Here is a 57671-nt window from a genome sequence, read left to right as displayed (position 1 = left end):
CGTCGTAGGCGAACACCACCGGCGTGGTGGCCGCCTTGGCCGCCGCCACCGCCTGGGCGATCTTGGCCTGCGCCCCGGCCGGGGTGATCCAGTGCAGGTTCACCTTCAGCGGGTTGACGAAGTCCGCGAACCCGTACAGCAGCAGCGTGTGCGGCCCGGCGGTCAGGTGCACGGTGATGCCGGTGTAGCCGCCCGCGATGGAGTCGCCGAACAGGCCGCTCGCCGTCCCGTCCACCTGGAAGAACCCGCCGCCCCCGGTCGACTGCAGCTGGATGCTGTAGTCCCCTTCGCCCGGCGCGGTGACCGTGCCGTTGTAGAACACGCCTTCCGCGCCCGCCGGCAGGCCGCCGCCCTGGGTGAACGCCGGCGACAGCGCGTCGGCCGGCACGACGTCACCCGCCGGGTCGTAGCCCGGGGTGTACGTCGTTGTGCTGCCGGCGCGCTGCCTGATCAGGTCCACCGGCGCGGCCGGGGTGGCGGACGGCAGCACGTGCGAACTGCCGCCGCCGTTGAGCTTCGGCGTCTTCGCGTTGTAGCCGATCACCGCGACCTTGCCCGACCGCGCGGTGCTCAGCGGCAGTGCGGACTTTTCGTTGCGCAGCAGGACCGCACCCGCCTGGGCGACGTCCTGCGCGGTCGCCGTCAGCCCGGCGAGGTCACGGGCCGGGCGGGCCGGGTTGTCGAGCAGGTGGAAGCGGTCCAGCTGGCCGAGGATGCGCCCGACGGCGGTGTCCAAAGCGGACTGCGGGATGGTGCCCGCGGTGATCGCCGCCTTGAGCTGGTCGCCGAAGTAGGTCCCGTCCGGCATCTCCTGGTCGAGGCCCTGCGGCAGGCTGCCGGGCGTCAGCGACATCCGCCAGTCCGACATCACCCAGCCCTGGAACGCCAGCTGCTCGCGCAGGATCCCGGTCAGCAGGTCGGGGTTCGCGCAGGCCGACGGCCCGTTGAGGTTGTTATAGGAGCACATCACCGCGCCCGCGCCGGCCTTGACGGCGGCCTCGAAACCGGGCAGCTCGACCTCGTGCAGCGTCTGGTCGTCCATCAGGACGTTGATCGTCTGCCGGTCGTTCTCCTGGTTGTTGCCGGCCAGGTGCTTGACGACCGGGATGGTGCCCTGGCCGGCGATGCCGCGCACCTCGGCGCCGGCCAGCCGCGACGTCAGCAGCGGGTCCTCGCTGAAGGTCTCGAAGTTCCGGCCGCCGTAGGGGATCCGGATCGTGTTGACCATCGGGGACAGCAGCACGTCGGTGCCCAGCGCGCGGGCTTCGCGGCCGACGCCGGCGCCGTAGCGGGTGGCGAGGGATTCGTCGAAAGTGGACGCGAGCGAGACCGGCGCCGGCATGACGACCGACGGCTTGTCCACCCGCACCCCGGCGGACCCGTCGGTCAGCCGCAACGACGGGATCCCGAGCCGCGGCACGCCGGGCACGTACCCGGCTTCGCCGACGCTGTTCGGGTCGTTTCCGCCGTGCACCAGGGAAAGCTTCTCGTCGAGGGTCAGCTCGCCGACGAGGCTCCGCACCTTCGGCGAGAACTTCGCGGCCGGGTCGGCCGCGGCGTCGGACGCCGCCAGACCGGACGTCAGCAGCACGCCGGCGAGGACGACCGCCGCCGCGCGCGGCCGCGCCCGCAGAAGATCATTACGCATAGTCACCCCAGAAACCCGCGAAAGGGTCGCCCCCGCCGCATGTTGGTCCGATCGACGACCAACCTAGGTGACTACTGCACGGACCGTAACCCCTGTCTTGACCAGCGCGGACAAGCGCTCCCGGTGCACTCCGGCTAATTGCGCGTGACGTCCAAACTGGCCTCGCCGCCGCGGATCTCCCCGAGGTGCAGGTGGTACCCCAGGAAATCGAGATCGACGCCCTGGAACAGCGAGACGCTGAGGCCGTCCGACAGGAGGGTCACGGAATTGTTGTCCATTTTCTGCACCTTCAGCTCCTGGCCGCCGAGGTCCACTTTTCCGCCGCTGACGAGGTTGAAATGACAGGACCGTTCCGCGCACCCGAGGTCCACGAAATGGTCACATCCGGCCACCGAAAGAAAGGTGACCACCGCAAACAGGCACACTGCAATTCCGCGACGCATGCTGATCCCCCCTGGTTACCCGGCATACGGAATGACGATCGTGATTTCGGTCGGCCCGCCCGGCGGGCTGGAGATCTCCACGACACCGTCGAACGCCGCGACCCGCCGCTGGACGCCGGTCAGCCCGCTGCCGCGGCCGAAGCCGGCGCCGCCCTTGCCGTCGTCGGCGACGACCACCCGCAGCGCGCCCGGCCGGTGCGTGACGTTCACCCGCACGCGCTTGGCCGCCGCGTGCTTGGCCGCGTTGGCCAGCAGTTCGGCCACCGAGAAGTAGACGGCCGACTCCAGGGCCGCGTCCGGACGGCCGATCAGCCCGACCTCGACGTCGGTGGGCACCGGGGCGTCCATCGCGAGGTCGTCCAGGGCGGCGCCGAGGCCGCGGTCGGCCAGCATCGGCGGCTGGATGCCGTGCACCAGCCCGCGCAGCTCCCGCAGCGCGGCGGCGGACAGCTCCCGCGCGCCGGCCAGCTGCCGGCGCACCTCGTCGGGGTCGGTGTCGAGCAGCATCTCGGCGGTGCCGAGCGAGATGCCGATCGCGATCAGCCGGGCCTGGGCGCCGTCGTGCAGGTCACGCTCGATCCGCCGCAGCTCCGCGGCCTGCGCGTCGATCGCCGCCGCCCGGGTGGCGAACAGCCGCTCCACCCGGCGCGCCAGCAGCGCCCGCTCGTCGGGCGCGAGCAGCCACCGCGTCCACGTCTCGTGCAGGCCGACCGCGCCCGGCGCGGCCACCAGCCCCAGCACGAGCAGCGCCAGCCCCGCGACGACCGTCGCGGCGATCCCGGACGGGGTGTCCACCGGCAGCGGGAAGTACCACGCCCCGGCCGGGAGGTGTGGCGCGGTCAGCGGCGCGACCAGCAGGAACGCCCCGAACCCGGCGAGGGCGACCGGGACGGCCGCCAGCAGGCCGCCGGTCAGCGGGTTGACCACCAGCCAGCACAGGTCCCGCCAGGTGGCCGGGTCGGTGAAGAACCAGCGGCCGCGCCGCTGGGCCAGCGAGACCCAGCGGAACTTGTGGAAGTCGTAGCCGTTCCAGTACCAGCCGTTCTCGGTGCGTTCCAGGGCCGGCAGCGGCAGGTACGGCGATTCGATGGCCCGGCCGTAGAGGGCAGGCGCGCATTTGCGGGAAAGCACCGGCAGCAGCCGGCACGCCGGAATGGCGACCAGCACGGTGAGTCCCGCGGTGGCGACGTATTCCGGCAGCCAGAACAGCGCGGGCAGCGTGAGAACGCCGGCCGGCACCGCCGCGAACAGCACCAGAACGACCAGCCGCGCCATTCCGGCGAGCCCCCGCCGGACGGCCGAGGCGCTGCGCCGGGGAATCGTCGACATCGCCGGATCATACTCTCCACGGGAGAGTGTTCCCGGTCGGCTCATCGCGTCCCCCATCGTCTCCAGGGGGCCGGACCGGCCCGCTCGCACTCGAGGTCAGTCCAGTCTGGGGGCACCCCGGGGGCGGCACAATCGGCCAAGCCCACTCATAGGGGTATAGGTAGCCATACCCCTATGTTCGGCCTAACAGGCTCACGCCCACCGGTATCGCGACACTACCGTTGTCCCCGGAGCAGCGCCACGACGCAAGCGAATGGCGTTGGCGAATGAACCCACTCGCGAACCACCAGGAGCAGGCAATGAACGAAACCGGCATCCAACGCACCCAGGCCGCCGCGCCGTCGCACGGGGAACCGCGCAACCCGCGGCTGGCGCTGTTCGCTTCCGCGGCCTTCGACCTGATCGTCCCGCTCGCCGTCTACTACATCCTGCGCCAGAACGGCGTCCCGCTGTTGACCGCCGCGATCATCGGTGGCATCGTCCCGGTGGTCCGGACCGTGTACGTCTTCGCCCGCTACCGCAAGATCGACGGGCTCGGCCTCTTCATGGTGACGATGATGGTCATCGGCACCGCGGTTTCGCTGATTTCGGGCGACGCGCGGTTCTTCTTCGCCAAGGACGGCTGGCTCACCGCGATGTTCGGCATCTGGATGCTGATCACGCTGTTCTTCGAGAAGCCGTTCTTCCTGCACGCCGGGGTCAGCATCGCACGCACCAAGCGCGGCGGCGCCGGCGCCGAGGTGTGGGAGCGCCGCTGGGACACCGAACCGCAGATGCGCCACGGCCTGCGCCTGCTCACCGTCGTCTTCGGCATCGGCATGATCGTGGACGCCGTCGTCCGCGTGGCGCTCGCCTACACCCTGCCGCTCGACGACATCAACCTGGTGACGACCGTGCAGTGGATCGTGGTCCTCGGCGGGCTCATCGGCTTCATGGCCTACTACACCCGCAAGCACGACCTGCGTGCCTGAGGGCCCCCGGCCGTCCCCCGCACTCCGAGGAGCTTTCCCATGGCACACATCGCGCTGCTGAACATCCCCGCGTACGGCCACGTCATGCCGACGCTGGACGTCGCCGCCGAGCTGGTCCGCCGCGGGCACCGCGTCACCTTCGCCACGACGGACCAGTTCGCGGACCTGGTGACGGCGACCGGGGCGCAGGTCCTGCGCTACGAGTCGTCCCTGACGCCGAAGCCGCGCACCGAGGACCCGCCCGCCGACTTCGCCGCCTGGCTGCCGCTGGTGCTGGTCATGGAAAGCACCGCGACCATCCCGGTGTTCGAAGCGGCTTTCGCCGACGACGTCCCGGATCTGGTCCTCTACGACCGCACGGTGTACGCGACCGGGCGGGTGCTCGCCGCGAAGTGGGGCGTGCCCGCGGTGGAGCTGTTCCCGTCCTTCGCCTACAACGACCACTGGTCGCTGGCGAAGTTCCTCGGCGAGGAGAACGGGTTCAGCGAGGAACACCCCGCCCGCGTCGCCTTCCGCGAGAAGATCGCCGAGCTGACGGCGGCGCACGGCGTCCCGGCGATCTCGCCGGCGGACTTCGCCATCGGCCGCGAAGAGTTCGCGCTCGCCTTCGTGGCCAAGGAATTCCAGTACCACGGCGAGACTTTCGACGACCGGTTCGCGTTCGTCGGCCCGTGCCTGGGCGACCGGGCCTACCAGGGTGCGTGGCAGCCGCCATCGGACGGGCGGCCGGTGCTGCTGGTCTCGCTCGGCACGGCGTTCAACGACCGGCCGGAGTTCTTCCGCGCGGTCGTGACGGCGTTCACGGGCGAGGACTGGCACGTCGTGCTCTCGATCGGCACGCTCGACCCGGCTTCGCTCGGCGAGCTGCCGCCGAACATCGAGGCGCACGCCCAGGTGCCGCAGCTCGCGGTGCTGGCGCACGCGTCGGCCTTCCTCACGCACTCGGGCATGGGCGGGACGATGGAGGCGCTCTACTTCGACACGCCGATGGTGACCCTGCCGCAGAGCGTCGAGCAGGCCGCCGTGGCCAACCGGGTCGCCGAACTCGGCCTCGGCACGAACCTCGCCGGCCAGGAACCGACGCCCGAGCTGCTGCGCGGCGCCGTGCGGTCGACGGCGGCCGACGGCCGGATCCGGGCCGCGGTCGCGGCGATCGGCGCGCAGGTCCGCGCCGCCGGGGGTGCGGCCCGCGCGGCCGACGAGCTCGAGCGGCACCTCAAGCACGCTTCCTGACCCGCTGGTTCGGCAGAACCAGCCGCCTGTGGGGAAGGGCCGAGGTTGTCCCCCAGCACCGCGGCCCTTCCTCACCTCTTTCTGCCCCTTTGATTCCCTGGAGGACCAGCGTGCAGGACGCTGTGGTGGTGCGGGACCTCGTGAAGAGGTACCCGAAAGCAGAACGGCCTGCGGTCGACGGCCTCGGTTTCACCATCGCCGCCGGCGAGGTGTTCGGCCTGCTGGGCCCCAACGGCGCGGGCAAGACGACGACGGTCAGCATGCTGACCACCCGCGCGCTGCCGACGTCCGGCCGGGCCGAGGTGGCCGGCATCGACGTCGTCAAGCACGCGACGGCGGCCCGGCAGGCGCTGGCCGTCGTCCCGCAGCGCAACAACCTCGACCAGTCGCTGACCGTGCGGCAGAACCTGCTGTTCCACGCCGCCTACCACGGCATGGGGCGCGCGCAGCGGCACCGCCGGGCCGACGAGCTCATCGAGTGGATGGGTCTGGGCCCGCGCGCGAAGGCCCGGGTCGACGAGATGTCCGGCGGCCAGGCCCAGCGCGTGATGATCGCCCGCGCGCTGATGCACCGGCCGAAGGTGATGTTCCTCGACGAGCCGGCGACCGGGCTGGACCCGCAGTCGCGGCTGTTCGTGCACGAGCGCGTCGCCGAGCTGACGGCCGAGGGCGTCACGGTCGTGGTCACCACGCACGACATGGAAGAGGCGGCCAAGCTCTGCGACCGGGTCGGCATCGTCGACCGCGGGAAGCTGCTGGCCCTGGACACCACGGACGCGCTGACCCGGTCGCTGCCCGGCAACACGACGCTCACCGTCGGCGTGGGCCTGGCGGACACGCCGGCCGAAAACGTCGCCAAGGAGCTGGAGCAGGTGCCGTCGGTGGAGCGGGTCGAGCGGCTCGCCGCGGCCGGCCGCGCCGCCGCCGACGAGAAGGCCGTCCAGTTCCGCCTCTACACCGAAGCCGAACCGGCGTCGCTGCTGCCGGGCGTGCTGGCCGTGCTGGGCCGCGAGCGGTGCGAGGTCACCGGCATCTCGTTCGGCAAGCCCACCCTCGAAGACGTGTTCATCTCCATCACCGGACGGGACCTCCGATGACCGCCGCCACTGTCGCCCAGCCGCAGCCGCAAGCACAGCCCGGCCAGGCCCGCGCGTTCTTCGCCGTGCTCGGCCGCGACTTCTTCGTCACCGGCCGCGAGCTGCTGCCGTTCCTGGCCCAGATGCTGATCCAGCCGCTGTTCCTGCTGTTCATCTTCGGCAAGGTGCTGTCCCAGATCGGCTACGCGGGCGCGGGGTACGCGCAGATCCTGCTGCCCGGCATGGTCGCGATGAACGCGTTCACCGGGGCCCTGCAGAACACCGCCCTGCCGCTGGTGCTGGACTTCTCGGTGACGCGCGAGATCGAGGACCGGCTGCTGGCCCCGCTGTCGATCCGCCTGGTGGCGGTGGAGAAGATGCTGTTCGGCGCGATCCGCGGCATCATCGCCGGCCTGGTGATGATCCCGATCGGCCTGCTCATCCTCGACGGCGTCCGCTGGAGCCCGGCAGCGCTGCCGGGCGTGGCGGGTGTCGTGGCGCTGGGCTCGCTGGCGGGCGCGGCGGTCGGCATGGTGCTGGGCACCATCGTCCCGCCGCGCCACATCAACCTGGTGTTCACCATCCTGCTGGTCCCCCTGATCTTCACCGGCTCGGGCCAGTTCCCGTGGCTGAGCCTGTCCGGTTTGCGCTGGTTCCAGGTGATCTGCGCGGCCAACCCGCTGACGTACGTGTCGGAGGCACTGCGCAGGCTGGTGATGCCGGACCAGGTGCCGTCGATCCCGCTGTGGATCTCCCTGCTGGTGATGGTGGCGGCGACGGCGATCTTCGGGGCGTTCGGCATCGCGGGGTTCCTCAAGCGCGCGCTGGACTGACGGCCTCCGGCGGGGACGGTACGGTTGGGACACCCCAGCCCGGCCCCGCCCGGCCCGGAACCCCAGGAGCGGTTCGTGCGCGTTGTCCTCGCGGAGGATCTCTACCTGCTTCGAGACGGCATGACGCGGCTCCTCGAGGCACACGGGTTCACGGTGGTGAGCGCGGTGGGCAACGCGACGGAGCTGCTGAAGGCGGTCGACGACGAGCAGCCGGACATCGCGGTGGTCGACGTCCGCCTCCCCCCGACGTTCAGTGACGAGGGGATCAAGGCGGCCCTGGAGGCGCGGCGCCGGCGCCCGGGGTTGCCGGTGCTGGTGTTGTCCCAGCACGTGGAGCAGACGTACGCGCGGGAGCTGCTGGCGGACGGCGCGGGCGCGATCGGCTACCTGCTGAAGGACCGGGTGCTGAACGCGGACCAGTTCGTCGACGCGCTCCGCATGGTGGCGGCGGGAGGCACGGCGATGGACCCCGAGGTCATCACGAAGCTGCTGGCGAGCCGGTCACGCCGGGACCCGCTGGACGCGTTGACGCCCCGCGAGCGGCAGGTGCTGGAGCTGATGGCGGAGGGCCGGTCGAACGCGGCGATCGCGCAGCGGCTGACGATCAGCGAGGCGGCGGTGGGCAAGCACACCGCGAGCATCTTCACGAAGCTGGACCTGGCGCAGCACGAGGACGACAACCGGCGGGTGCTGGCCGTGCTGACCTACCTGAGCAGCAAGGTGCGGCAGGGCTGAACCGGCGTACCCCGGCCGTGGTCACGGCCGGGGAACGGGTGATCAGCCGAAGAACTTGCGCACCCGCGAGACGATGTACTCCTGGTCGTCCTCGCCCAGCGACGTGTAGGTGGGCAGGTACAACCCCTCTTCGGCGAACCGGTTCGCCTTCAGGGAAGTCCACACCGGATCCAGGTACATCGGCTGCCGGCTCATCGGCTTGAAGAACACCCGCGTCTCGATGCCCTCGGCCGCCAGGAACGCCCGCAGTTCGTCGCGCCGGTCGCACAGCAGGTCGTACATCCACAACACATCGCGCCGGGGCATCAGCGTCACACCGGGAACGTCCCGCAACCCGGCGTCGTAGCGGGCCTCGATGGCGGCCCGGAGGGACAGGATCGAGTCCAGCTGGGACACCTGCGCGGTGGCCACGGCGGCCTGCAGGTTCGTCATCCGGAAGTTGTACCCGAGCTTCTTGTGCAGGAACGTGTGGTCCCGGTTGAACGCCATCCCCCGCAGGTGCTTCATCTGCTCCGCCAGGCGCGGATCGGCCGTCACGCAGATCCCGCCTTCACCCGAAGCGATGATCTTGTTGGCGAACAACGAGAAACACGCGATGTCCCCCACCGGGCGCACCCCGTGCGCCTCCGCGGAATCCTCCACCACGCGCAGGTTGTACTCGTACGCCAGCTCCATGACGGCGTCCATGTCGCACTGGCGGCCGTAGACGTGCACCGGCATGATCGCCTTCGTGTGCGGGGTGATCTTCGCTTCGACCAGCGACACGTCGATGTTCAGGTCGTCGCCGCAGTCGACGAACACCGGGGTCGCGCCGGTGTAGGTCACCGCCCAGGCGGAGGCGATCATCGTGAACTCCGGGACGATCACCTCGTCGCCCGGGCCGATGCCCAGGGCCCGCAGCGCGAGCGTCAGGGCCGTCGTGCCGGACGAACACGCCACCCCGTGCGCGACTCCGTTGTACGCCGCGAAAGCTTCCTCGAACCGGGCCACGTACGGGCCCTGCGAAGAGATCCAGCCGCTGGTCACCGCGTCGGTGACGTTGGCCAGCTCGTCGCCGTTCAGGTACGGCTGCGAAACCGGGTACTTGACGGACATGCCGTTTCCTTTCAGAGCGCGGCCAGGACGGTGTCGGCCGCCGCCGAAGCGCCGCCCGCCGAACGGAACCGGTCGGCCCACTCCTCGGCGTGCGCGGTGAAGTCCTTCTCCTCCAGCACCCGGCGCAGCTTCGCCACGATCGCGTCCGCGGACACCGTTTCCTCGTGCGAGAGCACCAGCCCGCAGCCGCTGTCGAGGACGCGCGCCGCGTGGTCGTGGCAGTCCATCCAGAACGGCTGGACCAGGCCGGGCTTGCCGAAGTAGATCCCTTCGTACGCGCTGTTGCCGCCGCCGTGGTGGTAGTACGCCCGCACGTGCGGGTGGGCCAGGACGTCGAACTGCGACGGGACCCAGTTCTCCAGCCGGACGTTCGGCGGCAGGTCGGCCGGCAGCAGCGCGCGCTGCGCCTTCGGCAGCTTCCACAGCAGGTGGTGCTCCGGCCCGATCCGGCGCGCCGCCTCGGCGATCGCCGTCACCTGCGGGGCCGTCAAGCGCATGTGGGTGCCGAACGCCAGGTACACCACCGACTCGTGCTCGTCCAGCCAGGCCGACAGCGCCGGGTCCGGCTCGACCGCCTCGGGCAGCGGGGGCACGACCGGGCCCACCATCCGCAGGTGCGACGGCGCCGCGTCGAACGGGTACTCCATGCCGAACACCGAATAGGCCAGGATCGCCTGCGCGCGGTCGGCGTAACCGGACTGGCCCGCCGTGGCGTTCAGGATCCCCGCCTCCTTGCGGGCCTTGGTGAACTGCACCGCCGGCACCTTCGTCAGCATGCCGTACAGCAACCGCAGCCGGAACCCCAGGTTCGCCAGCTTCTGCCGTCCCGAAAGGTCGCGCGGCAGGCCCGTGTTCGGGCTCGGGTAGCTCAGCGGCAGGCGCTCGGCGAAGATTTCGCTCACCGAAATCGGTACACTGTAGACATACGGGATCCCGCGGGCGATCGCCGCGTCCGCCGGGTAGACGCTGGAGGAGTCGATGACCATCAGCGCCGGCTTCACCTCGTCGACGACGGCCAGCGCGCGCTCGTACATCGTCACCATGATGTTCGCGTCGGTGACACCGCTCAGGTAGGCGACGACGTTCTGCGGCCGCGCGGTCAGGCTGCCCGGCTTCGCGGGCTGCGTCGCCGCGGCGTAGAGGTCCGGGTTCCATTCGCCCGGCGGGCGTTCGAGCCGCTCCCCGAACGAAACGAACCCGACCGGGTTGTCCGCGGAGATCGCCTCGACGTCGACGCGACGGTCCTCAGTGGACGCGAAGTACAGGTCGGGCACGCCCCGCCGGGCCAGTTCCCCGGCGATCACGAGCAGCGGGTTGATCATGCCGGCGTCGGCGATCGACGCGAAGAGGATGGGGGCCACGGCCGTCACCAGCTCCCGGCGAGCATCAGTTCGCTGTACTTGTGCTCGTTCGACGCCTTCCGCAGGTCGGCCTCGACCATCATCCGCATCAGCTCTTCGAAGTCGACCGACTGCTTCCAGCCGAGCTCGGCGCGGGCCTTTTCCGGGTTGGCGCAGAGGGTCTCGACCTCCGCGGGCCGGACCAGGGCCGGGTCGATGACGACGTGGTCGCGCCAGTTCAGGTCCACCGCGTCGAAGGCGATCTGGACGGCGTCGCGGACCGAGTGCATCTGCCCGGTGCCGACCACGTAGTCGGTCGCGGTGTCCTGCTGCAGCATCAGGTGCATCGCGCGGACGTAGTCGCCGGCGAACCCCCAGTCGCGCACCGCGTCCAGATTGCCGAGGTACAGCTTGTCGCGCATGCCCAGCTTGATCTCCGCCACCGCCATGGTGATCTTGCGGGTGACGAACTCGGCGCCGCGGCGCGGCGACTCGTGGTTGAACAGGATCCCGGACACACCGAACATGCCGAAGGATTCGCGGTAGTTCTTGGTGATGAAGTGCCCGTAGGTCTTCGCGACCCCGTAGGGGCTGCGCGGGTGGAAGATGGTCTGCTCGTTCTGCGGGGTCTCGGCGACCTTGCCGTACATCTCCGACGACGACGCCTGGTAGAACCGGATCCCGCCGCCGGTCGGCCGGGACTTGTCCAGCCCGCACACCATCCGGACCGCTTCGAGCACCCGCAGCACGCCCATGCCGTTCACCTCGGTGGTGAGTTCGGGCTGCTGCCACGACATCGGCACGAAGGAGATGGCCGCGAGGTTGTACACCTCGTCCGGCTGCACGAAGTCCACCGCGGACACGAGGCTGACCTGGTCCATCAGGTCGCCTTCCACGAAGTGGAGGTCGGAGACCAGCCTGCTGATCCGCGACTTGCGCGGGTTCGCCTGGCCGCGGACCAGGCCCCACACCTGGTAGCCCTCGGCCAGCAGGTGCTCGGCCAGGTACGATCCGTCCTGCCCGGTGATACCGGTGATCAACGCACGCTTCGCCATGAATGTGTGCCTTCCTTGCCACGTAACGAGTACGGCCCCCGCTGTGGCGTCGTCCGGCCGCCGTGCGAGCAGCTCCGGTGAACCTCGCCGCCGCGAAAAATCGCGCCGGATCCGGTGCCCGGCAACGACGTCCACGCTCGTCCGGCACCGTTTCTTTGTCAATGAATCGGGCGCCAAGTCAGTGGGCCCGCGGCGAAACCTAGGGGCGCACCTATAGGGGTCCGCGAAACGCCGGAAGCCGGGACCCGCGGGGGGTCCCGGCTCCCGATCGTCAGCGGACCGGCGGCACCGGCCTCAGTGGACGGCGCACCGGTGGCGCCGGCGCCCGGTGGTTGACCGCCACCGGCGGCCGGGGCCCGCCCGGGCCGCGCTCCTGCTGCTCCGGCACCCGCAGCTGCGGTTCCGACGCCAGGTCACGCCGCCGGCTGACGCTCAGCTTGCGGTAGACGCGCGTCAGGTGCTGTTCCACCGTGCTGACGGTGATGTACAGCTGGCTGGCGATCTCCCGGTTGGTGTGGCCCCGCGCGGCGAGCCAGCCGACGCGCTGTTCGGCGTCGGTCAGCAGCTTGACGTCGGGGGGCGCGACCGCGCCGCGCAGGGCGACCACCACGTCTTCGTCCCCGCCGTCGAGGAACGTCTTCCGCAGCAGCTCGGCGCCGCACTCCTTGGCCAGCACCCGGGCGTCCCGGGTGGCCGCGCGGACCGTGGCGGCGTCGCCGCTCGCCCGGCTCAGCTCGGCGAGCGTCCGGGCCAGCTCCAGCTTGGCGCCGGACTTCTCGAGCGCGTCCACCGCCTCCTGCATCAGCTTCGGCCGCCGCGCCGGGTCGGCCACCAGAGCCAGCGTCCGCAGCGTGATGCCGCGGGTGCGGTCACCGCAGTCCGGGCCGAGCTTCGCCGCCTGCTCCTCGGCCAGCGCCCGGGCCTTCTCCCGGTCACCCAGCTTCAGGTAGACCTCCGCGGCGCTGGAGCGCCACGGCACCAACGACGGCTGGTCCAGGTCCCAGCGGGCCATCTGCTCCCCGCAGGCGAGGAAGTCGTTCAGCGCCGTCGGCAGCCGGCCCGTCGCGAGGTAGTAGTGCCCGCGCGCGTGCAGGTAGTGCAGGCCGAACCGGGTTTCGCCGAGCGCGTCCGGCACCGGCTGGTTGAGCAGTTCCGCGGCCTCGTCGAACCGGCCCATCTCGGTCAGCGCGGCCAGCAGGGTGGCCAGCGGCGCGCCGACGCCGATGCCCCACGCCTCCGGCGTCATCTTCGTCAGCGCGAGCTTCGCGTTGCGGGCGGCGAGCGGCAGGTCGCCCTGCCGCAGCGCCACCTCGGCACGCAGCTCCGCCAGGGACGCCTGCCAGGTCGGGGCCGGGCGGCCGGCGGCCTGCGCCATCAGGTGGTCCGACCAGGTGGCGGCCTTGTCGAGCCGCTCGGCGTAGATCAGCACCGTCGCCGCGAACACCAGGTGCCGCAGCGTGATGTCGGTCATCCGGGTGCCTTCCAGCACCTGCTCGGCGTCGAGCACGGCCGCCTCGGACGGCCCCTCGCGGACCGCGCTGGTCAACGCGTCGATCGCCTTGAGCTGCGAGTTCACCGCGAGCCCGAGCTGCGGCGACGGCGTGCCGTCGGTGATCGAGGCGAGCATCGGCTCCACCAGGTGCCGCATCCCCGGCACCGAGCTGGCCAGCCACGACGACAGCGTCAGCAGCTCGCCGCGGGTGCGGCGGTCCCGGCAGTCGACCAGGTCGCCGAACGCGTTCGCGATCTCCACGGCCTCGTCGACCCGGCCGAACCAGAGCAGGAACTCGAAGATGCCGACGACCCGGATGCCGGGCAGGTGCCCGGCGCGCGTCGCGTGCACCAGCTCCGGCAGCCGGCGCATCGCCTTCGCCGGCGTGGTCCGCCATTCGATGTCGGCCAGCGACGCCTTGGCGATCGCCCGGTCGCGGTCGTCGGTGCAGCAGCGGCTGGCCAGCGCGATGCAGGCGCGGGCCAGCTCGACGTCGTCCTCGAGCAGCGCCGCCTCCGACGCCTCGGACAGCAGGTGCTCGGTCCACGGCTCGTCCACGGTGCCCGCCACCACGTGGGCGGCGATGGCGGTCGGCCGGGCGCCCTGGTCGAACAGCAGGCGGGCGGCCTGGCCGTGCAGGGCGGACCGGACACCGGGGTCGAGCTCCTCGAGCACCGCGACGCGGGCCTCGGCGTGCCGGAACCGGTGCCCGGCGAGGACACCGGCCGACTCCAGCGCCCGGCGCACCGGTTCGGTGGTGGCCGGCGCGAAGGAAACCATGCCGCCGGCCAGCGAGATCTGCGACTGCTCGTCGTCGCCGAGCACGGCGAGTGCCCGGGCGAGTTCGAGCGCGCGCGGCTCGCTGGAGTGCAGGCAGCTGAGCACCGCGTGCCGGTAGGCCGGCCCGGCGACGACCTCGCCCGTGCCGGCCGCCCGCGTGTCCTGCACCAGGGCGGTGGCCAGCAGCGGATTGCCGCCGCTGACCGCGAAGCACTCCGCGGCGAGCGCGCGGGCCTTGCCTTCGTCGAGCTTGCCGGCCAGCAGCACGCCGACGCCGTTGCGGGACAACGGTGCCAGCCGCAGCTGGCGGCAGTGCGGCCGGCGCATCAGGTCGACGTGGCGCACCGGGCGCCGCTCGCCCGGGTCGGCCCGCTCGGCCAGCAGCACGAGCACCCGGGCCGGCCGGATGCGCCGGGCCATGTGCTGCAGGAACTGCAGCGACGCGGGATCGGCGTGGTGGGCGTCGTCGACGCAGATGACCAGCGGGCTCTCGGCCGACCAGCCGATCACCGCGCTGGAGAGGCGGTGCAGGAACCGGCTGTCCAGCAGCGTCGCGTCGGCCTCGGCGTCCTCCACGTACGCCGAAACCTGCTCCGCGATGTCCGCCCGGACACCCGGCGTGTGGACCAGCTGCGACACGACACCCAGGCCGACGGCCGTTTCCGACCGGGCGCCGGACGCGGACAGCACGACCGCGCCGGTCCCGGCGGCCTGCCGGCCGAACGCCTCCAGCAGCGCGGTCTTGCCGCTGGCGACCGGGCCGAGGACCAGGCCGACACCACCGGCCCCGGAGTGGGTGTCGGCGAGCATTTGACTCAGTGTCGCCGTTTCGAAATCACGTTCGATGAGCATGGCGGGAACTTCCCCCAGGAATTCGTTGCGTGTTGGATTCGTCTGATCCACGCCCCGCGTTGCGGCCACCCCAGACGGGCCCACCGCGGATTTTGCCGTGAATCGCCAGCACAGCAGCGTGCGCAGCGAACAAATGCCGCCGCGCGCAATGCTTCACGGTCGATCAGCCCGGCAGACGCTCCCCAACGAAGTGCCCGGTGATGACAAAGTCCCGCCGGCTCGTCCGAGCCGGCGTCGAAGTTTTTTCGGGTCCCTTATGAAGGACCGCGGTAAACGTGCATCGGACAACCTTTCCCCAGACCCCAGATCCTCACGCTTCCCACTTGGACGATTACTGCCCTGATCGCCCGGTTCGCCGCGAGGAGATAACGATCAGAAGCTACCACCTGCCCCTACGTGCCGCAACGAGCCACGACGGGGGTTCACCCAGGCCCCTGCCGTCCCCTTCGTCCGGTTGGCCGAGACACTCCGCAGGTCAACGTCACACCGTTACCCGCAGGACGCTGACCAGCATTAACCGCACGGAAACACGAGGCAAGACGAAAGTCGCAGGCGACACTTCTCCACTCACGGTCGAAGCCGCCGCGGGCGCGTTCGGGCATTCGAGTGAGCGCCACGCGGCGGCCTTGCCGTCCGGTAACCTTCGCTTACCGACAGCGCCGTGCATTCCGAATCGGCGACGATCTTTCCCGTTCCGCCGAATAAGACACGGGAAACAGAATGTGAACGACAATCACACTTTTGCCGGAACGCGGCCCTGCTTCGAGAAGAACCCGCGGACGCGCTTCGTGCACAGCAGCAGGAACAGCACGAGCAGCACCACGGCCTGCGCCGCCTGACCGGCCCGCATCCAGTCCGGGAACTCGGCGGCCACGACGAGGTACACCAGGCCGGCCAGCCCCAGGACGGTGATCACCAGCAGCCGGATGTAGGTGCTGCGGCGGCCGAGCTTGAGCCGCCCGGCCAGCCGGACGTAGACGATCGCGATGACCAGCACGGACACCGGGCGGATCCACAGCACGCTTTCCAGCGAGGCGCGCGTCCCGGCCCGGTCGGCCGGGTTCGCCTGGCCGGTCGACTCCCAGTGCAGCACCTGGTAGTCGAGGATGCCGTCCTTGTGCAGGAAGGTCAGCACCGCGAAGGCGACGCTGATCAGCAGGTTCAGGTAGAGCAGGGCGACGACCGGTCGCAGCACGCGGTCGCCGGTGTTCGTGGTGGCCATGGTTTCCCCAGTTCAGTCGTGCGCGGTGGCCCGTTCGACGATGGCGACGAGCTCGGCCGCGTAGGCGTCCACATCGGTGTCGGGACGCCGGATCAGTTCGGTGTGGATGCCGTCGATGGCCTGGCGGACGGTGATCGCCATGACGCGCGGGTCGAACCGGCCGAAGTCGCCGGTGCGCTGTCCCTCGCGCAGGCAGGATTCCAGGACGTCGACGGCACCGTGGTACCAGTCGTCGTTGCCCGCGGTGGCGGCGCCGCCACCGCCGTGGCGCAGGCAGTCGAGCAGCGCGGTGAGTTCGACCGGGTGCTCGGCGACGAACGCCAGGTTCGACTCGATGTAGGCCCGCAGCTCCGCCGCCGGCCCGGACACCGCGTCGATCCGCTCCCGCATGTAGGCGAGGCTCGTGGCCAGCACGTCCCGGACGACTTCGGCGATCAGGTCCGCTTTGCCGTCGAAGTGGTAGGAGATCATGCCGGTGCTGCTCAGCCCGGCACGTTTCGCGATCTGGCCGAACGAAGCCTTCGCATACCCCAGTTCACCGATGGTCTCGATCGCCGCGCGGACGATCTGCGCCCGGCGGGCGTTCTCGGTGAACGTTTTTGCTTGCATGAGCAAAAAGTAGCACGGTCGAGCAAACAATCGCCAGAATGCCCTCTTTCCGCAACGCGGCGGTTGCGGTATGTGTCGATCACGCGCGAAAAAGGCCACCCCGGGTCCCGGGGTGACCTTCTCGGCGGCCGGAGCTACACCTGGCGTGCCGTCGCCATCGCGCGGTCGGTCTCCCAGAACGCCCGCACCGACCGGATCAGCCCGTCGTCGCCGACGCGGTAGACGAACACCCCGTCGGTGTCCACGCGGTAGCCACCCGGCAGGAACGTCGTGATCGTGCCGACGTTGGCCACCTCGTCGCCGCCCGCGTGCGAGTCGCGGATGGTGAACTCGAAGCGCTCGACTCCTGCGATGGTCTTGTCCCAGAACGCGCCGATGCCGTCGCGGCCGTGGTGGCCCTTGCCCGCCTCGTCGAAGAACGACGGCCCGACCGGGTCCTCGACCACCGCGTCCGGGGCGAACAGGGCCAGCCAGCCCTCCTTGTCCCCCGCCGCCACCGCGGTCATCGACGCGAACGCCGCCCGCCGCGCCGCCGGCTGCTCCGCCGCCGTGTCCCAGCTGACCTGCACGCCCATGGCCGTCACCCCTCGAACTTCGCGATGATCTCGGTGCCGAACCTGCGGATCGCCTCGAGCTTCGGCCCGACCGGCGCGTCGAACCCGACGCCGTCGAACACCCACGGCATGGTGATGACGTCGGTGACGCCCACTTCGGCCTGCGCGCGGTAGCCGTCCAGGCCGAAGGCGTCGATGCAGACGGCCTGGTACTCGAACGGGTCGTCGGCGCGGCCGCGCTCGGCCAGCAGCTCCTTGATCCGCGCGATGGTGTCGCGCAGCTCCTCGAGCTTCATCATCGCCGAGGACCAGCCGTCGGCGACGCGGGCCGCACGCTTCAGCGCGACCTCGGTGTGGCCGCCGATGTAGAACGGCACCCGCGTCGGCGGCGCCGGGCTCATCTGGATCTTGTCGAAGTCGTAGAAGTCGCCGTGGTACTCGACCATCCCGCCGTCGAGGATCAGCCGCAGCACGTCGATGGCCTCGTCGACGCGCTTGCCGCGCTTCTCGAACGGGACGCCGCAGTACTCGAACTCCTGCGGCAGCCAGCCGACGCCGAGCCCCAGGCCGAACCGGCCGCCGGTGAGCACCGCCGCCGAGCCGACCTGGCGCGCCAGCAGCACCGGGTTGCGCGAGCCGAGCTTCAGCACCGACGTGTAGAAGTGGATCCGGCTGGTCACCGCCCCCATCGACGCGGTGGCGACGAGCGGGTCGACCCACGGGGTCTCCCCGGTCCAGAACCGGCTGCCGTCGGGGGTGTACGGATAGTCCGTGTCCACCGTTTCGGCGTAGAAGAGCGAGTCGGGCAGGGCAATGGAGGCGAAGCCGGCCTCTTCGGCGGCCCGGGCGAGCTCGCCCAGCTGATCGAGGGGGTTCATCGCGATCGACAGGGTGAACTTCATGGCCGAACTATAACGTGTTCTATTTTCTTCGGCCAGCTCTGACGGTGTGCCGGGTCACTCGCCGGGAACCCACCGCGTAGCGTCCGCGTTGTCCGTTTCAAAGGTGACCACCGGTCACCGAGCCCCGAACTTCTGGGAGTGGTCCATGGGCACCGCGATCTTCCTGATCGTGCTCGTCGTCGTGATCGTCGGTGGCGGCCTCTATTTCTCGCGGCAGCGCGCCGCGGCCCGGCAGCGGGAGCTCGACGACGCCAAGGCCGACGCCCGGCGCCTGGTCGAGCGGCTCGGCGGCCAGGTCCTCAACCTCAACGGCACGGACACCGCGTCGCAGCAGGCGATGGCCGACGCGGCCGAGCGCTACAACGCGGCCGGCTCGCAGATGGAGCAGGCCCGCACGATCGAACAGGCCCGGCTGGTCAAGGACACCGCCGTCGAAGGCCTCTACTACGTCCGCGCCGCGCGGGTCGCGATGGGCATGGACCCCGGCCCGCAGTTGCCGGAGGAGGCCGAGCGCGAGCGCGCCGGCAAGGTCACCGAGCGCCGTGACGTCGACGTCGAGGGCCAGCACTACTCGGCCTCGCCGGAGGCGGGTCAGGACACGCCGTACTACTACCCCGGCGGCCGCGTCGCGGGCCGTCCGGTGCCGCAGGGCTGGTACAGCGAGCCGTGGTGGAAGCCCGCGCTCGTCGCCGGCGCCTGGGGTCTCGGGTCGATGTTCCTGTTCAGCGCGATGTTCTCCGGCATGAGCGGCATCGCGAGCGCCTCGGCGTGGGAGTCCGGTTACGACGCGGGCCAGCAGGACGCGCTCGATTCCGGCGACATGGGCGGCGACGGCGGCGACTTCGGTGGTGACGGCGGAGGCGACTTCGGCGGCGGAGACGGCGGCGGAGACTGGGGCGGCGGCGGTTTCGACGGCGGCGGCTTCGATGGTGGCGGCTTCGACGGCGGCGGCTTCGACTTCTGACCCCCCTCGTGAGTGAGAAACAGTGTTCTAACGCTGTTTCTCACTCACGAGTGTTTTCAGGCGGTCTGGCACTTCGGGCACCAGTAGAGATTGCGGCCCACCAGGTCCGAGTGCGCCACCGGCGTCCCGCACACCAGGCACGGCTCGCCGGCGCGGCGGTAGACGTAGACCTCGCCGCCGTGGCGGTCCACCCGGGCCGCGCGGCCCATCGCCTCCGGCAGGTGCTCCGGGCGGACGGTGTCGATGCGGCCGACGCGGACGCCGTCGCGCATCAGCGTCACCAGGTCGGCCCAGATGGCGTCCCACAGCGCACGATCGAGCGAACGGCCCGGCGTCATCGGCGCGACGCCGTGGCGGAACAGCACCTCGGCGCGGTAGACGTTCCCGACGCCCGCGAGCACCGCCTGGTCCATCAGCAAGGCCGCGATCGACGTCTTTGACCGCGAGATCTTCGCCCAGGCCAGCTCCGGTTTCGCGGCGCGGCGCAAGGGGTCGGGACCGAGCCGGGCCTTGATCGCCTCGGCCTGCTCCGGGGCCAGCAGCTCGCAGCGCGTGGGCCCGCGCAGGTCCGTCCAATGTGTCCGGCCGGCCAGCCGCAGCCGCACCTGGCCCACCGGCTCCGGCGCGGGCAGCGGTGCTTCGCCGAAGGTGCCGTAGAGACCCAGGTGGATGTGCACGACACCGTGCGGCCCGTAGTCGTGGAAGAGGTGCTTGCCGTGCGCCTCGGCACCGACGAGCACCCGACCGTCCAAACGGGACGCTTCGGCGGCGAACCGGCCCTGCGGGCTGCTCACCTCGACCGGGGCGCCGGCGTACCGGCGCTTGTGCAGCCGCGCGAGCCGGTGGAGCGTGTGCCCCTCGGGCATCAGGCCTCCGGCAACGCCGGCGGGGTCCCGGTGCGCTCGTAGTCGAGCAGCTGCTGCACGCGGCGGGCGTGCCGCTCCTCCGGCGAGACCTCGGTCGCCAGGAACGCCTCGACGATCTCGACGGCCGCCTCGGCGGTGTGCATCCGGGCGCCGACGCCGATCAGCTGGGCGTGGTTGTGCTCCCGGCACAGCTTCGCGGTCTCGACGCTCCAGGCCAGGCCGGCACGGGCACCGGGCACCTTGTTGGCGGCGATCTGCTCGCCGTTGCCCGAGCCGCCGACGACGATGCCGCGGCTGCCCTCGTCGGCCACCACGCGCAACGCCGTCTCGACGCAGAACGCCGGGTAGTCGTCGGCCGCGTCGTAGACGTGCGGACCGATGTCGGTCACCTCGTGGCCCTGCTTCTCCAGGTGAGCCACCAGGTGGTTCTTCAGCTCGAAACCGGCATGGTCGGATCCCAAGTAGACACGCACGGCTGCGAGTCTGCCACCAGGGCCGATATCGGGCATGCTCCGGGGGTGGGCATCTGGCACCAGACCGGCAGCGACGTGCGCCTCGACTGGGGCGCCGAGGGCGTGGCGGCGCTGGGCCGGGAGTGCGCGGTGCTGGTGGTGGTGGACGTGCTTTCCTTCGGCACGACCACCGACCTCGTGGTCGGCCGGGGCGGCCGGGTGCTTCCCGTGCGGTGGCGCGACGAGCGCGGGATCGCCCGGGCACGCGCGGCCGGGGCGGTCATCGCGGGCGAAGGCGCCTTCACCCTGCGGCCGTCTTCTGTGACGGAAATCCCTCCCGGAACCCTCCTGGCGCTCCCCTCGCCCAACGGCGCGACGCTGTGCGAGGCCGCCGCGGCGACCGGCGCACACGTGCTCGCGGGCTGCCTGCGCAACGCCTCCGCCGTCGCCGCGAAGGCGCGCGAGCTGGGCGGGCCGATCGGGCTCATCGCGGCCGGGGAACGCTGGGGCGTGAACATTTTCGGCCACGGCGAAACGTCCGGGCCGCTGCGGCCGTGCGTGGAGGACCAGATGGGCGCCGGGGCCATCGCCGCCGCCTTGGCCGGGCACGGGCTTTCGCTGTCCGCCGAAGCCGCACTGGCGGCCCGGTCCGTCGACGTCACCGCCCTGGCAAGCTGCGTGTCGGGGCGCGAGCTGATCGAAGCCGGCCACGGCGGCGACGTCGAGCTGGCTGCCCGATCCGACGTGAGCGGGACCGCTCCCGTCCTGAGCGAAGGAGTACTGGCATGACCGGCCGCTGGATCGAGGTCGCCGACGGCGTCCACGCCCGCCGCTACGCGGAGCTGGACCTGACCGTCGGGCTGGTCGTCGGCGCCGAACGGTGCCTGGTCGTCGACACCCGCGGCGATCTCGAGCAGGGTGCCGAGCTCGCCGCGGCGATCCGCGAGATCACCCCGCTGCCGTGGGCCGTCGTCTACACGCACGCGCACTTCGACCACGCGTGGGGCACCGAGGCGTTCCTGCCGTGCGAGATCTGGGCGCACGAGGGCTGCGCCGCCGAGGTGCGCGCGGATCCCGAGGCCCGCCGCGCCACCTGGGAGGAGCACTACCGCAAGGAGGGCAAGCCGGACATCGCGGACGCGATCGCCCGTACCACCATTACCGCACCGGACCACACGTTCACCGGCCGCGTCGAGCTGGACCTGGGCGGCCGCACGGCGGTGCTGCTGCACCCCGGCCCCGCGCACACCGGCCACGACGTCGTCGTGCACGTCCCGGACGCGGCGGTCGTCTTCGCCGGCGACGTCGTCGAGAACGCCGAGGCCGGGTTCAGCGCGTTCTCGTTCAGCGCCGAAACCGACCTGACCGCCTGGCCGGACGCGTTCGACGCGATCCTCGCGCTGGCCCCGCGCGTGGTCGTGCCCGGCCACGGCGACCCGGTCGACGCCGAGTTCGTGCGCTACCACCGCGACGGCCTGCACGAGCTGATCTCGCTGAAGGCGGGCCTGGGCCGCGGCGAGACGACCGAAGTGGCCGCCGTCGCCGCGTCCCGCTACCCCGGTGACGTCACCCTGGCCGCCCTGGAGACGCCCTAGTCGAAGTTGAGCTCGCCCGAACGGGTGCGCTTGAGCTCGAAGAAGTCCGGGTAGCTCGCCAGCGCGACCGCGCCGTCGAACACCTTGAGCGCGTCTTCGCCGCGCGGGATCGAGGTCAGGACCGGGCCGAAGAACGCCACGCCGTCGATGTGGATCGTCGGGGTGCCGACGTCCATGCCGACCGGGTCCATACCTTCGTGGTGGCTCTTCTTGAGTGCTTCGTCGTACTCGGTCGAGTGCGCGGCCTCGGCCAGCTCGGCCGGCGCGCCGATCGCGGCCAGGGCCTCCTTGATGACCGTGTCGTAGTCCTTGGTGCCCTGGTTGTGGTAGCGGGTGCCGAACTCGGTGTAGTACTCGCGCAGCACCTCTTCGCCCTTGAGCTGCGCCAGCGCGACGGCCACGCGGACCGGGCCCCAGCCCTTCGACAGCAGCTCCTTGTACTGCTCGGGCAGCCCGTCCCGGCCTTCGTTGAGCACCGACAGGCTCATGATCCGGAAGTGCAGGTCGAGGTTGCGGTGCTTCTCCACCTCCAGGATCCAGCGGGAGGTGATCCACGCGAACGGGCAGATCGGGTCGAAGTAGAAATCGACCTTCGTGGGCTGCTCGGCAGCGGTCATCTGGGTACTCCTGAGTCACGTCGCGATGTGGGCGGATCCCCACGTAGCGGCCCAACACCTCCGAACGCGGGCTTGTTCCCTTCCTCGCCCGGCACCCCGTCCCCATGATTGGATGCGAGGAGTTGAAAACCGATCCCAACGACCAGAGGTGCCTGTGCCCGCCCCCAACCTGACCCGCGACCAAGCCAAGCTGCGCGCGGATCTGCTCGACGTCACCGGCTACGACATCGAGCTCGATCTCACCGACGGCCACGGCGGTCCCGGGGAGAAGACCTTCGCGTCGACGACGACCGTCCGGTTCTCCAGCGCCCGGGCCGGCGAATCCACGTGGGTCGACATCGTCGCCGACCGCGTGCATTCGGCCACCTTGAACGGCGCGGACGTCGACGTCAGCGCCTACGTCGAGGACAAGGGCATCGCGCTCGCCGGGCTGGCCGAGTCGAACGAGCTCACGGTGACCGCCGACTGCCGGTACATGAACACCGGCGAGGGCGTCCACCGGTTCGTCGACCCGGTCGACGACGGCGTCTACCTGTACACGCAGTTCGAGACGGCCGACGCCAAGCGCATGTTCGCCTGCTTCGACCAGCCCGACCTCAAGTCGGTCTACCGGCTCACGGTGATCGCGCCGAAGGACTGGAAGGTCGTCTCCAACGCCATCGTGGAGTCCGCCGAAGAGACGCCGGAAGGCGCCGTCCGGACGGTGTTCAAGGAGTCCGAGCGGATCTCCACCTACCTCGTCGCGCTGGTCGCCGGCCCGTTCGCCGAGTGGCGCGACGAGTACACCGACGACCACAAGACCATCCCGCTCGGCGTCTACTGCCGCGCGTCGCTGGCCGAGCACATGGACGCCGATCGCCTCTTCACCGAGACCAAGCAGGGCTTCGGCTTCTACCACGAGAAGTTCGGCACGCCCTACCCGTTCTCCAAGTACGACCAGCTGTTCGTGCCCGAGTTCAACGCGGGCGCGATGGAGAACGCCGGCGCGGTGACGTTCCTGGAGGACTACGTCTTCCGCAGCCGCGTCACCCGCTACGCCTACGAGCGGCGCGCCGAGACGCTGCTGCACGAGATGGCGCACATGTGGTTCGGCGACCTGGTCACCATGCGCTGGTGGGACGACCTGTGGCTGAACGAGTCGTTCGCGACCTTCGCGAGCGTGCTGGCCCAGGCCGAGGCCACCGAGTACAAGAACGCGTGGACCAGCTTCGCGAACATCGAGAAGTCGTGGGCCTACCGCCAGGACCAGCTGCCTTCGACGCACCCGATCGCGGCCGACATCGTCGACCTGCACGCGGTCGAGGTCAACTTCGACGGCATCACCTACGCCAAGGGCGCGAGCGTGCTCAAGCAGCTCGTCGCCTACGTCGGGCTGGACCACTTCCTCGACGGCCTGAAGGTGTACTTCGGCAAGCACGCCTGGGGCAACGCGACCCTGGCCGACCTGCTGGGCGCGCTGGAGGAGGCGTCCGGGCGCGACCTGTCGTGGTGGAGCGCCCAGTGGCTGGAGACGACCGGCCTGAACTCGCTCAGCCCGCGCTACGAGATCGGCGCGGACGGGAAGTTCACGGCGTTCGCCGTCGTGCAGTCCGGCGCGAAGCCGGGCGCCGGTGAGCTGCGCACGCACCGCGTCGCGGTCGGCGTCTACGACGAGGATGCGTCGGGGAAGATCGTCCGCAAGCACCGCGTCGAGCTCGACGTCGACGGCGAGCGCACCGAGGTGCCGGAGCTGGTCGGCCGGTCCGCGGGCCGGCTCGTGCTGGTCAACGACGACGACCTGACGTACTGCACGATGCGCCTCGACCCGGCGTCCCTGACCACGCTGATCGACCGCATCGCGGACATCACCGAGCCCCTGCCGCGCACCCTGTGCTGGTCGGCGGCGTGGGAGATGACCCGCGAAGCCGAGCTGAAGGCCCGCGACTTCGTGACGCTGGTGCAGCGCGGCATCCACACGGAGAGCGAGGTCGGCGTGGTCCAGCGGCTCCTGCTGCAGGCCCAGACGGCGCTCAACTCCTACGCGGAGCAGGACTGGGCGGCGGCAACCGGCTGGCCGGCGTTCACCGCCCGGCTGCTGGAGCTGGTGCGCAGCGCCGAGCCGGGCTCGGACCACCAGCTGGCGTTCGTCAACTCCCTGGCCGGCTCGGTCCTGGACGCCGAAACGCTGGAGGTCCTGGCGGGCTGGCTCGACGGGTCGGCACCGCTGCCGGGGCTCACGGTGGACACCGACCTGCGCTGGCGCCTCCTGCACGCACTGGTGGCCCACGGCAAGGCGGCCGCACCGGAGATCGACGCCGAGCTGTCCCGCGACAACACGGCAACGGGCCGCCGCCAGGCCGAGCGCGCCCGAGCCCTGCGCCCGACGGCCGAGGCCAAGGCCGACGCCTGGGAGCGCGCGGTGTACGACGACGAGCTCCCGAACGCGGTCAGCGACTCGCTGATCTCGGGCTTCTCCCACCCGGGCCAGAAGGCCCTCCTGGTCGACTACGTGGCGAAGTACTTCGAGGTCATCGACGAGGTCTGGCAGCGCCGTTCGAGCGAGCGAGCCCAGCCGATGGCGATCGGCCTGTACCCCTCCTGGGCCGTGGCCCCGGCCACGGTGACGGCATCGGACGAGTGGCTGGCCGGCGAGCACCCCCAGCCCCTGCGCCGCCTGGTGTCGGAGGGCCGAGCGGGAATCGTGCGAGCGCTGGCAGCCCGGGACTTCGACGCACAGGCATAGGTAGGTGGAGGGTGTGCGGGTCGTGCGCAGCACGGCCCGCACACCCGACCTCGGAAACGAAGAAGCCCCGCACCCAAAGGCACGGGGCTTCCCCAAACCAAGCGGTTACCGAGGCGCCGGACCAGCCTGGTCCGAAAGCATCCGCAGCGCGTTCACCAACCCGTTCACGAGCCCCCGAACCAGATCGCCCTCCTTGAAGGACGCCACCATGCTGGCCACGGCCAGCTTGGCACCCCGATCCGGCAGCCGGAGGTAAGCCGCCCGGCCGGTCACGATCTCGATCTTCCGCTCGCCCGGCGACACCGCGATCAGCACCGAGTTCCCCGGGTCCGCCGTCGTCGCGTGCAGCTTCTCCGCCGTCTCCCGGCTCTCCGCCCCGAGCTCGCCGAGGTACAGGCTGAAGTCCAACCCGGTCTCCCGCGAAGCGAACGTCAGCGCCTCGTCGAGGCGGGCCAGCTGGCGGGTCGTGAACGGCCCGGCCGGCGCCGCCGGCTCGTACATCTTGGCCGCGGACACCCGTCCGGTGGCCATCAGGGCCTCGCCGTAGCCCAGTTCGGACTCGTCGACGCGCTTCGTCAGCTCACCAGTTGCCACGAGCGCCTCCCGCCGCGGTCGATGCGCCCTCGGGCGCGTTGTTCTCGGCGCCGGCGTGCCGGTGCCCCGTGCCGACCCCGTCGGGGTTGGCGCTCCACCACATGGCCGGGTACTCCCAGGACTGGCCGGACCGGTGCCGCGAGGCACCACCGGACCTGCGCCGGAGCGTCAGCAGCCCGGCGAGGCCGTAGATCGCCAGCGGGATCACGGCGAAGACCACGATCGTCTCGACAACGTTCACGGCGCTGAGCGTATCGGATGACCTCCGGGAACACTTCAGCCACCGCGCGCGGCGCGCTCGACCGTTCGTCGTAAGCCGACTGCCGTCCGCCGCTTGGCGCGCGGCCACTGGAACGTTGGGGCGAAGACCGTCGGGCCGAAAGGTTGCAACTCAACGTACAGGCGGCCGCACCCGCCGCTGTCGTCTTGTCCGGGCCTTGAAATCCTCGTAGCTTTTTCACCTGTACGGGCCTTGCGCCCCGCTCCCCAGCCCCAGCAGGTAACGCACCGGTCCCAGGAGGCCCCGCCATGAACAGCGTCCAGACGCCCGCACAGGCGATCACCGAGACCGTCTCGTCACTGAGCGACATCGAATTCGTGCCCGGAACGCGTGTGACGGCGGGCACAAGGGTTACCCGGGGTACACGTGTCACTCGCGGTACACGCGTGACGGCGGGAACGCGCGTCACCATGGGCACCCGGGTGACGGCGGGGACGCGGGTCACCCGAGGGACCCGGGTCACGCGCGGCACCCGCGTCACGATGGGCACGCGGGTGACGGCGGGCACGCGGGTCACCTGCGGCACGCGGGTCACGCGAGGCACCCGGGTCACCCGCGGCACGCGCGTCACCATGGGCACCCGCGTCACCTGCCGGAGCGACTACGCGCTCGCTGCCTGACCCCGTACTCCAGGGCCACGCGCGCACTACCTGAGCACCTCGCGCAAGCACCCGGCTCGCCCCGGCCGCCGCAAGGCAGCCGGGGCGCCGGCTTGTCCGGGGGCTCCGCCCGCCGGTGGTGGAGCTAAGCGGCGGAGCCGAGATACGGCCGCCAGAGCGGGTCGGCCTCCTTGGAGTGCGCGAGCAGCCGCCAGTGCGGGCCGTGCGGGGCACGCGGGACCACGCGCAGCCGCCAGCCGATCTCCGAGAGCAGCCGGTCCGCCTTGCGGTGGTTGCACTTGGCGCAGCAGGCGACGCAGTTGGTCCAGCTGTGGGGGCCGCCCCGGCTGCGCGGGACGACGTGGTCGATCGTCTCGGCCCGCCCCCCGCAGTAGGCGCAGCGGTACCGGTCGCGGTGCATGAGCCCGGCGCGCGTGAGCGGCACCTGCGCCCGGTAGGGTACCCGCACGTACGTGCTGAGGCGGATCACCGAGGGCACCGGCAGGGAAACCTTCGCCGAGTGCAGCTCGATCCCGCCGGGGTCACCGTGGACCACTTCGGCCTTGCCGCACATCACGAGCACGACGGCGCGCCGCAGCGGCAGCGCCGTCAGGGGCTCGAAGGTGGCGTTGAGCAGGAGCACCCGGCGCCGGCCCCAGGCCGGGGCGGCCGGATCCCGGCCTCTACTACGCTGTCCGGGCGGGCGGGTCACTCCCCCTGGGCGGGTCCCCGGCCCGGCCGGGACGGTTCCGCCGGATGCGGATCCTCCCGGGTAGGCACGCAGAACCACCTCTGGCGTCTCGTCGGCCGTGGCTTGGCCGGAGACGCCGCGGGGGCTGGGTTGTCGGTCTGGCACTCGACCACCTCCAGGGGCGTAGGCATAGTCGACCACAGAACAGGCCCCCAGCGCACGTGTGTTACAAGACGTGTCACATCCGCGCGACCCAACATCCACTCGGCGTTGGGGTGCCCGACCGGATCGGAAGGATGAACGAACCCCCGTGCTCTCCCTGCTCCCCACCGCCGACCCGCCGTGCATCAAAGACCCGAGCACGTTCTGTGCCCAGGTGTACGACGTCACGAACAACGCGTGGCTGGCGGGTTCGGCGAACTGGCTGATCACCAAGCCGGTCAAGATCCTGATGATCATCGTGATCGCGTTCGTGGTCCGGCTGATCCTGAGAAGGCTGATCAACCGCGTCACGACGCTGCCCAAGACCGGCGGCAAGCTCCCGTCGATGCTGCGCCCGCTGCGCGAGCGCGCCCCGGAGGTGCTCGGCTCCGCCGTCATCGAACGGCGCCGCCAGCGCGCGAAGACCATCGGCTCGGTGCTGAAGTCGATGGCGACGTTCCTGATCTACGGCCTGGCGTTCATCCTCGTGCTGGGCGAACTCGGCATCAACCTGGGCCCGATCATCGCCTCGGCGGGCATCATCGGCGTCGCGATCGGGTTCGGCGCGCAGAACCTGGTCAAGGACTTCCTGTCCGGGATCTTCATGATGGTCGAGGACCAGTACGGCGTCGGCGACGTCGTGGACGTCGGCGAGGCGTCCGGCACGGTCGAGTCCGTGGGCCTGCGCATCACGACGTTGCGTGACGTCAAGGGCACGGTCTGGTACGTCCGCAACGGCGAGGTGCTGCGCGTCGGCAACTCGAGCCAGGGCTTCGCGGTGGCGGTCGTCGACGTCCCGCTCGGCTACACCGCCGACGTCGAGCGCGCGGCGACGGTGCTCGCCGGCGCGGCGTCCGCGGCCACCGAAAGCGACGCGCTGAAGGACAACGTCCTCGAGCCGCCGGAGGTGCTCGGTGTGGAGAGCGTCACACCGGAGGGCATCCAGCTGCGGCTGACGGTGAAGGTCCGGCCGGGCAAGCAGTGGGCGGTCCAGCGGGCGCTGCGCGCCCAGCTGCTGGCGGCCCTGGAGGAGGCGGGCTTCGACCCGCCGCTCGGCCGGCTGTTCCCGGCCGCGGCGCCCGCGGCGCCGGTGGTCGACAAGAAGGTCCGTCAGGCCGAGTAGTGCTCGCGCAGGCCGGCGAGCCGGGCGGCGCGGTCCCGATCGAGACCGGGGTCGTGCACCAGGTGCTCGCGCAGGTCGGCCGAGACGTCGTCCCGGTCGGGGTGGTCGCTGCGCTCGACGTGCTCCAGCGTCGCGGCCACCCCGGCGGGGAACAGCAGGAAGGCGTCGAGCCCGCCGGAGGTGTCGAAGTTCGTGTACTTCGCCTCGCTGAGCTGCCAGACGTCGTCGGCTTCGCCGCACTCGCTCAGCAGCAGCGCGGCCAGCCCGAGGCTGTCGTCGTAGCCCCAGCCGGCGTCGTGGTAGCGGATCTCCTGGTCCAGCAGGTAGCGGAGGAACACGGCGTCGGTGTCCCGGCGGTCCCGCAGCAGCAGGCGCAGGACCGCTTCGCGGGCCGCGTGGTGCGCGTCGGCGGGATCGCCGTCCTCGTCACGCGCCTCGGCGTAGGCAAGCTCGGGCCAGCGTTCCGGGTGGTCACGCCAGTGGTCGAGGTCGGTCGTCACGATCGGAGACGGTAGCGAAGCGCGGTTACGCTGGGAAACGGATTTGCGACCATCCGCCATGAGCGGACCGGGCGTCGGGAACCCGGGAACGAAGGGCAAAATGGAAGGCGTGTCTGCAGTGAGCGAACCGGCGAACCTCTACGAAGCGATCGGCGGCGAACCGACGTTCCGCCGGATCGTCGGGCGGTTCTACGAGGAGGTCGCGCGGGACGAAATCCTGCGCCCGCTCTACCCCGAGGAGGACCTCGGGCCGGCCGAGGAGCGGTTCCGGCTGTTCCTCATCCAGTACTGGGGCGGCCCGCACACCTACTCCGACCAGCGCGGGCACCCGCGGCTGCGGATGCGGCACGCGCCGTTCAAGATCGGGCCGATCGAGCGGGACGCCTGGCTGCGGTGCATCCGGATCGCCGTCGACGAGGAGAACCTGGAAGAGCCGTACCGCGGTCAGCTCTGGGCCTACCTGGAGATGGCCGCGCACAGCATGATGAACAGCTTCGTATGAGACGGGACGCCTGGTGGCGAGACGCCGTCTTCTACCAGGTCTACGTCCGTTCGTTCGCGGACTCGGACGGTGACGGCGTCGGCGACCTGGAGGGGATCCACTCCCGCCTGGGTTACCTGGAGCTGCTGGGCGTCGACGCGCTGTGGCTGACCCCGTTCTACCGCTCCCCGATGGCCGACCACGGCTACGACATCGCCGACCCGCGCGACGTCGACCCGATGTTCGGCACCCTCGGCGACTTCGACGTGCTGCTCACCGAGGCGCACAAGCGGAACATCAAGATCACCGTGGACGTGGTCCCGAACCACACCAGCAACCAGCACGCCTGGTTCAAGTCGGCGATGGCCGCCAAGCCGGGCAGCCCGGAGCGCGACCGCTACGTCTTCCGCGACGGCGTCGGCCCGAAAGGCGAGGATCCGCCGAACAACTGGGTCAGCGCGTTCGGCGGCCCGGCCTGGACCCGGGTGCCGGACGGGCAGTGGTACCTGCACCTGTTCGCGCCCCAGCAGCCGGACCTGAACTGGGCCAACCCGGAGGTCGCCGCCGACCTCGAACGCACCCTGCGGTTCTGGCTCGAACGCGGTGTCGACGGCTTCCGCATCGACGTCGCGCACGGCATGGCCAAACCGCCGGGCCTGCCGGACATGGACCCGCGCGCGAACGGGATCGGGCCGAACCACTACTACGACCCGCGCTGGGACCACGACGGCGTCCACGAGATCCACCAGATGATCCGCAAGCTGCTCGACGAGTTCCCGGACGCGATGGCGGTCGGCGAGATCTGGGTGACCGACGAGGAGCGGCTGTCGCGCTACCTGCGGCCCGACGAGCTGCACCTGGCGTTCAACTTCCGCCTGGTCCTGACCCACTTCGACGCCGACGCCATGCGCACGGCCATCGAGCGGTCCCTGTCCGTCCCGGCCCGCACGGGTGCCCCGGCGACCTGGACGCTGGGCAACCACGACGTCTGGCGCCAGGTCAGCCGCTACGGCGGCGGCACGGCGGGCGTGCGGCGCGCGCGGGCGATGGCCCTGGTCGAGCTGGCCCTGCCGGGCGCGGTGTACCTGTACAACGGCGAAGAGCTGGGGCTGGCGAACGTTTCCCTGTCGCCGTCGGACATGGCCGACCCGCGGGCCAAGACCAGCGGCGCGGAGTTCGGCCGGGACGTCTCGCGGGTACCGCTGCCGTGGGAGGGCGACCTGCCCCCGTTCGGCTTCTCGCGCAACCCGCGCACGTGGCTGCCGATGCCGGCTTCGTGGGCGGGGTTGACGGTGGAGAAGCAGATCGAGGACGCGGACTCGACGCTGTCGCTGTACCGCCAGGCGATCGAGCTGCGCAAGACCCACCAGGCATTCAGCGGCGACGAGCTGGAGTGGTACGGCGCCCCGGCCGGGTGTTTCGCGTTCCGGCGCCGCGGGGGCGGGCTGGTGTGCGCGCTGAACACCTCGGCCTCGCCCATCGCGCTGCCGCCGGGTGAGGTGCTGCTTTCGAGCAGCCCGCTGGTCGAGGGGAAGCTGCCGGCGGACTCGGCCGTCTGGCTCGTTTAGCTCTGGTTGCCCGAGCCGTCGTCGATCTTCAGTCGATATCGATGACGCTCCCGCTGAGGAAACTCAGCCGCAGTTCGGGGTCGACGACGTCGACGTGCGCATCGAGCACAGGGGTGACGGCGATACGAGCGCTTTGCCAGGTCGGCAGTTATGGCGGCCTTCAGCTTCCTGAGACGATCACCTTTCAGTGCCTGAGCGGAGAAGGGCTTGGCTCGGATCGGGAACGTCATCGGACCCGGCTTCGCCGAGTCATCCAGGACGCAGGTCAAGCAAGGCGCCTGCTGGAGCCAACCCTTCTTGTCGCTCAACTGAGCGTGGACGAGCGGGACGAAGAGCCGGCGCGGCCGACGAAGCAGAGGCCGATCGGCCGCACGCAGCCCGCCTAGCTCTGGTTGCCCGAGCCCGAGCCGTCGTCGAAGGCGCCGCTCGCCAGCCACGCCACCAGGGCCGCGGCCTGGAGGTAGGGCGCCGCCTGGGCGGCCGCCCGGCCCGCCGCACGCGTGCGGCCCCACCTCTCAGGTCTTTCCGCGGGCGCAGGCGCCTGCGAGCCCGCCGGACGGTCCGTCCGCCACGGCGTTTCCTCGTCCGTACGCACGTCGTCGAGGAAGTCCGCGGTCGGGTCTTCGTCCGGGGTCATACCTCCAGCGTGCCACCGATGGGCCGCACCGGTGGCCGCCGTAAGGAATCCGTCAGAACAGCAGCGGCAGCAGGGCGTGCCGGCGCCGCACGATCGCGCCGTACCGCGCGTCCAAGCGCAGCCACGAGTCCGTGGCTGTCACCCGGACGACGTCACCGGGGACGTCCGAGTCCACGAAACCCATGCCCGACATCGCGAACAGGCAGCGCATCTGGACCTTGACCTCGACCGAGCCGCCGGACACGGTCAGCACCGCCTGGTCCATCAACGACGCCGGCGGCGTGCCGTGCGGGCCCGCGTTGTCCCTGGCCAGCGTCACGCCGCGGTCGGCGAGCTCGGCCACCACCCGCGCGGGCAGCTCGTCGACCAGCGGCCAGCGACCGGACGGCGGCAGCTCGCCGTGCCAGAGCAGGTCGCGGGCCGGGCCCGGGTCCATCCGGGGCGCGCCCGCCACGGTCAGCGCGGCCAGGAGCTCGTTGCCCGACACGGTGACGTCGCCGGGCGTGACGTCACCGGCCACCGCGCGGGTGGCCAGGCACTCGAACGGCGTCGACGTCCAGGCCTCGACCACGCCGTCGCCGCGCTGCCGCAGCCGGACGGCCGTCTGGCCGTCCAGCCGGACCGCGCGGGCGACGAACGCCCCGAGGGTCTCCCGGTCGGCCGCGTCCGGCACGAACAACTCAGGCATCCGCGAACCCCTGCTTCAGAAACTCCGATTCGGCCGGGGTGAGCCTACGCGGCCGCAGTTCGACCGTGTCGTACGGCGCCAGCACCGTCTCGGCCGTGACCGCCACCGGGTCGTCCGGCGACGGCCCGCCGTGCACGCGGTAGGCCAGCGTGAAGCTCGCCGCGCGCAGCTGCGTGAGGTCGATGTCGATCCGCAGCTGCTGCCCGGACACCACGATCGGCGCCTTGTAGGCCACTTCGAGCCGCACCACCACGATGCCCTTCGGCAGCTGGTCCAGCCCCGCCTCGACCGCCGCCTCGAACAACAGCGGGATCCGCGCCTCTTCGAGCAGCGTCACCAGCTTCGCGTGGTTGATGTGGCCGTAGACGTCCATGTCCGTCCAGCGCGGGCGGACGTGCGCAACGTAGGTCACCGCACCGTGCTCCGGATCTGGCGGGCCGCCACCGACAGCGTCGCCAGGTCGAGCCGGCCGGACTTGGTGATCTCGTCGAGCGCGACGCGCGCCCGCTGCAGCCGGGACGAGTTCGTCTTTTCCCACTGGGCGATCTTGGCGTCCCCGGACGAGCCGGGGTCGCTGTGCCGCAGCGCGTCCAGCGTGATCGCCCGCAGCGAGCCGTAGACGTCGTCGCGCAGCGAAAGCCGGGCGAGCGCGTGCCAGCGGTTGCCGCGTTCGAGCTTGCTGATCTCGGTGAGCATCGAGTCGATGTCCAGGTGCGCCGAAAGCGCGTAGTACAGCTCCGCCGTCTCCGCCGGGCTGTGCGTGGCGTCCACGCCGATCTGCTGCTCGGCGAGCTCGGCCACCTCGGTGACGTCGAGCAGGCCGTAGGTGTGCAGCAGCAGCGACACCCGGCGGGCCAGCTCGGCCGGCACGTCGGCGGCGATCAGCTCGTCCGCGTGCGCCTGCACCGACTCGGCCTCGCGGCCGCGGAGCAGGTCGCCGATCTTCGGGACCAGCTCGTTCAGGACCCGGCCGAAGCGCTTGATCTCCGACAGCGGGGCCAGCGGCTGCGGCCGGTTCGTGAGGAACCAGCGGGCGGCCCGGTCGAGCAGCCGCCGCGTCTCCAGCACCATCGCGTCGGCGACTTCGGTGGACACGACGTTGTCCAGCGCGTCGATCTCCGTCCACAGCGCGGGCAGGTCGAACACGCGCGTCACCACGGCGTACGCGCGGACCGCGTCGGTGGCGGTCGCGTTCATCTCCTCCATCAGGCGGTAGACGAACGAGATGCCGCCGCCGTCGACCACTTCGTTGGCGATCATCGTGGTGATGATCTGGCGGCGCAGCGGGTGCTCGCCGATCGCGCCCGCGAACCGTTCGCGCAGCGGCTTCGGGAAGTACTCGGGCAGCCGGCCGGCGAACACCTGCGAGTCGGGCAGGTCGCTGGCCAGCAGCTCGTCCTTGAGCTCCAGCTTGACGTGGGCCAGCAGGGTCGCCAGCTCCGGCGAGGTGAGGCCCTTGCCCGCCTTCTCCAGCTCGCGGAACTCCGAGTTGCTCGGCAGCGCTTCGAGCTTGCGGTCGAAGGCCCCCGCGGACACCAGCGCCTGGACCTGCCGCGCGTGCACCGAGACCATCGGCGCGGCGTGCGCCCGGCTGACGCCGAGGACGGCGTTCTGCCGGTAGTTGTCCTTGAGCACCAGCGCGCCGACCTCGTCGGTCATCTCCTCCAGCAGCTCGTTGCGCTGCTCGCGCTCCAGCTTGCCGGTCTGGACCAGGTGGTCGAGCAGGATCTTGATGTTGACCTCGTGGTCGGAGCAGTCGACACCGGCCGAGTTGTCGAGCGCGTCGGTGTTGATCTTGCCGCCGCCCCGCGCGAACTCGATGCGGCCCAGCTGGGTGAGGCCGAGGTTGCCGCCTTCGCCGAACACCTTGACGCGCAGCTGCTTGCCGTCGACGCGGATGGCGTCGTTGGCCTTGTCGCCGGCCGCGGTGTGGGTTTCGGACTCCGCCTTGACGTAGGTGCCGATGCCGCCGTTCCACAGCAGCTCGACCGGCGCCAGCAGGATCGCCTGGATCAGGTCCATCGGCGCCAGCGCGGTGACGCTCTCCTCGAGGCCGAGCGCTTCGCGGACCTGCGGGCTGATCGGGATCGACTTCGCGGTGCGCGGGTAGATCCCGCCGCCTTCGCTGATCAGCGCGCGGTCGTAGTCGTCCCACGAGCTGCGCGGCAGGTCGAACAGCCGGCGCCGCTCGGCGTACGACGTCGCCGCGTCGGGGTTCGGGTCGAGGAAGACGTGCATGTGGTTGAACGCGGCGACCAGGCGGATGTGCTCGGACAGCAGCATGCCGTTGCCGAAGACGTCGCCCATCATGTCGCCGATGCCGACGACGGTGAAGTCCTCGGTCTGGGTGTCCGTGCCCAGCTCGCGGAAGTGCCGCTTGACGCTCTCCCAGGCGCCCTTGGCCGTGATGCCCATGGCCTTGTGGTCGTAGCCGACCGAGCCGCCGGAGGCGAACGCGTCGCCGAGCCAGAAGCCGTACTGCCCCGAAACCTCGTTCGCGATGTCGGAGAACTTCGCCGTGCCCTTGTCGGCCGCGACGACCAGGTAGGAGTCGTCGGCGTCGTGCCGGACGACACCCGGCGCCGGGACGGTCTTGCCCTCGATCCGGTTGTCGGTCAGGTCGAGGAGGCCGGAGATGAACATGCGGTAGCAGGCGATGCCCTCGTTGAGCTGGGCGTCGCGGTCGATGCTGGCGTCCCCGCTCGGGGCCGGCGGGCGCTTGACGACGAAGCCGCCCTTCGCGCCGACCGGCACGATCACGGCGTTCTTCACCGCCTGTGCCTTGACCAGGCCGAGGATTTCGGTGCGGAAGTCTTCGCGGCGGTCCGACCAGCGCAGGCCACCGCGCGCGACCTCGCCGAAGCGCAGGTGGACGCCTTCGACGCGCGGCGAGTACACGAAGATCTCGAACTTGGGCCGCGGCTCGGGCAGGTCGGGCACGCCGGCCGGGTCGAGCTTGATCGCCAGGAAGGTCCGCGGCCGCCCGTCGGTGCCCATGACGTGGTAGTTCGTCCGCAGGGTGGCCCGGATGACGGCCATCAGGCGGCGCAGGATCCGGTCCTCGTCGAGGCTGGTGACCTCGTCGATCATCGCGTTCAGCTCGGCGGCGAGCGCCTCGGTGGCGGCCTCGCGGTCGGCGTCGGCGAGCCGGAGGTCGAACCGGGCCTCGAACAGCCGCAGCAGCTTGGTCGCGACCTGGGTGTGGTTCAGCAGCGTGTTCTGGATGTAGTCCTGGGAGAACGCGCTGCCGGCCTGGCGCAGGTAGCGGGAGTAGGCGCGCAGCACGGCGGCCTGGCGCCAGGTGAGCCCGCCGCGCAGGACGAGCCCGTTGAGGCCGTCGACCTCGGCGTCCCCGCGCCAGGCGGCCTCGAAGGCGTCCTGGAACCGCCCGCGCAGCTCCTCGACGGCGTGCTCGTCGGACTCGTCGAGCATCTTCTGGTCGACGCGCAGGCCGAAGTCGTAGATCCAGCACGCGCCGCCGTCCTCGCGGTGCAGCTCGTACGGCCGTTCGTCGACCACCTCGACGCCCATGGCCTGCAGCACCGGGAGCACCTTCGAGAGGGTGACGCCCTCGCCGCGCAGGTAGAGCTTGAAGCGCCGCTCGCCCGGCCCGGCCTCGGCGGGCCGGTAGAACGACAGCGCGAGGTCGCCTTCGTCGGTGAGCGAGTCCAGCGAGCGGAGGTCGCCGAGGGCCTCTTCGGCGGTGAAGTCCTCCTTGTAGCCCTCGGGGAAGACCATGGCGAAGCGCTGGCCCTGCTCGGTGGCCGACTCCTCGCCGACGATGCCGACCGCGACGCCGCCGTCGGCGCGCTCCCGGCGTTCGTCGAGGACCGCCTCGACCATCCGGTCGTCCCAGGTGCGGACGGCGTCGTTCAGCCGGTCCTGGATCTTGAGCGTGTCCGGGTCGAGGCGGCGCGCGGGGTCGGTGTGCACGACGAAGTGCACCTGCGCCAGGACGGTCTCGCCGATCCGGGCGCTGTATTCGAGCTGGGTGCCTTCGAGCTCTTCGAGCAGGACTTCCTGCATCGCCAGCCGCGAGCGCGTGGTGTAGCGGTCGCGCGGGAGGTAGACGAGGCAGGAGTAGAAGCGGCCGTACGGGTCGCGGCGCAGGAACAGCCGCAGCCGGCGGCGGTCGGCGAGGGTGATCGCGCCGGTCGTCGTCGAGTACAGCGAGTCGCTGTCGGCGGAGAAGAGGTCGGCACGCGGCCAGTTCTGCAGGATTTCCAGCATCCGCTGGCCGGAGAACGACTCGATCGGGAAGCCGGCGCGGTGGATGACCTCGCGGACCCGCTTGCAGACGACGGGGATGTCGAGGACGTTCTCGTGCAGCGCGGTGGTGGTGAACATGCCGAGGAATCGGTGTTCGCCGGTGACGTTGCCCCCGGCGTCGAAGGTCTTCACGCCGACGTAGTACGGGTAGACCGGCCGGTGCACGGTCGAGGGCGCGCTCGCCTGGGTCAGCACCAGCAGCGACGGCGCGAGGGCGGACACGGCGGTGTCCGGGCCGGCGGTGAGACCGCGGGCGGCGAGGCTGTCCTGGCGCAGCACGCCGAGGCCGGAGGCCAGGACCGCGCGCAGAGCCGGCTCGTCGGAGTCCGGGTGCGGGTTGTCGATCAGTTCGTAGCGGCGGTAGCCGAGGAAGGTGAAGTGGCCGTCGGCCAGCCAGCGCAGCAGGCGGGCGCCCTCGGCGACCTCCTCCTCGGGCAGCCGCGGCGGTTCGGTCTCCAGTTCGCCCGCGAGCTGGCAGGCGGTCTGGGCCATCTTCTCGGCGTCCTCGACGACCTCGCGGACGTCGCCCAGCACGCTGGAGAGCCGGTTGTCGAGCTCGCGGGCGCGGTTGCGGTCGGTGACGAAGTCGATCTCGACGTACATCCACGACTCGGCGGCCGAGTTCGCGGGCGGCTCGGCCGGGTCCGCTTCGGGGTGGACCTCGAGGAGCTCGCCGGTGAGGTCGCGGCTGACCACGACGATCGGGTGAACGATCCGCTGCACCTGGACACCGTCGCGCGCGAACTCGGCGGCGATCGAGTCGACGAGGTACGGCATGTCATCGGTGACGACCTGCACGACGGTGGCTTCGCGCGCCCACCCGTCTTCGGCGACGGTGGGGTTCAGCAGCCGCACGGCCGGGCGGCCGGGCATCCGCGACTTGGCCAGCTGCAGGTGCGACCGGACGGCGCCGACCAGGTTGACGGGCTCGTCGCCGACGATCTCTTCCGGCGGGATGTGCCGGTAGTAGAGCCGGATGAGCTCACCGATCTCCGGCGCCAGCCCGGCCGCGGCGTCGATCAGGTCGTCCCTGATCTGCTCCGGGCTGGCCGGGGAGCGCTGGCCGAATTCGGGTTCGGTTTCGGCTCCGGTTCCGGGCAGGGACGAGACTCCGGTCGAGCTCATTTGAGGCAACTCTCCAGTTTGCGTGAGGTGGCACCGCGCCGGTTCGGCGTTGAGCCGGCGCACCCCACACTAATGCGCCGCGATCCCGGATCACATGAAGACCCGGGGGTTCCCGCGGGCCCGAAAACCCTTTCCGGGCAGCGGATTCGCGGGATCGGTCAAGCTACTGACGGGTTGTCTCCGGGGCAGCGGCGCGGCGCTGACCAGCCGCGCGGCGAGGGCGTTACCGTGAGCGGAGCCAACGTGATCGGTTCAGTTGATCGGCGGCCGAGCCGCTGGGCGAACGCTGTCGGCCGGTCGGCGACGGCGCGGTGCGACGGATCCCACTGGAATCGTCCGGCGGGTGTCCCAGCGACCGGACCCCCGGGTCGGGTGAACGGTCCGCTGTGGTCGGCGGACAGCGGCGAAACTGTCGGTGGTGGCGGGTAGCGTGGAAAACGGGGGGCGCCCCGGCGGCCGGCTCCGGCTTCGACTTCGCGTGCCTGGGTCAGTCGCGGGAACCGTGGCCGCGGGTGTCCGGGACCTCGGCGCCGTGGCCGTTGCGGCCGTGACCGTTGCGGCGGCCCGTGTCCTGGGAGCCCAGCTGCTTGACGAGCGCCGCCGCGCTGGCCGTGCCCGCCTGGTGTTCCGCGAGGGCGCGGGCGAGCAGGTCCGCCAGCCCGGCGTCCGGGGGCGGCTCGTCCTCGGCGATCGCGCGGGCGTAGCTCTCCGGGAACGGGGCCGTCGCCGGCGTCCAGTGGCCGAAGTCCTCCATCGGCTCCAGCGACGGTGGCATCCGCAGCCGCGGCAGCCAGGGCTCGGCTTCGTCGCGGTAGTCCGGCACCGAGGGCGGTTCGTCCTCCGGGCGCGGCGGCGGCGCGAGTTCCGGCTCGGGCCGGGCCGGTTCACGGGGGCTTTCGGCGTCCTCCGCCCGGCGGCGGCCGCCCGCTCCCCCGGCAGCGGAGATGCCCAGCCGGTCGAGCACCGACCGCGCGGCCACCGACCCGTGCTCGGCATCGTGCCGCGTGGACGGCTGCGGTTCCCGTGGCCGTTCGTACGGTTCCCGCTCGGCGGCGGGAGCAGGCGCGAGCGGCAGCGCCGGCGTGACCCGCGTAGGCGCCGACTCCCGCTCGGCGGCGGTCTCCCGCAGCCGAGCCTCGGCGAGCGCGGCCCAGGAGAACTTGGTCTTGCCGCTGTCGGCGGCCGCCGGTTCCGGCAGCTCGGCAACATCGGGTTGACGCACAGCCTCGCGCGGCGGCCGCCCTTCGCCGGGCTCGGCCCGGCGTTCCGCCTCACGCACCTCGACCGGCTCCGGCTCCCGCGGCTCAGCGCGGTATTCGACCTCGCGCGCTTTGGCGGGCTCAGCTCGGTACTCGGGCTCCCGCTTAGTCCGCGATTCGGCGGGCTCGGGCCGGTACCGCGGTTCTCGCTCGGGCCGCGACCCGGCAGCTTCGGACCGCACCGCCGACCGTGCCTCGGCCTCCGTGCGGAACTCCGGTTCCCGCGACCGCGAGCCGCCAGCCTCCGACCGCGACCCGGCCGCACCCGCCCGCGCCTCAGCCTCCGACCGGTACCCAGCCTCGGCACGGAACTCCGGCTCCCGCGCCCCGGCCGCACCCGGCCGCGCCTCAGCCTCCGACCGGTACCCCGGCTCCCGCGACCGCGACCCACCGGCCTCCGACCGCAGCTCCACCGCCGGCCGCGCCTCGACGTCCGCCTGAGCCACCCCGCGGCCCGGCCGCGCCTCAACCTCCGGCTGCCGCTCCGCCACGACCGGCTCCGGCCGAACCCTCGCCGCCGGCGGTGGGCCGTCGTCGCGGATTGCCGGCATCAGCGTCGTCTCGGCCACGTCCGCCGTCACCCGCGGGCGCTCGAACGACCACGCCGGCTGCCGCGGGGGCGCCTCCTCGCGACCGAACGACCACGCCGGCGCCGGCTGCGTCTGTGCCGGCTGCGTCGGTGCCGGCTGCGAAGCCGCCGGCGGCACCGGAACCGAAACCGCCGCGGGCAAGGCCGGGACCGGCCGCGACGGCACCGCCTTCAGCACCTCGTCCAGGTCGACCGACGCCGGTTCCCCGGTCCCGAACTCGCCCGCCAGCACGCTGCACGCCTGCCGCCGGGCCCGGGCGTGCAGCTGCTCCGCCGCGCGCGAGCGGTACAGGCACGCGATGGCCTCCTCCGCCTGGCCGAACCGCTCCTCCAGCTGGGCCAGCTCCAGCCACAACCGGGCCGTGATCGCCGGCAGGCCGTGCCGGTCGGTGCTCGCCACCGCTTCGCGGACCAGCTCGGTCGCCGCCTCGCCCGAGCCCGCCGGCAGGTGGACCCGGGTCGCGACGGCCAGCCGCAGCCAGCCCATCGGGGCGACGCCCGCCGCGCGCACCGGCTCGGCCAGCACCGGCTCGGCGATCTCGTACGCCATTTCCGCATCGCCGCGGTCCAGCAGCGTGCTCACCAGCAGCAGGACCAGCCGGATGCGGACCAGGCCGCCGTCGTCGGCCGGGTTGTCGAGCTTCTCCAGGAAACCGAGCCCGGTCCGGGCCGCGTCGGCCGCCGCCGTCAGGTCGCCGTGGCGGCGCCGGTGAGACGCCGTGCCGACGCGCAGCAGCGCCCGCACCAGCAGCTGGGTGTCGGCGCCCAGGGATTCGTCGCCGGCGACGAGCTTGTCCGCCTCGACGAGCACGCGGTCCAGCTCCGACTTGCGCCCGAGCTGGCCGAGGCCGCCCACCAGGTGGCACAGCGCGGCCGCGCGGTGCACCGGCGAGACGACCGGGTCGGTCAGCACCGGCCGAAGCGCGGCGAGGCCGGTCAGCGGCACGCCCAGGCTGCGGGCGCACACCGCGAGGTCGATGCGCAGGCGCGCGGCGATGTCGCCGTAGCCGGCGTGCTCGGCCGCGCGCAGGGCCGCGACCGCGCGCCCGACCGTGCCCGGCCGGTCACCGAGCCGGACGCGTGAGGACACGACCAGGCTCTCGGCCCGGATCCACTGCTCGTCGGCCCCGGCGGCCTCCGCCAGTGCGGCCGCTCGCTCGCCGAGGACCAGCGCGAGCTCGGGCGCCCGCAGGTGCAGGGCGTCCGCCCGCTCGATCAGCCGGCCGACTGCGGAGAGGGTTCCCCCGGCATTGGCGGAGCGCCCGCCCTCCCGTTGGGAGGACGGGCCCGTCCGGTGCGCTTTGCTGGCTTCCACGGGGAAACCCGCCCCCTCAGTCGCGGGTCAGCTTGCGGTGGGTGACACGGTGCGGGCGGGCAGCCTCGGCGCCCATCCGCTCCACCTTGTTCTTCTCGTACCCCTCGAAGTTGCCCTCGAACCAGAACCACTTGGCCGGGTCTTCGTCCGTGCCTTCCCAGGCCAGGATGTGCGTCGCGACCCGGTCCAGGAACCACCGGTCGTGCGAAATCACGACGGCGCAGCCGGGGAACTGCTCCAGCGCGTTCTCCAGCGAGCCCAGCGTCTCGACGTCCAGGTCGTTCGTCGGCTCGTCGAGCAGGATCAGGTTCCCGCCCTGCTTGAGCGTCAGCGCCAGGTTGAGCCGGTTGCGCTCACCACCGGAGAGCACGCCCGCCGGCTTCTGCTGGTCCGGGCCCTTGAAGCCGAACGCGCTGACGTACGCGCGTGACGGCATTTCGGTCTGGCCGACGTGGATGTAGTCCAGCTCGTCGGAAACGACCTGCCAGACGGTCTTCTTCGGGTCGATCCCGCCGCGGTTCTGGTCCACATAGGACAGCTTGACCGTTTCGCCGATCTTGACCTCGCCGGCGTCCGGTTCCTCGAGCCCGACGATGGTCTTGAACAGCGTGGTCTTGCCGACGCCGTTCGGGCCGATCACGCCGACGATGCCGTTGCGCGGCAGGTCGAACGACAGGCCGTCGATGAGCACGCGGCCGTCGAAGCCCTTCTGCAGCTTCTGGACCTCGACCACGACGTTGCCCAGCCGCGGGCCCGGCGGGATCTGGATCTCTTCGAAGTCGAGCTTGCGGTGCTTGTCCGCCTCCGCCGCCATCTCCTCGTAGCGGTCGAGCCGCGAACGGGACTTGGTCTGACGCGCCTTGGCGTTGGACCGCACCCACTCGAGCTCGGTCTTCAGGCGCTTCGCGAGCTTCGCGTCCTTCTTGCCCTGGACCTCGAGGCGCTCGCGCTTCTTCTCCAGGTACGTCGAGTAGTTGCCCTCGTAGCCGACGACGCGGCCGCGGTCCAGCTCCATGATCCACTGGGCCACGTTGTCGAGGAAGTACCGGTCGTGGGTGACGGCGAGGACAGCACCGGCGTAGCGGGCCAGGAACTGCTCCAGCCACAGGACACTTTCGGCGTCCAGGTGGTTGGTGGGCTCGTCGAGCAGCAGCAGGTCGGGCGCCGACAGCAGCAGCTTGCACAGCGCGACCCGGCGGCGCTCACCACCGGAGAGGTGGGTGACGCCTTCGTCCGGCGGCGGGCAGCGCAGCGCGTCCATGGCCTGCTCGACGGTCGAGTCGAGCTCCCAGGCGTCGGCGTGGTCGAGCTCCTCCTGGAGCTTGCCCATCTCCTCGAGCAGCTCTTCGGAGTACTCGGTCTCCATCAGCTTGAGGACCTCGTTGTAGCGGTCCAGCTTGGTCTTGATCTCGCCGAGGCCCTCCTCGACGTTCTGCCGGACCGTCTTGTCCTCGGTGAGCTCCGGCTCCTGCATGAGGATGCCGACGCTCGCACCGGGCTGGAGGAACGCTTCGCCGTTGCTGGCCTGCTCGATCCCCGCCATGATCTTGAGAACGGTGGACTTACCGGCACCGTTCGGCCCCACCACGCCGATCTTGGCGCCGGGGTAGAACGCGGTGCTGACGTCGTCGAGGATGACCTTGTCCCCGACGGTCTTGCGCACCTTCTTCATGGTGTAGATGAACTCGGCCATACCCACGATCGTAGAGCGCTCGTGATCGCGGCTCGACGCCGGTCACCACCGGACTACCGAAAGTCAGCCCGAGATCACCGGAAGCACTGTTTCCGACGGCCGGAAGCGCCCTCAACCTCAACTGGAACCCGAGGGTCGGTTGCCCTCGGCGAGGTTCTTCAGCATCGCGTTGTAGGCGTTCAGCTCTTCGTCACCCGTAGCCGCTTCGCGCCGGTCACGCCGCTTCGCCTCGCGCTCGTCCTGGCGCGACCACTGCACCAGCAGCGCGATCAGCACCAGCAGCACCGGGACCTCGCCGGCGGCCCACGCGATGCCGCCGCCGAGCCGCTGGTCGGTGAGCAGGTCGGGGACCCACGGCAGGTGCAGCTGGCTGTAGAAGGCCTGTCCGATGACGGTCTGCTTGCTCATCAGGATCACGCCGAAGAACGCATGGAACGGCATCGCGGCGAACATCATCCCGAGCCGGCCGAGGTACGGGATCCGCCGCGGCGCCGGGTCCACGCCGATCACCGGCCAGTAGAAGACGTACCCGGCGAGCAGGAAGTGCCCGTTCATCACCAGGTGCGCCCAGTGGTACGGCAGCGCGTTGTCGAACAGGCCGGAGAAGTACAGCGCGTAGAACGACCCGACGAACAGCAGCAGCGCGACGACCGGGTGCGTCAGGAACCGCGAAACCGGGGAGTGCACGAAGGCGACGATCCACTCGCGCGGCCCGGGCGGGGCGTCCTTGCCCGCGGCCGGCAGCGCGCGCAGCGCGAGCGTCACCGGGCCGCCGAGCACGAACAGCACCGGCACCACCATCGACAGCAGCATGTGGTTGCCCATGTGGACGCTGAACATCGCGGGCGCGTACCGGCCGATCCCGGACGACGTCGCGATCAGCAGCACCACGCAGCCGGCGATCCAGACGACCGTGCGGCCCACCGGCCAGCTGTCGCCGCGTTGCAGCAGCCGCCGCACCCCGGCGAGGTAGAGCCCGCCGAGCACCAGCGCCAGGGTGCCGTAGACCAGGTCGAAGCGGGTGTCGAAGAGCAGCCGCAACGCCGTCGGGGCGCCGTCGAGGTCGTAGCCGATCAGCAGCTCGGTGGTCGACGGCTGGGTGATCGCGTCGGCCGGCGGCGGCGTCCTGGCCAGCCCGGAGGCGATGCCGATGGTGACGAACATGATCAGGATCTCGACCGCGGCCAGGCGCAGCAGCTGGGCGCCGCCCTTGCCGTCGACGAGGTTCGCGACGCCCTTTTCGCGTTGCTGGTGGCCGAACACGCCGAGCAGCAGCAGCGCCACCGTCTTGGCCACGACGAGCAGGCCGTAGTCGGTGGTGAACAGGTCGTTGAGGCCGATCCGGACCAGCGCGTTGACCGCGCCGGAGAGCGCCATCACGATCCAGCAGACCAACGCCAGCTTCGAGAACCGCTGCGCGGCCAGGCTCAGGTGGGTCCCGCGGCGGTAGCCCAGCGCCAGCAGCGCGACCAGCCCGCCGACCCAGAGCGCGGCGGCGACCAGGTGGAACAGCAGGCTGTTGGTGGCGATGTCGTGCGAGCCGCCGCTGGCCGAATGCCCGGTGACCGCGACCGGGACCAGCCCGCCGACGGCCGCGAAGAACAGCACCGCGGTCCAGCCCCAGGACAGCGCCAACCGGCAGCCGAGGGCGACCAGGACCGCGATCAGCGCCGTCCACAGCCACGCCTTGGGCTGTTCGATGGCGCCGACGAGGTCGAGCAGCGTCTGCGGGTCCAGGACGTCGCCGAACGGCTTTCCGGCCGTGTCGGCGGCGGTGAAGGCGACCGAAAGCAGGGCCGCGCCGAACCACACCCAGGCGGCGATCCCGGCCGCGCGCAGGGCGCCGTAGCCGTCGGGCCCGAGCGTCCCGGACTTCTGCGGCGGCACCAGGAAGGCGGCCAGCAGCAGCGACCCGACGCAGATCGTCGACGCGGCTTCGGACAGCACCCGCATGACGGTGATGCCGTACTTGGTGACCAGCCCCGGGTCGGGCAGGCCGGCGATGACGTAGCCGGCCCCGCCGGTCAGCGCGATCAGGCCGATCGCGACCACCGCGGCCAGCAGCACGCCGACCGACAGCAGCGGCAGCACGCTCGCCCGGCGCTGCGTGGGGACCTCGGGCTTCGTCACGGGCTCGCTGGACACGCCCCTGAGGGTATGCCCCGCCCCCGTCAGGCCCGCGTGACGGGCAGGATGGCGCCGTGAAGCTGATCCTCCTGCGGCACGCCGAGTCGCTCGGCAACGTCGACGAACTCGCCTACACGCGGATCCCCGACCACGCGCTGCCGCTGACCGCGAAGGGGCGGCAGGAGGCCGCGGCGGTGGCGCCGGAGATCAGGCGGCTGCTCGACGGGGCCCGGCCCGCGGTGTACGTCAGCCCGTACCTGCGCACGCGGGAAACGTTGCGGCTGCTGGACGTCGAAGCGTCGTGCGAGCGGCTGGTCCAGGAACCGCGGCTGCGCGAACAGGACTGGGGCAACCTGCAGGACCCGGCCGACCAGGAGGTCCAGAAGGCGCGGCGCCACGAGTTCGGCCACTTCTTCTACCGGCTGCCGTTCGGCGAGTCGGGCGCGGACGTCGACGACCGCGTCGCGGCGTTCCTGTCGGACCTGCGCCAGCGCGACGAAGCTCACCCCGAGACGGTGCTGATCGTCTCGCACGGGCTGACGCTGCGGCTGCTGTGCCGCCGGCTCTTCGGCTGGAGCATCGAGCTGTTCGAGTCCCTGTCCAACCCGGCGACCTGCGAACACCGCGTCCTCACGGAGTCCGACGGCAAGTGGTCGCTGGACCGCCCGTTCGCGCAGTGGCGGGACTCACCCGACGGGGAAACGCAGCTCTAACGGCGCGGTCAGCACGACGCGGGTGCCCTGGCCGGGCGCCGAGTCGATGCGCGCGGCGCCGTCGATCTCGGCCAGCCGCGCGTGGATCGAGTTCTCGATGCCGAACCCGGCGCGGCGCGCGCCGAGGTCGAAGCCGGTTCCGTGGTCCCGCACCGACACCGTGACACTGCCTTCGCGGGCTTCGAGACACACCACGGCCTTCGCGGTTCTCGCGTGCTTCAACGTGTTTCGCAGCGCTTCGCGCGTTGCGTCGTGAAGCGCGTTGACGACGGCTTCGGGGACGTCGGTGGGCTTCGCGAGCACGACGAGGTCGACGCGGAGGCCCTCGGCCGTCATCTCGACGGCCAGTGCACCGAGGCGGTGTTCGAGCCCGCCCGGCTCGGCGGGCGCGTCGCCGTCAAGGCTGAGCCGCAGGCGCAGCGCGTGCGCACGGGCCGTGCGGCGCACCTGGTCAAGGCTGCCCCGCGGGTCGAGCGTGTCCCCGGGCGCGGGCAGCGCGAGCGACTCCATCACCTGCAGCACGGTGTCGTGGACGTCGCGGCGGTGCCGCTCCCGTTCGGCGGCCCGGCCGCGCTGCTCGCCGAGCCCGAGCGCGAACCGCATGGCCCCGGCGACGAGCAGCACGATCGCCAGCGCCGTCACGGCCGCCGCGACCAGGGCGAGCAGGATCCACGTCGCGGGCGCCGACGTGCCCGACACCGCGGCCATGCCGTACCGCAGGAGCAGCGCGCCGGCGATCGCGACCGCCCCGGCCGGCGCCCCGCGCAGCAGGGTCCAGACCATGACGGTGCCCATGATGTTCGGCCAGGCCAGGGTCAGCAGCTCGGGTGACCGCGCCGCGAACACGGCCGCGGCGAGGCTGGTGATGAGCGTGTACGCGGTGTCGGCGGCCAGTACCGGCCGGATCCCGGTGGCCCGGCGGAAGACCCAGGCCACTTCGAGGAGGTTCGGCACCAGGTAGAGGACGACGGCGAGCGACAGCACCGGCGCGCTCAGCGGGCCGCCGGACCACACCGCCTGCAGGAACAGCGCGAGCCGGAACGCGACCGGCACCAGCACGAGCCGCGGCACGGCGTCCTGCACGAGCGTAAGTCCCGTTCCGCCGAACCGCCCGCTCCGGCCGGCGAGCGCCCCCGCGCCGCCGAGCAGCACAACCCTCACGACGTCCTCCCCGGATCAAGGCGCCCCCGCCTTGATCAGCCGACCTGAAATTGAAACGTCGCCGTATTCATTTCAGTTTACCGACGGGGATCAGCTTGCCTCGCGCACCGGGAGACTGTCAACGCCCTCGCCGTGGCGAAAACGGCAGCTGCGGCACGGATTTCGTGCCCTCGGGCGTCATCGGCCGATCATCGCGTCCGCTTCTTCCCGTCGTCGCGACCGCCGGGCGGCGACGGCGGCGGGCAGGATCAGCGCCGCGACGAGCGCGGCGAAACCGAACGCGACGGCGTAGCCGGCCACCTGCGCGATGCCGCCGACGATCGGCGGGCCACCGAGGAACCCGGTGTAGGCGATGGCCGTGACGAAGCCGATCTCGCGCTCGCCGCCCGTGCCGTCGCCGCGCTTGCCCGCGTCCCCGGCGAGGCTGAGGGCGAGCGGGAACGACGCCGCGAGCCCGGCGCCGGCCAATGCGAAGCCGAGGTAGCCCGCGGCGGCGGCCGGGATCGCGGCCGCGGCGAGCAGGCCGGCCGCGGCCAGCGCGGCGCCCGCGGCGAGGCAGCGCGTGGGGCCGAACCGGCGTTGCGCCCACGGCCCCGCCAGCCGGGTCAGCGCCATGACCAGCTGGAACCCGGCGAACGCGAGCGCCGCGGCGCCCTGGCCGACGCCGCGTTCGACGGTCATCAGCAGCGCGGACCAGTCCGAGGAGGCGCCTTCGGCGATGGCCGAGCACAGCGCGACCGCGGCGAGCAGCCACAGCACCGGACGGCGGATCGGCGCGCGGCCGGGCTTTTCGGCGGGCGTTCCGGAGGGGGCGGGCCGGATGCCCGGGACGGCGCGGACGATCACCAGCAGGATCGCGACGGCGACGACGGCGGCCACGCTGAGGTGGCGCGCCGGGGACCAGCCGTGGCCGGCGGCGAGGCCCGCGGCCAGCGAACCGGCGAGCGCGCCGAAGCTGAACCCGGCGTGGAACACCGACATGATCGGCCGGCCGAGCCGTCGTTCGACCGCCACGCCGGCGACGTTCATCGCGACGTCGAGCATCCCGACGCTCGCGCCGATCACCAGCAGGGCCCCGGCCAGCAGCGGAACGGTGGGCGCGAAGCCGATCAGGACCAGCGAGACGGCGGCCATGGCGGTGCTCCCCGCGACGACCGCCCGGGCGCCCGACCGCTCGATCAGCCGTCCGGCCACCGAGGCCGCGGCGAGCATCCCGGCGCTGGCGCCGAGCAGCGCGAGACCGAACACGCCCGGCGAGGCGTGCACGTGGGCGGACAGTGCGGGCGTGCGTGAGGCCCAGGAGCCCAGCGCGAGGCCGTTGAGCGCGAACACGGCGAAGACGGCGGTCCGGTCCTGCATGCTCTTCAGCGTGACTGAAGCGCTTCAGAATGTCCACGGCTAGACTGCGCGAATGACCCGGCGGCGCCGTCCCACGCTCGACGACGTGGCCCTCGCCGTCGGTGTCTCGCGAGCCACCGTCTCGAACGCCTACAACCGGCCTGACCAGCTGTCCGCGCGGCTGCGGGACGAGGTGCTGCGGATGGCCGCCGAGCTGGGCTACGCCGGCCCGGACCCCACCGCGCGCAGCCTCGCGACCAGCCGGACGGGCGCGATCGCGGTGCTGCTCGACACGTCGCTGTCGACGGCGTTCTCGGACCCGGCGCTGTCGCTGACGCTGGACGCGCTGGCCCGTGTGGTCGATCCGCGGGGGCACGCGCTGCTGCTCCTGCCGGGTGGCGCGGGCGGCGGGCCGCCCGCCGAGCGGGTGCTGGCCGCGCAGGCCGACATCGCGGTCGCGTATTCGCTGGCCGACGGCGTCCCGGCGCTGGATTCGGTGCGGACGCGCGGGCTGCCGCTGGTGGTGATCGACCAGCCGCTGGTGCCGGGCGCGGCGCGGATCGGCTGCCAGGACCGGCTCGGTGCGGCGCTGGCCGCGCGGCACCTGCGGGAGCTGGGGCACCGGCGGTTCGGGATCTTCGCCGCGCACAGCCACGTGCGGCCGGGCGGGGGTGCGTTGACCGCTTCGGAGGCTGCGGGGGCCGCCTTTCGCGACACGCGGGAGCGACTGGGCGGCTACCTGGGTGAGCTGCCGTCGTGCGAAGTCGTGCTGCACGAGGCCGCGGGGTTGAGCGCGGAGAGTGCGCTGGACGGGGCGTTCGCGCTGCTGGGGGCGTCGCCGCGGCCGAGTGCGGTGCTGTGCATGTCCGACCAGCTCGCGCTGGCGGTGCTGGCGGCGGCGCGGCAGCTGGGGATCGACGTGCCGGGGGAGCTTTCGGTGGTGGGCTTCGACGACAGCCCGCCGGCGTCGTGGTCGTCGCCGCCGTTGACCACGGTGCGGCAGGATCTCGCGGCCAAGGGGCGGATCGCCGGGGAGCTGGTGCTTTCGCTGCTGGACTCTGCTGCTCCTTCTGCTGCTTCTGCTTCTGCTTCTGCTGCCGCCTCGGCCTCGGCGGAGGTGCCGGTTTCGCTGGTGGTGCGGGGCAGCACGGGCCCCGCGTAACACCGTTCCCCCGTTCCCGCAAGACCCGATCGCGAACCTGTGGACAACCATTCCCGCACCGCCCGGTTGTCCACAGATCCGAAATTGCGGGCTGACAGATCCCCCACCACCCGCCAATCTGAAATCACACGTTCACCGCGGCCCGCAAGAGCCGCGATTCCGGAGGGGAAATCCACCATGTCCGCACTTCGTCTTCGTTCCCGCCTGCCCCACATCGTGGTCCTGGCCATGATCGGCCTGTTGACCAGCGTCGGAGCCGCCCAGGCCGACACCGACCCCGGCTGCCGCAAGGGCGAGTTCTGCGTGTGGCCGTCCGACGGCTACGGCGGGAAAATCCAGCGTTTCGACCTGCGCTCGGCCAATACCGAGGAATGCCTGCCCCTGCCGGAAGGATTCGACGGGTCGTCGTTCGCGAATCTGATGACCCGCGATGTCACGGTGTACCAGGACAGCGAATGCTCGACCGAGGGAGATTTCGTCACCTACCCGGGTGGCGGCACGTACGTGCCGAACGCCCCGTTCCTCGTCCGCGGCATCCAGATCTGGGAGTGACCCCCTGACCCGGGCCCGCCCGCCGTCCGCTCCAGGGGGAGAGCCGGCTCGCGGCGGCGGCCGAGCCCGACCGGGGCCGCTCCCCCGCAGCGGCCCCACCCCGTGGGCGCGCCCCAGCGGCGGGGCGCGCCCACGGGCTTCCCAAAGCGCCCATCGCGCCAGCTCCGCCCGCTGCGGCGGGCAAGGGCGGCACGTGGACGCCCGCGGCTCCAAGGGGCGTTTCGCGGGCCGGACATCGGGCCAGTTCCTTACCCGCTGCAGCAGGTAAGAGCGGCGCATGGCCACCCACGGCTCCGAGGGGCGATTCAACGCCGGAGATCACACGCCCCACCGCGGCGAGCAAGGAGCAGCACATGACCACCCCAGAGCTCCAAGCGGCGCCGCGCGGGCCGGACATCCCACACCGCACCGACCCCACCCATTACGGCGAGCAAGGAGCAGCGCATGGCCACCCACGGCTCCGAACGGCGCCTCCCTGCCCCTGAGTGGACCCCTGGCGTGTGCAGCGGTCACCAAGGACTCGGGGAAGTCTGGCGGGCTCTCGGAGACCCTGTGGCCGCGTTTGCGGACCGCAGCCGGCTCCAAGGTCGCCACCGCAGGCCTTCGCCCTGCGCAGGGCGGTCATCGAGGGGGCCGTGAAGCAGCCTTGCAGGCTCGGTGCCCACCCGCGGGCGCCGGAAGGCGTCTTGGCAGGCAGGGACCCTGAACAGAGCCCTGCTTCCACGGAAATCGCGACGAGGCAGGCCCCGCCCGTTGCGGCGGGCAAGCAGCGGCGCGTGGACGCCCACGGCGCTGCCTGCCCGGCCGCAGGTCGCGGGCGAGCAGGGTTCTGGCTGGACCGAGCAAGAGCCTTCTGACCGTCAGATTACAGGTTCCGGCGGCGGGGAGAAGCCCACTCGGTGACGCTCAGCACTTCCCCGGACACAGGAGGAGGGTCCGCACCACTTTCGCGAATTACGTCGAACGAGACCTGAAACGATTCGCCGGTGTCGAACGATCGAGTGGATGGTGACGACTAAGCTGCCAGTGCCGGGTTACCGGCAGCGGCCGTCGGCGCGGGCCCTCGTAGCTCAGCTGGATAGAGCAAGAGCCTTCTAATCTCTAGGTCGCAGGTTCGAGTCCTGCCGGGGGCGCCACCAGGGAAGACGCCGTGCGCAGCCGCGCACGGCGCACCCCGGGCCGGTGACCGGCCCCACAGCTCGGCCCGCGATTTTGCTCCCACTGTGGACGGTCCCGTTTCTCGCTCGATCCGTGCAACGGACTCCGGAAGGCGCACCGCGTAAGCGCCCAGGTGGCCCAACGAACCTGGAACGAGTTCTTCCCGAGACAACCTTGTTATCCAACCGATCGAGCGACCCCAAAACCACACGATCGAGTGAACCCCGCAACGGACAGGCCCCCAGGTGAACCCCGAAATCCCAGGCGGCCGCCACCACCGGCGCCGGCAGAACACCACGACCCGCGCAACGCTCGACGAAGCACGCCGAGCAGGTCTGGTCCAACGCCATTTGACGAAGCTCCGGTACCTGGCCGACCGCGCCCGCGCCTCACCGGAACCCGAACTGCCGGCACCGGAGACCCCGACCGACCCCCGGCCCTCCACATCGGACGCGGCCTGACAGAAGGCTTCGGGCCAGCGCGCCACGCTGAGCCCGCCTTCGGGCAGCGCATCCGCTGGTTCCGGGGTGAAGGCCCGGCGAACCTGCCGAGGCCCGGGAGGGCCCCGGCCCGCATGCCCCAGCGGGCCGGGGCCGCTCGAACTCTCGGTCGCGCACCCGCCAGCCGACGACCGGCGGGCGCACATCGTGCCTTTCGCAGCCAATCAGCGGGCCGGCGCCTGCTACGAGCGCGAAGGCGGCGCTGTCGTCCGGAGACCGAAGAGCCCGGGGGGCTGGCGGCCGGACAGCCGGGCGGCCCGGGAACCGGGGCTGGGAGCTGGGAGCGACCAAGGCACGAGGCGAGCGGCCGCCAGTCAAATGGACCGGACCACTGAAGTCCCGCGGTCTTGCCCCGCGGTCTTGCCCCGCGGCCTTATCCCGCGGCCTTATCCCGCGGCCTTATCCCGCGGCTTTGTCCCGCGACCTTGCACTGCGACCTTGTCCCGCGGCGTTGCGCCGCGGTCTTGGCCCCGCGGCTTGTCCCGCGACCCTTGCGCTGCGGCCTTGTCTCCCGACCATGCCCCCCCCCGTGCCGAGCTGGCCGACGGCCACCTCGTGCGGCAGCGCCGACCGCAACCCGAGCACACCACCGTGGCGAAAGCCCGCGACCCCACTCACGGCAACCCAGCTCAAGCGGCGCGCAACCCGCCATCCGCCACTGTCCCGGCAGCGCGCGTCGCCAGCAGGCCCTTTCCGTGGAGCCAGCGGATCGTGTCCGCCAGTGTCTCGCTCAACTCCCTGCTCGGCCGGCCGCTCTCCCCCACCCGCGCGTCGCACGCGCACGTGTACATCGCGCCGTACTCCGCTGGGATGTGCCATGGCCAGGCTCGCTGTACCCAGCCCGTCACCACCCCCAGCGGGAGCATCGCGCGGGCCGGCAAATACACCGACGGCAACCTACGTCCCGTCACCTCGCGCAGCGTTGCCACGAACTCGCGCGTGCTCACGTACCTTCCCGGCGCGAAATGGCGGTTGCCCGATGGGCCCGTTCCGGTGATCAATGCCGCGTGGAGGGCCGCCGTGTCTCTGATGTCGCCCATCGGGAGACCGCCCGTCGGCCACACCGGCATCAATCCCCGCAATGTGTTGCGGAGTCTTGTCACCTGGTCGCCCAGCTTCGGGTCGTGGGGGCCCAGCAGGGCCGGTGGGTACGTGATCGTCACCGGTACCCCCGCCGCCTGGTGGGCTCGGGCCACCGACTCCGCCGCCGCCTTGGCCGCCAGGTACCTCTCGCGGGGGTGGCCCACCGGGGTGTCCGGGACCAACGGGCGTCCCGGGGACGGCAACAGCGCTCCGAAACTCGACACGTACACGATCCGGCCGGTTCCCGCCCTGCGGGCCGCCTCCAGGATGCGCTCGGTGCCCGCCACGTTCGTGCGGGACATCTCGCGATGGCTCCGGCTGTCGAAGGAATACACCGATGCCGCGTGCAGGACCGCGTCCGCTCCGCGGAGCAGGCGGTCGGCTCCGAAGCGGTCCAGGACGTTGCCCGTGACCACGTCCACCGCCGCCGGGTTCACGCCCAGCGGGGCCAGTGCTCGCTCCACTGTGGACTCGTCGCGGACGAGGAGCCGGACGCGGTGGCCCGCCTTCACCACCGCCGCCGTCGAATGGGCTCCCACGTAGCCCGTTGCGCCCGTGATGCTGACCAACATCGGACCTCCGGATGACGAACGGGGCCGCCGCCCGCGGGTGCGGGTGGCGGCCCCGGCTCGGTCGGACCTAGATGTAGAGCGTGTTCGGCTCGAGGCCGCACAGCACGCGGCCGTACAGCTCGAAGTTCGTGTTCGGGTGCATCAGCGCGTGCTGGTTGACCGTCAGGATGTCACGGTGGAAGCGCTGGATCGGGATTCCCTTGTAGATGGACGTCCCGCCGCTCGCGTTGGCCAGGATGCCGATCGCCTCCTTGGCCAGCTGGATCACGCTGCCGACGTCGGCGCGGGTGCGGGCGCGCTCCTCGAGCTTCCACTCGGTGCCCTCCGTGCACTTGCGGTCCACCAGATCACCCGCACGCCAGGCGTGGAACGCCGCCTGGTCCGTCTTCAACGCCGCCTCGGCCACCTGGAAGTGCGTGATCGGGGCCTCGCGCTGGCTGTCGTAGTTGGTGTACGTGATCTTGCGTTCCGGCAGGCGGTCGAGGAACACGTCCATCGCGCCGCGGGCCATGCCGACGATCGCGCCCGTGGACGAGGCCGCCGCGACCGGCATCAGGGGGGCCCGGTAGATCGGGGAGTTCGCGTTGCGCTTGGACGCGCTCTGGCCGGACAGCACCACCGGCAGCGGCAGGACCCGCTCCTGCGGGACGAACAGGTCCTTCGCGAACGTGCTGATGCTGCCCGTGCCGCGCAGGCCCGAGGTGTCCCAGTCGTCCATCACCAGCAGGTCCGACAGCGGCACCAGCGCCATCACCGGGTACGGCTCGCCGTCCGGCGGGACCAGGATCGCGATGATCTCCTGCCACTGCGCGTGGTGGGCGCCGCTGATGAAGCCCCACTTGCCGTTCACCGTGATGCCGCCCTCGACCGGGGTGGCCATCGCCGACGGGCTCAGCGTGCCGCAGATGCGCGTGTCCGGGGTCGCGAACACCTCTTCCTGGACCTCGTCCGGGAACTGGCACGCCATCCAGGTCGGGATCCAGTACACCGAAGCGACCCAGGCCGTCGAGGGGCAGCCGCGGCCAAGCTCGGTCGCGACCTCGGTGAGCGTCGTGGTGTCGGCCTCGTAGCCGCCGAAGTGCTTGGGGCGCCGCAACTTGAAGACCCCGGCGTCGGCCAGGGCCTCGATGGTCTCTTCCGGCAGCCGGCGGTTTTCCTCGGCCCACAGCGACTGCTTGCGCAGGGACGGGATCAGCTCCGACACCTTGCGCACGATTTCCTCGCGCGTGGGGATCGTCGTGGCCAAGATATCCTCCAAAGGGAACGGACAAAAGCGCGAGGTGTCCACGGACATTCCGGGTTCGAGACTGCCCCCGGGGACCCGCGTCGCGCATCTCCTCCTTTGCGGCCGGGCCCCGCCGGTCCCGCGCAGGCGCAACCACCGCATTCCCAAGGATGTCAGCCCGGATGAGCCGGTGTGATGCTCGGAGCCGAGCGAGTTCGCCGAAGGGGTGACAGGCATGCCAGCTGACGACACCGGTGCGCACATGGCGGGGCAGACCCGGCCGCTGACCGGGGCCGAATACATCGAAAGCCTGCGCGACGACCGGGAAATCTACCTCTACGGTGAGCGGGTCAAGGACGTGACCCAGCACCCCGCGTTCCACAACCCGGTGCGGATGACGGCCCGGCTCTACGACGCGCTGCACGACCCGCAGTACCGCGACGTCCTCACCACCGCCACCGACGCGGGCGGCCCCGGCGGGTACACCCACCGCTTCTACACCACGCCGCACAGCGCCGACGACCTCGTCGCCGACCAGCAGGCCATCGCCCAGTGGGCGCGGCTGAGCTACGGCTGGATGGGGCGCTCGCCGGACTACAAGGCGTCGTTCCTCGGGACGCTCGGCGCGAACGCCGACTTCTACAACCCCTTCGCCACCAACGCCCGCCGGTGGTACAAGGAGTCGCAGGAAAAGGTCCTGTACTGGAACCACGCGATCGTGCACCCGCCGGTGGACCGGGACCGGCCGCCGGACGAGGTCGCCGACGTCTTCGTCCACGTCGAACGCGAGACCGACAACGGCGTGATCGTGTCCGGGGCCAAGGTCGTGGCGACCGGGTCGGCGCTGACGCACTACAACTTCATCGCCCACTACGGGCTGCCGATCAAGGACCGCAAGTTCGCCATCGTGGCCACCGTGCCGATGAACGCCCGCGGGATGAAGCTGATCTGCCGCCAGTCCTACACCGCCGCGTCCGCGCTGACCGGCAGCCCGTTCGACTACCCGCTCTCCTCGCGGCTCGACGAGAACGACACCATCCTCGTCCTCGACAAGGTCCTCATCCCGTGGGAGAACGTCTTCATCTACGGGGACGTCGCCAAGGTCGGCATGTTCACCGGCCACTCCGGCTTCATCGAGCGGTTCACCTTCCACGGCTGCACGCGCCTCGCGGTGAAGTTCGAGTTCCTCGCCGGCCTGCTGGCCAAGGCGCTCGAACTCACCGGCGTCAGCGACTTCCGCGGCGTGCAGACCCGCCTCGGCGAAGTCCTCGCGTGGCGCAACCTGTTCTGGGGCCTGTCCGACGCGGCCGCCCGCAACCCGGTGAAGTGGCGGAACGGCGCGGTGCTGCCGAACCCGCGCTACGGGCTCGCCTACCGGTGGTTCTCCCAGCTCGGGTACGCGCGGCTGCGCGAGATCGCGCTGCAGGACGTCGCCAGCGGGCTCATCTACCTGAACTCGAGCGCGAAGGACTTCCAGAACCCGGAGCTCCGGCCGTACCTGGACAAGTACCTGCGCGGCTCGCACGGCGTCGGATCGGTCGAGCGGGTCAAGGTGATGAAGCTCCTGTGGGACGCGATCGGCACCGAGTTCGGCGGCCGGCACGACCTGTACGAGCGCAACTACGCGGGCAACCACGAAAACACCCGGCTGGAACTGCTGTTCGGCCAGCTGGCCGACGGTCAGGTGGACTCGTACAAGGCCCTCGTCGACCAGTGCCTGAGCGAGTACGACCTCGACGGCTGGCAGGTGCCGGACCTGGCCTCGTTCGAGGAGCTGGGCGCCGCGGGCCGGGACCTGCTGAGCTGAGGCGCACCGGCCGGACCACACGCATCCGAGCACCGATTGTTCGGCGAGCCACGGAAAGGAAGACCACGATGAGTGTTTCGGAACCGGCGCCCGGAGGCGCCCCCTTGTCGACGAACATGCACTTCCTGTGCATGTTCGACAAAGGGCCGGACCAGGGGGTGTTCGGGCCACGGCACATCGTGGCCTCCGGCTGGCGGATCACCGGCGCGGTCGACACCGCCGCGCTGCGGGACGCGCTGGGCGACCTCGTCGTCCGGCACGAGTCGTTGCGCACCAGCATCGTCCGCGACGTCGAGCCGCCCTACCAGCACATCCACCCGCCCTCGACGCCGGTGCTCACCGAGCACGAGCTGACCGGCAGCGGCGCCGAGGAGCGCGAGACCGCCGCGCACGAGTTCCTCAACCGGATCGAGGCCGGCCGGTGCCCGAGCACCGAGCAGCCGCTGGTCCGGGCCGCGCTCGGCCGGTTCGACGACCAGGACTCGGTCCTCGTCATCTACGCCCACCACACGGTGACCGACAGCTGGTCGCTGCAGATCGTCATCCGCGACCTCGCGCAGCTGTACGCCGCCCGGCGCGGCACCGCCGAGGCGCAGCTGCCGGAAATGGCGCAGTACCGCGAATACGCCGAGTGGCAGCAGGAGTACCTGACCAGCGCCCCCGTCGCCAAGGCGCGCGCGTACTGGCGCGAGAAGCTGGCCGGCGCGCAGTTCGCGTCGCTGCCGACCGACCGGACGCGCACCGAAGCCACCGGTGTCTACTCGGTGCACCGCTTCCTCATCGACCGCGAGATCACCGCGGCCACGCAGGCGGTCGCGAAGCAGCTGCGCAGCTCGCCGTTCATGGTGCTGCTCGCCGCGTTCAACCTGCTGACCCGCGAGATCACCGGCACGGACGACCTGACCGTGCCGACCATCACCTCGGGCCGCAGCAACCCCGCGTTCGCCGAGACCGTCGGGCCGTTCTTCAACTTCATGCCGCTGCGCACGGACCTTTCGACCTGCCGCACCTTCCGCGACCTGGTCACGAAGACCCGCGGCACCTGCCTGGAGATGTACTCGCACGAGGTCCCGTTCGGCGAGATCGTCGCCGAGGCGCCGGCCGTGGTCGCCCCGTTCGCCGACTTCACCCAGGCGGTCCAGGCGTTCCAGTGCTTCCAGTTCCCGGTCGGGGTCGAGGGCGCGCCGGTGGGGGACATCGAGATCGCCGAGCTGCGCCGGCGGCTGCTGTCCGACCCGGACACCTCCGACATCCCCGACGGCGTCGTGTGGGCCCT

Annotated in this window: 47 protein-coding genes and 1 tRNA gene (2 of these 48 only partly in view); 19 read left to right on the top strand and 29 right to left on the bottom strand. The window is 71.3% G+C overall.

Annotated elements, in window-relative coordinates; translation table 11 throughout:
* The 3 genes from ABZW17_RS25065 to ABZW17_RS25055 all read right to left on the bottom strand — a co-directional run.
* Positions 1-1648 carry the 5' portion of a glycoside hydrolase family 3 C-terminal domain-containing protein gene (locus ABZW17_RS25065; protein ID WP_354818741.1) on the bottom strand. Its footprint begins 764 nt before the window's first position, so only the first 1648 of its 2412 coding nucleotides appear in the window; it begins with the start codon at positions 1646-1648; the stop codon falls past the left edge of the window.
* Positions 1649-1782: 134 nt separating this feature from the next.
* The gene (locus ABZW17_RS25060; protein ID WP_354818738.1) at positions 1783-2091 is read right to left on the bottom strand and encodes a hypothetical protein; all 309 of its coding nucleotides are present in this window, start codon (positions 2089-2091) and stop codon (positions 1783-1785) included.
* 15 nt (positions 2092-2106) lie between these two features.
* On the bottom strand, positions 2107-3420 hold the full coding sequence (locus ABZW17_RS25055; RefSeq protein ID WP_354818735.1) for a histidine kinase: 1314 nt from the start codon (positions 3418-3420) through the stop codon (positions 2107-2109).
* Positions 3421-3719: 299 nt separating this feature from the next.
* Between ABZW17_RS25055 and ABZW17_RS25050 the strand changes: the two genes are divergently transcribed.
* The 5 genes from ABZW17_RS25050 to ABZW17_RS25030 all read left to right on the top strand — a co-directional run bounded on the left by ABZW17_RS25050 (position 3720) and on the right by ABZW17_RS25030 (position 8268).
* Positions 3720-4391, top strand: a complete 672-nt coding sequence (locus tag ABZW17_RS25050; protein WP_354818732.1) for a VC0807 family protein — start codon at positions 3720-3722, stop codon at positions 4389-4391.
* 39 nt (positions 4392-4430) lie between these two features.
* Positions 4431-5624: a macrolide family glycosyltransferase gene (locus tag ABZW17_RS25045; RefSeq protein WP_354818729.1), complete on the top strand. Its 1194-nt coding sequence runs from the start codon at positions 4431-4433 to the stop codon at positions 5622-5624.
* A gap of 110 nt (positions 5625-5734) precedes the next feature.
* The gene (locus ABZW17_RS25040; protein ID WP_354818726.1) at positions 5735-6721 is read left to right on the top strand and encodes an ABC transporter ATP-binding protein; all 987 of its coding nucleotides are present in this window, start codon (positions 5735-5737) and stop codon (positions 6719-6721) included.
* Positions 6718-7533, top strand: coding sequence for an ABC transporter permease (locus ABZW17_RS25035; protein WP_354818723.1), 816 nt, complete (start codon positions 6718-6720; stop codon positions 7531-7533). Before ABZW17_RS25040 ends, ABZW17_RS25035 begins: the two co-directional genes overlap by 4 nt.
* A 75-nt stretch (positions 7534-7608) precedes the next feature.
* Positions 7609-8268, top strand: a complete 660-nt coding sequence (locus ABZW17_RS25030) for a response regulator transcription factor (RefSeq protein ID WP_354818720.1) — start codon at positions 7609-7611, stop codon at positions 8266-8268.
* A 42-nt stretch (positions 8269-8310) separates the two neighbouring features.
* On the opposite strand, the gene ABZW17_RS25025 is transcribed toward ABZW17_RS25030, so the two are convergent.
* The 8 genes from ABZW17_RS25025 to ABZW17_RS24990 all read right to left on the bottom strand — a co-directional run bounded on the left by ABZW17_RS25025 (position 8311) and on the right by ABZW17_RS24990 (position 18169).
* Positions 8311-9363, bottom strand: a complete 1053-nt coding sequence (locus ABZW17_RS25025) for a DegT/DnrJ/EryC1/StrS family aminotransferase (RefSeq protein WP_354818718.1) — start codon at positions 9361-9363, stop codon at positions 8311-8313.
* Between the two features lie 11 nt (positions 9364-9374).
* Positions 9375-10724 (bottom strand): glycosyltransferase, encoded by a 1350-nt coding sequence (locus ABZW17_RS25020; RefSeq protein WP_354818715.1) that lies wholly within the window; start codon positions 10722-10724, stop codon positions 9375-9377.
* Positions 10725-10729: 5 nt separating this feature from the next.
* Positions 10730-11758, bottom strand: coding sequence for a GDP-mannose 4,6-dehydratase (locus ABZW17_RS25015; protein WP_354818712.1), 1029 nt, complete (start codon positions 11756-11758; stop codon positions 10730-10732).
* A gap of 271 nt (positions 11759-12029) precedes the next feature.
* Positions 12030-14882, bottom strand: a complete 2853-nt coding sequence (locus ABZW17_RS25010) for an AAA family ATPase (protein ID WP_354818709.1) — start codon at positions 14880-14882, stop codon at positions 12030-12032.
* A gap of 733 nt (positions 14883-15615) precedes the next feature.
* Complete coding sequence (locus ABZW17_RS25005) at positions 15616-16104, bottom strand: hypothetical protein (protein ID WP_354818706.1); 489 nt, start codon at positions 16102-16104, stop codon at positions 15616-15618.
* A 12-nt stretch (positions 16105-16116) separates the two neighbouring features.
* Entirely contained in the window at positions 16117-16713 is a 597-nt protein-coding gene (locus tag ABZW17_RS25000; protein ID WP_354818703.1) for a TetR/AcrR family transcriptional regulator, read from the bottom strand.
* A 134-nt stretch (positions 16714-16847) separates the two neighbouring features.
* Entirely contained in the window at positions 16848-17288 is a 441-nt protein-coding gene (locus ABZW17_RS24995) for a nuclear transport factor 2 family protein (protein ID WP_354818700.1), read from the bottom strand.
* Positions 17289-17293: 5 nt separating this feature from the next.
* Positions 17294-18169 (bottom strand): TIGR03619 family F420-dependent LLM class oxidoreductase, encoded by an 876-nt coding sequence (locus tag ABZW17_RS24990; protein ID WP_354818697.1) that lies wholly within the window; start codon positions 18167-18169, stop codon positions 17294-17296.
* A 145-nt stretch (positions 18170-18314) separates the two neighbouring features.
* Between ABZW17_RS24990 and ABZW17_RS24985 the strand changes: the two genes are divergently transcribed.
* A complete protein-coding gene (locus tag ABZW17_RS24985; RefSeq protein WP_354818694.1) occupies positions 18315-19133 on the top strand; it encodes a hypothetical protein in 819 nt (272 codons plus the stop codon).
* Positions 19134-19189: 56 nt separating this feature from the next.
* Here ABZW17_RS24985 and ABZW17_RS24980 read toward each other — a convergent pair whose 3' ends face one another.
* Entirely contained in the window at positions 19190-19999 is an 810-nt protein-coding gene (locus ABZW17_RS24980; RefSeq protein WP_354818691.1) for a DNA-formamidopyrimidine glycosylase family protein, read from the bottom strand.
* Positions 19999-20472, bottom strand: coding sequence for a ribose-5-phosphate isomerase (locus ABZW17_RS24975; RefSeq protein WP_003069851.1), 474 nt, complete (start codon positions 20470-20472; stop codon positions 19999-20001). The genes ABZW17_RS24980 and ABZW17_RS24975 overlap by 1 nt, the downstream gene beginning before the upstream one ends.
* 45 nt (positions 20473-20517) lie before the next feature.
* On the opposite strand from ABZW17_RS24975, the gene ABZW17_RS24970 reads away from it, so the two are divergent.
* Positions 20518-21240, top strand: a complete 723-nt coding sequence (locus ABZW17_RS24970; protein WP_354818688.1) for a 2-phosphosulfolactate phosphatase — start codon at positions 20518-20520, stop codon at positions 21238-21240.
* The gene (locus tag ABZW17_RS24965; protein ID WP_354818685.1) at positions 21237-22046 is read left to right on the top strand and encodes an MBL fold metallo-hydrolase; all 810 of its coding nucleotides are present in this window, start codon (positions 21237-21239) and stop codon (positions 22044-22046) included. The genes ABZW17_RS24970 and ABZW17_RS24965 overlap by 4 nt, the downstream gene beginning before the upstream one ends.
* On the opposite strand, the gene ABZW17_RS24960 is transcribed toward ABZW17_RS24965, so the two are convergent.
* Positions 22043-22663 carry a DsbA family protein gene (locus ABZW17_RS24960; protein WP_354818682.1) on the bottom strand — a complete coding sequence of 207 codons (621 nt, stop codon included), beginning with the start codon at positions 22661-22663 and terminating at the stop codon, positions 22043-22045. The genes ABZW17_RS24965 and ABZW17_RS24960 overlap by 4 nt on opposite strands.
* 154 nt (positions 22664-22817) lie before the next feature.
* Here ABZW17_RS24960 and pepN point away from each other — a divergent pair, with 154 nt between their 5' ends.
* A complete protein-coding gene (gene pepN, locus ABZW17_RS24955) occupies positions 22818-25385 on the top strand; it encodes an aminopeptidase N (RefSeq protein WP_354818788.1) in 2568 nt (855 codons plus the stop codon).
* A gap of 105 nt (positions 25386-25490) precedes the next feature.
* Here the strand turns inward: pepN and ABZW17_RS24950 are convergent, their stop codons facing one another.
* Both ABZW17_RS24950 and ABZW17_RS24945 read right to left on the bottom strand, forming a co-directional pair.
* On the bottom strand, positions 25491-25979 hold the full coding sequence (locus ABZW17_RS24950; protein WP_354818679.1) for a DUF5130 family protein: 489 nt from the start codon (positions 25977-25979) through the stop codon (positions 25491-25493).
* Positions 25966-26220, bottom strand: a complete 255-nt coding sequence (locus ABZW17_RS24945; protein ID WP_354818676.1) for a hypothetical protein — start codon at positions 26218-26220, stop codon at positions 25966-25968. The genes ABZW17_RS24950 and ABZW17_RS24945 overlap by 14 nt, the downstream gene beginning before the upstream one ends.
* A 287-nt stretch (positions 26221-26507) precedes the next feature.
* Between ABZW17_RS24945 and ABZW17_RS24940 the strand changes: the two genes are divergently transcribed.
* Positions 26508-26879, top strand: a complete 372-nt coding sequence (locus ABZW17_RS24940; protein ID WP_354818673.1) for a hypothetical protein — start codon at positions 26508-26510, stop codon at positions 26877-26879.
* Between the two features lie 124 nt (positions 26880-27003).
* Here the strand turns inward: ABZW17_RS24940 and ABZW17_RS24935 are convergent, their stop codons facing one another.
* The gene (locus tag ABZW17_RS24935; RefSeq protein WP_091316370.1) at positions 27004-27501 is read right to left on the bottom strand and encodes an HNH endonuclease; all 498 of its coding nucleotides are present in this window, start codon (positions 27499-27501) and stop codon (positions 27004-27006) included.
* 394 nt (positions 27502-27895) lie between these two features.
* Between ABZW17_RS24935 and ABZW17_RS24930 the strand changes: the two genes are divergently transcribed.
* Positions 27896-28873 (top strand): mechanosensitive ion channel domain-containing protein, encoded by a 978-nt coding sequence (locus tag ABZW17_RS24930; RefSeq protein WP_354818784.1) that lies wholly within the window; start codon positions 27896-27898, stop codon positions 28871-28873.
* On the opposite strand, the gene ABZW17_RS24925 is transcribed toward ABZW17_RS24930, so the two are convergent.
* Positions 28861-29373 carry a hypothetical protein gene (locus ABZW17_RS24925; RefSeq protein WP_354818670.1) on the bottom strand — a complete coding sequence of 171 codons (513 nt, stop codon included), beginning with the start codon at positions 29371-29373 and terminating at the stop codon, positions 28861-28863. The two genes, ABZW17_RS24930 and ABZW17_RS24925, sit on opposite strands and share 13 nt — an antisense overlap.
* A 118-nt stretch (positions 29374-29491) precedes the next feature.
* On the opposite strand from ABZW17_RS24925, the gene ABZW17_RS24920 reads away from it, so the two are divergent.
* Positions 29492-29875, top strand: a complete 384-nt coding sequence (locus ABZW17_RS24920; protein WP_003069822.1) for a globin — start codon at positions 29492-29494, stop codon at positions 29873-29875.
* Positions 29872-31422 carry a glycoside hydrolase family 13 protein gene (locus ABZW17_RS24915; protein WP_354818667.1) on the top strand — a complete coding sequence of 517 codons (1551 nt, stop codon included), beginning with the start codon at positions 29872-29874 and terminating at the stop codon, positions 31420-31422. The genes ABZW17_RS24920 and ABZW17_RS24915 overlap by 4 nt, the downstream gene beginning before the upstream one ends.
* A gap of 382 nt (positions 31423-31804) precedes the next feature.
* On the opposite strand, the gene ABZW17_RS24910 is transcribed toward ABZW17_RS24915, so the two are convergent.
* The 7 genes from ABZW17_RS24910 to ABZW17_RS24880 all read right to left on the bottom strand — a co-directional run bounded on the left by ABZW17_RS24910 (position 31805) and on the right by ABZW17_RS24880 (position 45142).
* Complete coding sequence (locus ABZW17_RS24910; RefSeq protein WP_354818664.1) at positions 31805-32059, bottom strand: hypothetical protein; 255 nt, start codon at positions 32057-32059, stop codon at positions 31805-31807.
* Positions 32060-32111: 52 nt separating this feature from the next.
* Positions 32112-32747: a hypothetical protein gene (locus ABZW17_RS24905; protein WP_354818661.1), complete on the bottom strand. Its 636-nt coding sequence runs from the start codon at positions 32745-32747 to the stop codon at positions 32112-32114.
* Positions 32740-33159 carry a thioesterase family protein gene (locus ABZW17_RS24900; protein WP_354818658.1) on the bottom strand — a complete coding sequence of 140 codons (420 nt, stop codon included), beginning with the start codon at positions 33157-33159 and terminating at the stop codon, positions 32740-32742. The genes ABZW17_RS24905 and ABZW17_RS24900 overlap by 8 nt, the downstream gene beginning before the upstream one ends.
* Positions 33156-38141 carry an NAD-glutamate dehydrogenase gene (locus ABZW17_RS24895; RefSeq protein ID WP_354818655.1) on the bottom strand — a complete coding sequence of 1662 codons (4986 nt, stop codon included), beginning with the start codon at positions 38139-38141 and terminating at the stop codon, positions 33156-33158. Before ABZW17_RS24895 ends, ABZW17_RS24900 begins: the two co-directional genes overlap by 4 nt.
* A gap of 487 nt (positions 38142-38628) precedes the next feature.
* Positions 38629-41304 (bottom strand): hypothetical protein, encoded by a 2676-nt coding sequence (locus tag ABZW17_RS24890; RefSeq protein ID WP_354818652.1) that lies wholly within the window; start codon positions 41302-41304, stop codon positions 38629-38631.
* A gap of 16 nt (positions 41305-41320) precedes the next feature.
* Positions 41321-42997 (bottom strand): energy-dependent translational throttle protein EttA, encoded by a 1677-nt coding sequence (gene ettA, locus ABZW17_RS24885; RefSeq protein WP_354818649.1) that lies wholly within the window; start codon positions 42995-42997, stop codon positions 41321-41323.
* A 117-nt stretch (positions 42998-43114) separates the two neighbouring features.
* Complete coding sequence (locus ABZW17_RS24880; RefSeq protein WP_354818646.1) at positions 43115-45142, bottom strand: cytochrome c oxidase assembly protein; 2028 nt, start codon at positions 45140-45142, stop codon at positions 43115-43117.
* A 56-nt stretch (positions 45143-45198) separates the two neighbouring features.
* Here ABZW17_RS24880 and ABZW17_RS24875 point away from each other — a divergent pair, with 56 nt between their 5' ends.
* Entirely contained in the window at positions 45199-45837 is a 639-nt protein-coding gene (locus ABZW17_RS24875) for a phosphoglycerate mutase family protein (protein ID WP_354818643.1), read from the top strand.
* Here the strand turns inward: ABZW17_RS24875 and ABZW17_RS24870 are convergent.
* Both ABZW17_RS24870 and ABZW17_RS24865 read right to left on the bottom strand, forming a co-directional pair.
* A complete protein-coding gene (locus ABZW17_RS24870) occupies positions 45811-46989 on the bottom strand; it encodes an ATP-binding protein (RefSeq protein WP_354818780.1) in 1179 nt (392 codons plus the stop codon). The two genes, ABZW17_RS24875 and ABZW17_RS24870, sit on opposite strands and share 27 nt — an antisense overlap.
* Before the next feature lie 186 nt (positions 46990-47175).
* A complete protein-coding gene (locus tag ABZW17_RS24865) occupies positions 47176-48357 on the bottom strand; it encodes an MFS transporter (RefSeq protein WP_354818640.1) in 1182 nt (393 codons plus the stop codon).
* Between the two features lie 52 nt (positions 48358-48409).
* On the opposite strand from ABZW17_RS24865, the gene ABZW17_RS24860 reads away from it, so the two are divergent.
* The 3 genes from ABZW17_RS24860 (at position 48410) to ABZW17_RS24850 (ending at position 51186) form a co-directional block, all read left to right on the top strand.
* Positions 48410-49498 carry a substrate-binding domain-containing protein gene (locus ABZW17_RS24860; RefSeq protein WP_354818637.1) on the top strand — a complete coding sequence of 363 codons (1089 nt, stop codon included), beginning with the start codon at positions 48410-48412 and terminating at the stop codon, positions 49496-49498.
* A gap of 177 nt (positions 49499-49675) precedes the next feature.
* Positions 49676-50050 (top strand): peptidase inhibitor family I36 protein, encoded by a 375-nt coding sequence (locus ABZW17_RS24855; protein ID WP_354818634.1) that lies wholly within the window; start codon positions 49676-49678, stop codon positions 50048-50050.
* A 1059-nt stretch (positions 50051-51109) separates the two neighbouring features.
* Positions 51110-51186: transfer RNA gene (locus tag ABZW17_RS24850), tRNA-Arg, on the top strand.
* Between the two features lie 1151 nt (positions 51187-52337).
* Here ABZW17_RS24850 and ABZW17_RS24845 read toward each other — a convergent pair.
* Both ABZW17_RS24845 and ABZW17_RS24840 read right to left on the bottom strand, forming a co-directional pair.
* Positions 52338-53363, bottom strand: a complete 1026-nt coding sequence (locus tag ABZW17_RS24845) for an NAD-dependent epimerase/dehydratase family protein (protein ID WP_354818631.1) — start codon at positions 53361-53363, stop codon at positions 52338-52340.
* Positions 53364-53430: 67 nt separating this feature from the next.
* Positions 53431-54612, bottom strand: coding sequence for an acyl-CoA dehydrogenase family protein (locus ABZW17_RS24840; RefSeq protein WP_354818777.1), 1182 nt, complete (start codon positions 54610-54612; stop codon positions 53431-53433).
* 211 nt (positions 54613-54823) lie between these two features.
* Here ABZW17_RS24840 and ABZW17_RS24835 point away from each other — a divergent pair, with 211 nt between their 5' ends.
* Both ABZW17_RS24835 and ABZW17_RS24830 read left to right on the top strand, forming a co-directional pair.
* The gene (locus ABZW17_RS24835; RefSeq protein WP_354818628.1) at positions 54824-56395 is read left to right on the top strand and encodes a 4-hydroxyphenylacetate 3-hydroxylase N-terminal domain-containing protein; all 1572 of its coding nucleotides are present in this window, start codon (positions 54824-54826) and stop codon (positions 56393-56395) included.
* A gap of 68 nt (positions 56396-56463) precedes the next feature.
* On the top strand, positions 56464-57671 hold the 5' portion of the coding sequence (locus ABZW17_RS24830; protein ID WP_354818625.1) for a condensation domain-containing protein. It continues 160 nt past the right edge of the window; only the first 1208 of its 1368 coding nucleotides appear in the window; it begins with the start codon at positions 56464-56466; the stop codon falls past the right edge of the window.

This window comes from Amycolatopsis sp. NPDC004625 (assembly GCF_040609695.1).
Taxonomy (GTDB): domain Bacteria; phylum Actinomycetota; class Actinomycetes; order Mycobacteriales; family Pseudonocardiaceae; genus Amycolatopsis.
The sequence above is the reverse complement of the archived record's forward strand: the minus strand, read 5'-3'. Positions and strand labels throughout refer to the sequence as shown.

Excerpts from the sequence above, each read along its gene's own strand:
- ABZW17_RS24860 (WP_354818637.1), top strand. The coding sequence starts at position 48,410 with ATGACCCGGCGGCGCCGTCCCACGCTCGACGACGTGGCCCTCGCCGTC.
- ABZW17_RS24980 (WP_354818691.1), bottom strand. The coding sequence starts at position 19,999 with ATGCCCGAGGGGCACACGCTCCACCGGCTCGCGCGGCTGCACAAGCGC.
- ABZW17_RS24910 (WP_354818664.1), bottom strand. The coding sequence starts at position 32,059 with ATGACCCCGGACGAAGACCCGACCGCGGACTTCCTCGACGACGTGCGT.
- ABZW17_RS24905 (WP_354818661.1), bottom strand. The coding sequence starts at position 32,747 with ATGCCTGAGTTGTTCGTGCCGGACGCGGCCGACCGGGAGACCCTCGGG.
- ABZW17_RS24965 (WP_354818685.1), top strand. The coding sequence starts at position 21,237 with ATGACCGGCCGCTGGATCGAGGTCGCCGACGGCGTCCACGCCCGCCGC.
- ettA (WP_354818649.1), bottom strand. The coding sequence starts at position 42,997 with ATGGCCGAGTTCATCTACACCATGAAGAAGGTGCGCAAGACCGTCGGG.
- ABZW17_RS25015 (WP_354818712.1), bottom strand. The coding sequence starts at position 11,758 with ATGGCGAAGCGTGCGTTGATCACCGGTATCACCGGGCAGGACGGATCG.
- ABZW17_RS25060 (WP_354818738.1), bottom strand. The coding sequence starts at position 2,091 with ATGCGTCGCGGAATTGCAGTGTGCCTGTTTGCGGTGGTCACCTTTCTT.
- ABZW17_RS25005 (WP_354818706.1), bottom strand. The coding sequence starts at position 16,104 with ATGGCCACCACGAACACCGGCGACCGCGTGCTGCGACCGGTCGTCGCC.
- ABZW17_RS24995 (WP_354818700.1), bottom strand. The coding sequence starts at position 17,288 with ATGGGCGTGCAGGTCAGCTGGGACACGGCGGCGGAGCAGCCGGCGGCG.
- ABZW17_RS25000 (WP_354818703.1), bottom strand. The coding sequence starts at position 16,713 with ATGCAAGCAAAAACGTTCACCGAGAACGCCCGCCGGGCGCAGATCGTC.
- ABZW17_RS24915 (WP_354818667.1), top strand. The coding sequence starts at position 29,872 with ATGAGACGGGACGCCTGGTGGCGAGACGCCGTCTTCTACCAGGTCTAC.
- ABZW17_RS24985 (WP_354818694.1), top strand. The coding sequence starts at position 18,315 with ATGGGCACCGCGATCTTCCTGATCGTGCTCGTCGTCGTGATCGTCGGT.
- ABZW17_RS24895 (WP_354818655.1), bottom strand. The coding sequence starts at position 38,141 with ATGAGCTCGACCGGAGTCTCGTCCCTGCCCGGAACCGGAGCCGAAACC.
- ABZW17_RS24835 (WP_354818628.1), top strand. The coding sequence starts at position 54,824 with ATGCCAGCTGACGACACCGGTGCGCACATGGCGGGGCAGACCCGGCCG.
- ABZW17_RS25045 (WP_354818729.1), top strand. The coding sequence starts at position 4,431 with ATGGCACACATCGCGCTGCTGAACATCCCCGCGTACGGCCACGTCATG.
- ABZW17_RS25025 (WP_354818718.1), bottom strand. The coding sequence starts at position 9,363 with ATGTCCGTCAAGTACCCGGTTTCGCAGCCGTACCTGAACGGCGACGAG.
- ABZW17_RS25050 (WP_354818732.1), top strand. The coding sequence starts at position 3,720 with ATGAACGAAACCGGCATCCAACGCACCCAGGCCGCCGCGCCGTCGCAC.
- ABZW17_RS24865 (WP_354818640.1), bottom strand. The coding sequence starts at position 48,357 with ATGCAGGACCGGACCGCCGTCTTCGCCGTGTTCGCGCTCAACGGCCTC.
- ABZW17_RS24855 (WP_354818634.1), top strand. The coding sequence starts at position 49,676 with ATGTCCGCACTTCGTCTTCGTTCCCGCCTGCCCCACATCGTGGTCCTG.
- ABZW17_RS24845 (WP_354818631.1), bottom strand. The coding sequence starts at position 53,363 with ATGTTGGTCAGCATCACGGGCGCAACGGGCTACGTGGGAGCCCATTCG.
- ABZW17_RS24990 (WP_354818697.1), bottom strand. The coding sequence starts at position 18,169 with ATGAAGTTCACCCTGTCGATCGCGATGAACCCCCTCGATCAGCTGGGC.
- ABZW17_RS25055 (WP_354818735.1), bottom strand. The coding sequence starts at position 3,420 with ATGTCGACGATTCCCCGGCGCAGCGCCTCGGCCGTCCGGCGGGGGCTC.
- ABZW17_RS25035 (WP_354818723.1), top strand. The coding sequence starts at position 6,718 with ATGACCGCCGCCACTGTCGCCCAGCCGCAGCCGCAAGCACAGCCCGGC.
- ABZW17_RS24960 (WP_354818682.1), bottom strand. The coding sequence starts at position 22,663 with ATGACCGCTGCCGAGCAGCCCACGAAGGTCGATTTCTACTTCGACCCG.
- ABZW17_RS25010 (WP_354818709.1), bottom strand. The coding sequence starts at position 14,882 with ATGCTCATCGAACGTGATTTCGAAACGGCGACACTGAGTCAAATGCTC.
- ABZW17_RS24940 (WP_354818673.1), top strand. The coding sequence starts at position 26,508 with ATGAACAGCGTCCAGACGCCCGCACAGGCGATCACCGAGACCGTCTCG.